37 protein-coding genes, 1 tRNA gene, 1 other RNA gene and 1 riboswitch (1 of these 40 only partly in view) are annotated in these 43,104 nt (G+C 43.7%); of the genes, 30 read left to right on the forward strand and 9 right to left on the reverse strand.

The window, feature by feature from the left end:
• The first annotated feature begins 311 nt into the window (after positions 1-311).
• From ACX5KA_RS01665 to ACX5KA_RS01675, 3 genes are read left to right on the forward strand one after another with little or no spacing between them, the layout of a single operon-like run.
• Positions 312-599, forward strand: coding sequence for an OadG family protein (locus ACX5KA_RS01665; RefSeq protein WP_458730287.1), 288 nt, complete (start codon positions 312-314; stop codon positions 597-599).
• A gap of 19 nt (positions 600-618) precedes the next feature.
• Positions 619-2,439 carry a sodium-extruding oxaloacetate decarboxylase subunit alpha gene (gene oadA / locus ACX5KA_RS01670; RefSeq protein WP_458730288.1) on the forward strand — a complete coding sequence of 607 codons (1,821 nt, stop codon included), beginning with the start codon at positions 619-621 and terminating at the stop codon, positions 2,437-2,439.
• 3 nt (positions 2,440-2,442) lie between these two features.
• Positions 2,443-3,573, forward strand: a complete 1,131-nt coding sequence (locus tag ACX5KA_RS01675) for a sodium ion-translocating decarboxylase subunit beta (protein ID WP_014948675.1) — start codon at positions 2,443-2,445, stop codon at positions 3,571-3,573.
• Between the two features lie 176 nt (positions 3,574-3,749).
• Here ACX5KA_RS01675 and ACX5KA_RS01680 read toward each other — a convergent pair whose 3' ends face one another.
• The 6 genes from ACX5KA_RS01680 to pspF are packed head-to-tail and all read right to left on the reverse strand — an operon-like array spanning position 3,750 to position 10,286.
• The gene (locus ACX5KA_RS01680; protein ID WP_039222998.1) at positions 3,750-4,553 is read right to left on the reverse strand and encodes an ATP-binding cassette domain-containing protein; all 804 of its coding nucleotides are present in this window, start codon (positions 4,551-4,553) and stop codon (positions 3,750-3,752) included.
• A complete protein-coding gene (locus ACX5KA_RS01685; protein WP_039222995.1) occupies positions 4,553-5,548 on the reverse strand; it encodes a peptide ABC transporter ATP-binding protein in 996 nt (331 codons plus the stop codon). Before ACX5KA_RS01685 ends, ACX5KA_RS01680 begins: the two co-directional genes overlap by 1 nt.
• A 1-nt stretch (position 5,549) precedes the next feature.
• Entirely contained in the window at positions 5,550-6,443 is an 894-nt protein-coding gene (locus ACX5KA_RS01690) for an ABC transporter permease subunit (RefSeq protein WP_039222993.1), read from the reverse strand.
• Complete coding sequence (locus tag ACX5KA_RS01695) at positions 6,430-7,461, reverse strand: ABC transporter permease (RefSeq protein WP_039222991.1); 1,032 nt, start codon at positions 7,459-7,461, stop codon at positions 6,430-6,432. Before ACX5KA_RS01695 ends, ACX5KA_RS01690 begins: the two co-directional genes overlap by 14 nt.
• Positions 7,458-9,161: an ABC transporter substrate-binding protein gene (locus tag ACX5KA_RS01700; RefSeq protein WP_039222990.1), complete on the reverse strand. Its 1,704-nt coding sequence runs from the start codon at positions 9,159-9,161 to the stop codon at positions 7,458-7,460. The genes ACX5KA_RS01695 and ACX5KA_RS01700 overlap by 4 nt, the downstream gene beginning before the upstream one ends.
• 3 nt (positions 9,162-9,164) lie before the next feature.
• A complete protein-coding gene (pspF, locus tag ACX5KA_RS01705) occupies positions 9,165-10,286 on the reverse strand; it encodes a phage shock protein operon transcriptional activator (RefSeq protein ID WP_039222987.1) in 1,122 nt (373 codons plus the stop codon).
• A 220-nt stretch (positions 10,287-10,506) separates the two neighbouring features.
• Here pspF and pspA point away from each other — a divergent pair, with 220 nt between their 5' ends.
• The 7 genes from pspA to maiA all read left to right on the forward strand — a co-directional run bounded on the left by pspA (position 10,507) and on the right by maiA (position 16,920).
• On the forward strand, positions 10,507-11,190 hold the full coding sequence (pspA, locus tag ACX5KA_RS01710) for a phage shock protein PspA (protein ID WP_039222986.1): 684 nt from the start codon (positions 10,507-10,509) through the stop codon (positions 11,188-11,190).
• 75 nt (positions 11,191-11,265) lie between these two features.
• Positions 11,266-11,505, forward strand: a complete 240-nt coding sequence (pspB, locus tag ACX5KA_RS01715) for an envelope stress response membrane protein PspB (RefSeq protein WP_039222985.1) — start codon at positions 11,266-11,268, stop codon at positions 11,503-11,505.
• Complete coding sequence (gene pspC, locus ACX5KA_RS01720) at positions 11,502-11,948, forward strand: envelope stress response membrane protein PspC (protein WP_039222982.1); 447 nt, start codon at positions 11,502-11,504, stop codon at positions 11,946-11,948. Before pspB ends, pspC begins: the two co-directional genes overlap by 4 nt.
• A 202-nt stretch (positions 11,949-12,150) precedes the next feature.
• Entirely contained in the window at positions 12,151-12,951 is an 801-nt protein-coding gene (gene phhA, locus ACX5KA_RS01725) for a phenylalanine 4-monooxygenase (RefSeq protein WP_014948685.1), read from the forward strand.
• A gap of 215 nt (positions 12,952-13,166) precedes the next feature.
• Positions 13,167-14,723, forward strand: coding sequence for a transcriptional regulator TyrR (gene tyrR, locus ACX5KA_RS01730; protein ID WP_039222980.1), 1,557 nt, complete (start codon positions 13,167-13,169; stop codon positions 14,721-14,723).
• Positions 14,724-15,087: 364 nt separating this feature from the next.
• A complete protein-coding gene (locus ACX5KA_RS01735) occupies positions 15,088-16,098 on the forward strand; it encodes a fumarylacetoacetate hydrolase family protein (RefSeq protein WP_039222978.1) in 1,011 nt (336 codons plus the stop codon).
• Positions 16,099-16,266: 168 nt separating this feature from the next.
• Positions 16,267-16,920 (forward strand): maleylacetoacetate isomerase, encoded by a 654-nt coding sequence (gene maiA / locus ACX5KA_RS01740; protein ID WP_458730289.1) that lies wholly within the window; start codon positions 16,267-16,269, stop codon positions 16,918-16,920.
• Between the two features lie 42 nt (positions 16,921-16,962).
• On the opposite strand, the gene ACX5KA_RS01745 is transcribed toward maiA, so the two are convergent.
• A complete protein-coding gene (locus tag ACX5KA_RS01745) occupies positions 16,963-17,430 on the reverse strand; it encodes an Lrp/AsnC family transcriptional regulator (RefSeq protein WP_014948689.1) in 468 nt (155 codons plus the stop codon).
• Positions 17,431-17,749: 319 nt separating this feature from the next.
• Between ACX5KA_RS01745 and ACX5KA_RS01750 the strand changes: the two genes are divergently transcribed.
• Positions 17,750-18,808 carry a Glu/Leu/Phe/Val dehydrogenase dimerization domain-containing protein gene (locus ACX5KA_RS01750; protein ID WP_334057576.1) on the forward strand — a complete coding sequence of 353 codons (1,059 nt, stop codon included), beginning with the start codon at positions 17,750-17,752 and terminating at the stop codon, positions 18,806-18,808.
• 86 nt (positions 18,809-18,894) lie between these two features.
• Positions 18,895-18,991: signal recognition particle sRNA small type (gene ffs, locus ACX5KA_RS01755), an RNA gene on the forward strand.
• A 14-nt stretch (positions 18,992-19,005) separates the two neighbouring features.
• On the opposite strand, the gene ACX5KA_RS01760 is transcribed toward ffs, so the two are convergent.
• Positions 19,006-19,299 (reverse strand): late competence development ComFB family protein, encoded by a 294-nt coding sequence (locus ACX5KA_RS01760; RefSeq protein ID WP_334057578.1) that lies wholly within the window; start codon positions 19,297-19,299, stop codon positions 19,006-19,008.
• Positions 19,300-19,569: 270 nt separating this feature from the next.
• Here ACX5KA_RS01760 and ACX5KA_RS01765 point away from each other — a divergent pair, with 270 nt between their 5' ends.
• The 12 genes from ACX5KA_RS01765 to ACX5KA_RS01820 all read left to right on the forward strand — a co-directional run bounded on the left by ACX5KA_RS01765 (position 19,570) and on the right by ACX5KA_RS01820 (position 35,774).
• Positions 19,570-20,658, forward strand: a complete 1,089-nt coding sequence (locus tag ACX5KA_RS01765; RefSeq protein WP_239245461.1) for a tryptophan 2,3-dioxygenase family protein — start codon at positions 19,570-19,572, stop codon at positions 20,656-20,658.
• 251 nt (positions 20,659-20,909) lie between these two features.
• A complete protein-coding gene (locus tag ACX5KA_RS01770; RefSeq protein ID WP_039222964.1) occupies positions 20,910-23,855 on the forward strand; it encodes a TonB-dependent receptor in 2,946 nt (981 codons plus the stop codon).
• 322 nt (positions 23,856-24,177) lie between these two features.
• Positions 24,178-27,078 carry a TonB-dependent receptor domain-containing protein gene (locus ACX5KA_RS01775; RefSeq protein WP_039222962.1) on the forward strand — a complete coding sequence of 967 codons (2,901 nt, stop codon included), beginning with the start codon at positions 24,178-24,180 and terminating at the stop codon, positions 27,076-27,078.
• Between the two features lie 65 nt (positions 27,079-27,143).
• Positions 27,144-28,055, forward strand: a complete 912-nt coding sequence (locus tag ACX5KA_RS01780; protein WP_458730290.1) for a class I SAM-dependent methyltransferase — start codon at positions 27,144-27,146, stop codon at positions 28,053-28,055.
• Entirely contained in the window at positions 28,042-29,814 is a 1,773-nt protein-coding gene (locus ACX5KA_RS01785) for a 2OG-Fe(II) oxygenase family protein (protein WP_458730291.1), read from the forward strand. The genes ACX5KA_RS01780 and ACX5KA_RS01785 overlap by 14 nt, the downstream gene beginning before the upstream one ends.
• A 19-nt stretch (positions 29,815-29,833) precedes the next feature.
• Positions 29,834-30,532: a 2OG-Fe(II) oxygenase family protein gene (locus ACX5KA_RS01790; protein WP_039222957.1), complete on the forward strand. Its 699-nt coding sequence runs from the start codon at positions 29,834-29,836 to the stop codon at positions 30,530-30,532.
• Positions 30,533-30,830: 298 nt separating this feature from the next.
• Positions 30,831-31,592 (forward strand): DUF3450 domain-containing protein, encoded by a 762-nt coding sequence (locus tag ACX5KA_RS01795; RefSeq protein ID WP_014948702.1) that lies wholly within the window; start codon positions 30,831-30,833, stop codon positions 31,590-31,592.
• A gap of 6 nt (positions 31,593-31,598) precedes the next feature.
• The gene (locus ACX5KA_RS01800; RefSeq protein WP_039222954.1) at positions 31,599-32,957 is read left to right on the forward strand and encodes a MotA/TolQ/ExbB proton channel family protein; all 1,359 of its coding nucleotides are present in this window, start codon (positions 31,599-31,601) and stop codon (positions 32,955-32,957) included.
• Between the two features lies 1 nt (position 32,958).
• Complete coding sequence (locus ACX5KA_RS01805; protein WP_012517736.1) at positions 32,959-33,483, forward strand: MotA/TolQ/ExbB proton channel family protein; 525 nt, start codon at positions 32,959-32,961, stop codon at positions 33,481-33,483.
• Positions 33,484-33,494: 11 nt separating this feature from the next.
• Positions 33,495-33,893 carry an ExbD/TolR family protein gene (locus ACX5KA_RS01810; RefSeq protein ID WP_039222950.1) on the forward strand — a complete coding sequence of 133 codons (399 nt, stop codon included), beginning with the start codon at positions 33,495-33,497 and terminating at the stop codon, positions 33,891-33,893.
• 1 nt (position 33,894) lies between these two features.
• Positions 33,895-34,506: an energy transducer TonB gene (locus ACX5KA_RS01815; RefSeq protein WP_039222948.1), complete on the forward strand. Its 612-nt coding sequence runs from the start codon at positions 33,895-33,897 to the stop codon at positions 34,504-34,506.
• A gap of 2 nt (positions 34,507-34,508) precedes the next feature.
• Entirely contained in the window at positions 34,509-35,774 is a 1,266-nt protein-coding gene (locus ACX5KA_RS01820; RefSeq protein ID WP_458730292.1) for a tetratricopeptide repeat protein, read from the forward strand.
• A 144-nt stretch (positions 35,775-35,918) separates the two neighbouring features.
• On the opposite strand, the gene ACX5KA_RS01825 is transcribed toward ACX5KA_RS01820, so the two are convergent.
• The gene (locus tag ACX5KA_RS01825; protein WP_458730293.1) at positions 35,919-38,246 is read right to left on the reverse strand and encodes a GNAT family N-acetyltransferase; all 2,328 of its coding nucleotides are present in this window, start codon (positions 38,244-38,246) and stop codon (positions 35,919-35,921) included.
• A gap of 59 nt (positions 38,247-38,305) precedes the next feature.
• Between ACX5KA_RS01825 and ACX5KA_RS01830 the strand changes: the two genes are divergently transcribed.
• The 6 genes from ACX5KA_RS01830 to ACX5KA_RS01855 all read left to right on the forward strand — a co-directional run.
• The gene (locus ACX5KA_RS01830) at positions 38,306-38,731 is read left to right on the forward strand and encodes an acyl-CoA thioesterase (protein ID WP_039222944.1); all 426 of its coding nucleotides are present in this window, start codon (positions 38,306-38,308) and stop codon (positions 38,729-38,731) included.
• 130 nt (positions 38,732-38,861) lie between these two features.
• Positions 38,862-38,965, forward strand: a riboswitch (TPP riboswitch).
• A gap of 55 nt (positions 38,966-39,020) precedes the next feature.
• Positions 39,021-41,111 (forward strand): TonB-dependent receptor, encoded by a 2,091-nt coding sequence (locus ACX5KA_RS01835; RefSeq protein ID WP_458730294.1) that lies wholly within the window; start codon positions 39,021-39,023, stop codon positions 41,109-41,111.
• Positions 41,112-41,128: 17 nt separating this feature from the next.
• A complete protein-coding gene (locus tag ACX5KA_RS01840; RefSeq protein ID WP_014975943.1) occupies positions 41,129-41,392 on the forward strand; it encodes a hypothetical protein in 264 nt (87 codons plus the stop codon).
• On the forward strand, positions 41,392-42,036 hold the full coding sequence (gene pnuC / locus ACX5KA_RS01845) for a nicotinamide riboside transporter PnuC (RefSeq protein ID WP_049587696.1): 645 nt from the start codon (positions 41,392-41,394) through the stop codon (positions 42,034-42,036). Before ACX5KA_RS01840 ends, pnuC begins: the two co-directional genes overlap by 1 nt.
• Positions 41,993-42,844 (forward strand): phosphotransferase, encoded by an 852-nt coding sequence (locus ACX5KA_RS01850; protein WP_232306464.1) that lies wholly within the window; start codon positions 41,993-41,995, stop codon positions 42,842-42,844. The genes pnuC and ACX5KA_RS01850 overlap by 44 nt, the downstream gene beginning before the upstream one ends.
• 211 nt (positions 42,845-43,055) lie before the next feature.
• Positions 43,056-43,104, forward strand: a tRNA-Trp gene (locus ACX5KA_RS01855); it runs 28 nt beyond the window's last position.

Consider the following 43,104-nt stretch of genomic DNA (forward strand, 5'->3'; position numbering starts at 1 on the left):
TATCTATGTGGATTGGTATTGTTGGCGATGCACGCCAAAGACTTCGCTAAACAGTTAGACAGTGACTTTACTGAGAATATAGGTTTTCATTAAATCGTCTGCATAAATGAACATTACAGTGTGCAGTGAAAATAGAAACTCAAACACAAGTGTTAACGGCGTGCTTTGTTGCAAATTTATTAAAAAATAATGCATTAAGTTTCATTTTTGGTGGGTTTTATTCAATTTTTAGTGGTTTTTTATGCTGCTTTGTTGTGTTTTGAAAAACCACGTGATACTTATTCAGGTACAAAATAACAACAGGTTTGAATATGAATTCGGGATCCGTCGCTAGTCTGCTCTTCGAAGCAGGCTCTCTAATGCTAATAGGAATGGTGTTTGTTTTTTCATTCTTAGGGCTGCTCATTGTGGGTATTCATCTCATTGCACGGTTTTGTGAAGCCTGTCCCGGTGAAACAGCAGAGCCTTCCGCTAATTTAAAAGGGCCTTCAGCTAATTTAGGCCGAAACAATCAAGCGGTACAACCAGGAATAGATGGAAGCGTTGTCGCCGCTATTTCTGCCGCCATTCATACCCATCGTCAAAATTCAAAAAAATAAAGCCTAATCAGGAGTTACCATGTCTAAGCCTCTGGCCCTTACCGAGCTGGTCCTGCGAGATGCACACCAGTCGCTTCTTGCTACGCGTATGCGTATTGAAGATATGCTTCCCATAGCAGAAAAACTAGATAAAGCTGGCTTTTGGTCAGTTGAATCTTGGGGTGGTGCTACATTTGATGCCTGTATTCGTTATTTAGGGGAAGACCCTTGGGAGCGCATCAGAAAGCTAAAAGCAGCCATGCCTAACACGAAACAGCAAATGCTGTTGCGTGGCCAAAACCTATTGGGTTACCGCCATTATGCTGACGATGTTGTCACTCGCTTTGTAGAGCGTGCTCACGAAAGTGGCGTAGATGTATTTAGAATTTTTGATGCCATGAATGACATTAGAAATTTGAAAACCGCAATAAAAGCGACCATAGACAGTGGCGCTCACGCGCAAGGGACAATTTCTTATACGGTAAGCCCTGTGCACAATCTTAAGCTTTGGCTCGAAATGGCGAAACAGCTAGAAGACCTAGGGGTTCATTCTATCTGCGTAAAAGATATGGCTGGGCTTTTAAAACCGTACGAGTGCGAGGCATTGATTACCGGATTAAAAGAAACGGTTGATGTACCTATTGCCATGCAGTGCCATGCCACAACAGGGTTGAGTACAGCGACGTATCAAAAAGCTATCGATGCCGGTATTGATATGCTGGACACGGCTATTTCTTCAATGAGCATGACTTATGGTCATAGCGCAACTGAGACCATGGTTTCTATCGTAGAAGGTACTGAGCGCGATACGGGCATTTCATTGCCTGAGCTTGAAGACATTGCCAGTTACTTCAGAGAGGTAAGAAAGAAATACAGCAAGTTCGAAGGCAGCCTCAAAGGGGTAGATGCACGTATTCTTTTGGCTCAAGTACCGGGCGGAATGCTAACCAACATGGAAAGCCAGCTTAAAGAGCAGGGCGCTGAAGATAAATTCGAAGAAGTGTTGAAAGAAATTCCACGGGTGAGGGAAGATCTTGGGTTTATTCCTCTGGTTACGCCAACCTCACAAATTGTAGGCACGCAGTCAGTGCTTAACGTACTCACCGGCGAGCGTTACAAAAGCATAACAAAAGAAACCGCAGGCGTCCTCAAAGGTGAATATGGCGCTACCGCAGCACCAGTAAATAAGGAATTGCAGGCGCGTGTACTTGATGGCGCAGAGCCCGTGACATGCCGCCCTGCTGACAATATTGCCCCAGAGCTGGATACACTGAGTAAAGAGCTTGATGAACTGGCCGAGAAAAAGCAATTATCGCTGTCAGACGATAAAATTGATGATGTTCTGACTTATGCCTTATTCCCGCAAATAGGCCTAAAGTTTATCGAAAACCGCGGCAACCCTGATGCGTTTGAACCTGCACCTAGCGCGCAAGAGTCGCAAAGCTCGAGTGCGCCTAAATCTGCTGAAGCCAAGTTAAAATCACAAGGGGCTACCGCGAGTGAAACTTACGACGTAAACGTAGATGGAAAAGTGTATCGCGTAGAAGTGGCACCTTCAGGTACGCTGACGAGCGTTACACCTGCTAGTGGCTCTCAGACGCAAGCACTGCCTCAAACCAATAGCGCTGAGGCATCAGCCTCTACCGCTTCACAGTCTATTGATGCACCGCTTGCAGGTAACGTCTTCAAAATCTTGGTGAGAAACGGCGACAGCGTGTCAGAAGGCGATGTGGTGATGATCCTTGAAGCCATGAAAATGGAGACAGAGATCCGCTGTGCATACACCGGTACGGTCACCGACATTACTGTTAGTGAAGGCGATGCCGTAACCAGTGGTCAACCGTTAATCTTATTGGGGTAGTACATGGATAAGTTAATGGTACTTTGGGATAGTACCGCGCTTGCGCACTTTGAAGCCGGCCAGCTTATAATGATGGCGGTGGGTTTCGGTTTGTTGTACTTGGCCATTGTTAAAAAGTTTGAGCCATTGCTCTTATTACCCATTGGTTTTGGTGCATTGCTTACTAATATCCCTATTGCTGGTTTTTCAGAAGCGGGGGGCTTGCTGCACTACATATACAAAATCGGCATAGATACAGGGGTATTTCCTCTGCTCATCTTTATGGGCGTAGGCGCAATGACTGATTTCAGTGCGCTTATTGCTAACCCTAAAATGTTGTTACTTGGCGCAGCTGCGCAGTTCGGTATTTTTGCTACCTTGTTTGGCGCGATAGCGTTAAACCTTATACCTGGCTTTGAGTTTACGTTAAAAGACGCGAGTGCCATTGCTATCATAGGTGGCGCGGATGGGCCTACTGCCATTTTCCTCGCCTCACGGCTTGCGCCTGATTTGCTTGGTGCGATTGCCGTCGCTGCATACTCTTATATGGCGTTGGTACCTATTATCCAGCCACCTATCATGAAAGCGCTGACCACAAAAGAAGAGCGCGAGATAAAAATGGGTCAACTACGACCTGTGTCAAAGCGAGAGAAGATTATTTTCCCGCTTGCTGTGCTATTTATGACTATCTTGTTTTTACCGGCCGCAACGCCGCTTGTCGGCATGTTCTGCTTCGGTAACTTAATGAAAGAGTGTGGAGTGGTAGACAGATTGAGCAAAACAGCCCAAAACGAGCTCATCAATACGGTCACCATTTTCCTTGGTTTAGCAGTAGGATCAAAGTTATCAGCTGAAGCATTCCTTACGGTCGAGACTTTAGGTATTTTGGGGCTTGGGGCTATCGCGTTTGGTATAGGCACTGCCGCAGGCGTACTTATGGCCAAGCTAATGAGCAAGCTGTCGGGTGGCAGTATAAACCCGCTAATAGGCGCGGCTGGCGTGTCTGCTGTGCCAATGGCTGCTAGAGTAGTGAACAAGGTTGGGTTAGAAGCAAACCCACATAACTTTCTACTAATGCATGCAATGGGGCCTAACGTGGCAGGCGTACTAGGTAGTGCGGTTGCCGCAGGTATTCTGTTGGCACTTGTTGGGTAGGTCCTACTTCCGCATTTAGAAAAAGGGGCATCTAACTGCCCCTTTTTTACGTTTTTAGCACTATTTCAGCAGAGAATGTCGACTAGAGTGAAGGTAATTAGCGCATTCAGTTTCATAGGCTAAATCAGCGTGAAAGAAAGAAGTGTGCGTGTCTAATGAGATTGGAAGTTAGCGTTTTATCTTATCGTATTTTGCGGCACTAGCGATTGGTATGCGGTTACTAGCTTCTTAGTACGAGTATGCTGTGGCCACCTAAAGATAGTCTCGGTCTTCCCTTCCTCTACAATTTCGCCGCCTTCCATTACGATAATTCTATCTGCAATGTGGCGCACAATCCCTAAATTGTGGCTAATAAAAATAAAGGCTAAGCCCAACTCTTGTTGCAGCTGCAAAATAAGGTTTACGGTTTGCGAACGGATGGTGGGGTCTAGTGCTGCAAAAGGTTCATCAGCCACTAACACTTTAGGTTTTAAAACAATGGCCCTGGCAAGCGCTACGCGCTGCTGTTGTCCATCAGAAAGCATATGACGGTAAAAGTAATAGTGTTCGCGTAAAAGCCCTACCTTAACCAACATATCTTCAATAATTGGTTTGCGTTCGGCTTCACTTAGCCCTGTATTTAAACGCAAAGGTTCGTCAAGAATTTTGCCAACGGGTACAGCCGGGTTCATCGACTCAGCACTGTGCTGCAGAATCATCCGAATGTCGTGAGTGCGTTTTCGCTGCCCATCTTTTGACTGGTACTTTGCTAAATATTTGTGGGTGTTTATTTCGATTTCACCAGCATCGGCAGGCAGTGCACCTACTAGTAATTTTGCAAGTAATGATTTACCTGAACGGTTTTCACCAATAATAGCGATAGTTTCCCCTCGCTTAACGCTCAAATTAACCGGGCCAAGCTGGAATACTTCAGGCCGCTTTGACCATCGTTTCTTTTCGTTGTGTATAAACGTGAGATCTTTTACCTGCAAAATATCCATTACAATTTCTCCATATGAAGCGGATAATGGCAGCTATAGTTATGGTCATGAATTTTACGTACTGCTGGAGTTTGAACACAGGCTCGTTGCGCGCGCGGGCAGCGCGGACCCAATCGGCATCCAATAGGTAAATGTTGAAGCGTTGGTATAGAGCCGCTTAAGGTTGGTAATGATGACTTCGGCGGCAAATCTTTTCTGAAACTCGGTGCACTATCTAGCAATGCTTTGGTATACGGATGAAGCGGGCGCTTCTTAATGTGCTTCATTTTTCCAGATTCGACGGTTTGTCCAGCGTATAGCACCGTCATAGAATGAGACATACTTGCGATTGCCAGCAAATCATGGCTGACAAACAAAATAGATAGGGAACGGGTTTGATTCAGGCGCGTAAATAGCTTCAATATCTGTGTTTTTGTCGTTGGCTCCATGCCTCGAGTTGGGTCATCTGCGATTAGCAATTTTGGTTGAGATACCAACGCCATCGCGATCATAAATTTTTGACCAATATCAGCAGGGATTTGATGAGGAAATGCGCTCAAGTAATGCTTGTGGTGCTTTATTCCCACCTTATGTACGGTACTTATGGCTATCTTCTTTCTGTGCTGAGCTCGTTGCCAAAACCATCTACCTTCAACGAATTCATCAGGAATACTTTCTTCGAGTTGCTCGCCTAACGTCGCTGATGGGTCCAAACTAGCCTGGGGGTTTTGAAAAACTACCGCGATTTCACGACGCATTACTTCGCGGCGTTGCTGCACCGACATGCCTAAAAGGTTTTCACCATTCCAGCTCATGCGGTCGGCAGTTAAATTCCACTGATTGGGCAGCGCTCCACATATTGCAGATACAATCAAGCTTTTACCAGAACCTGATTCACCAACCAGAGCGCGGATCTCTCCCGAGCTTACCGACAAATTTACCTTATCCAAGGCCTTTATTGTGCCTTCACCATTCTGCATTTCTAAGGTGAGATTTTTAATATCAAGCATTGGCATATCAGTAACTCACCCTTTTTCGAAGCGAAGAACGTAGGCCATCACCCACTATGTTAATGGACAGCACTATAAAAAATATCGTCATGCCAGGGACCGCTACGTTCCAAGGTGCCAAGTAAGTTACATCCAGCCCATCGGCTAGAATAACGCCTAGCTCAGGTAACGGTGATTGGGCACCTAAATTTAAAAAGCCCAGTGCTGAAATATCAATCACCGCGATAGAAAGCGCAAGGGTCCCCTGCACAACCAGCATCTCCGTCATGTTGGGTAAAATAGAGTGAATGAAAAGCTGCCATTTACTAGCCCCATCTAATGTCGATGCCACGATGTAGTCTTTCTTCATCTCAGCGCGCACAAAGCTTCGCGTGTGATGCACAAACTGAGGAATTAAAGCCAGCGTGATTGCCCACATACTGTTGACCAAGCCTGTACCCAATATAGCAACGATAATAATGGCTATGAGAAGGGTAGGTATAGCCATGAGTGCATCGAGTAAATGGTTCACCACACTGGATCGCACTCCTCTTAGCATGCCAGCGAGCGTACCTAGACTCACGCCCATTAACATAGCAAGCACAACAGTGATAAATGCTGAACCTAACGTAGTTCTGCAGCCATAGATAATACGAGTGAACAAGTCTCGTCCCAACGCGTCTGTTCCAAAAAGATGAGAAATGGAGCCATTAGCTAGCCAGCTTGGCGGTATTAATAACCCATCAATATTTTGCTCTATTGCACCATAGGGGGTGATGACAGGAGCGAACAATGCACATACAACAAACAGCGCCAGCATGATTAAGCCGAGCATAGAAATGTGGCTCGCTTTAAACGACGCCCAGGTTCTTTGCCACGGCGATGGATGAAACTCTTCTTCGTACAAACTAAACTGTGGCACGTTCGTATTTCTCTCTACTTGGATCAATCAAACGGTTAAATAAATCAACGAGAATTGTTAGGGTAACCACCACCGTAGATACCGCCATCATGCCGATACGAAGAGCAGGGTAATCTCGTTGATAAATGGCTTGAATCAACCAGTTGCCAATACCGGGCCATGAAAATAGGGTTTCAACAATCATAGCATTCGTTATAAGCGTAGTAATTTGAATGGCCATTAACGGTAAAATAGGAAGCAGCGCATTACGAAGAATATGACGGAAGAATATTTGCCAGCTAGAAAGCCCGCGCGACACAGCAGCAGCAATGTATGGACGATGCTTTACATCTATAACAGAGCGCCTGGTTATGCGAATCATTGAGGCCGTAGTAACGGCACCGATAGCAAACGTGGGCAGCGCTAGGTGAGACAACGCATCTTTTAAAGCCAAGGATTTGTTTTCGATATCTGACAGTAACACGTCAAACAAAATAAAGCCGGTAACCGGTTCTATGTCGTAGATTAAGCTTATTCGACCAGATAGTGGTGCCACATCTAACTGCAAACTAAATATAAGAATAAGCAGCAATGCAAACCAGAAAACGGGAAAAGAATAGGTGGTAATACTCGTGCTATTGATTAAATGATCAGACGTTGAATAACAGCGAATACCGGCATAATACCCTAAAGGTATTCCAACAAATAAAGCCATTAACATCGCATATGTTGCTAATTCTATGGTGGCGGGCATGGCAATGCCCACTTCTTCTCGAAGCGGCAGACCAGAGGTAAAGCTGTATCCCCAGTCTCCCGTCAGTAGATTACCCACGTAGTAGAAAAATTGAAAAGCATAGGACTGGTCTAGCTTAAATTGTTTTTCAAGTGCCGCGCGCTGAATTTCGTTTTGAGGCACAAGTCCGGTCAAGTTTTCGAGAGTGTCGCCTGGAAAGAGGTATGCGAGTGAAAACGAAATAATTGTTAACACTAAAAGCGTTAATATAAATAAAGTACAATATCTTACGAGAATCTGGATCACAGTGTTTTTTCTACCCCACCAAAACGTACACCACCGAAGGGATTTATTGTCATGCCTTGTAATTCATTTCTATATGCTTGATAGCGATAGGCATGGGCAATGGGCACCAAGGGAAGACGCTCGTATAATAGACGATTCACTTGCTTATAAATAGTGGTACGCTCTTCAATATCATCGGTTTGAAGGGCTTCATTGAGCAGCTTATCATAGTCATCGTTACACCACATCGCGCGGTTTGTGCCCGATGGTATGGCGCCGCAGCTCAAAAGGGGGCGATAAAAATTATCAGGGTCACCGTTATCCGCAGACCAGCCAATTAATACTGAGTCGTGCAGGCCTTCCTGAAGATGGCGCCTGAATGTAGTCCAATCGTAGCTTACAATGGTGGCCTCCACCCCAACGTCGCGAAGATAGCGCTGAATAAGCTCTGCCATTTTATTCGCGTTTGGGTTGTAAGCGCGTTCTACAGGCATAGCCCATATCGTCATTGAAAACCCAGGCGCTACACCTGCATCAGCCAGTAATTTGCGCGCCAATACCGGATTATAGGCCGTGTCATCAGCATCATTTTGAAACGCCCAACTTGCCGCAGGCAGCAATGTTTTCGCTCGCGTAGCGCTATCGAAATACACAGCTTCTAATAGGGTGTTTTTATCAATAGCGGCAGCGAGTGCCCGCCTTACATCAGGGTTATCAAATGGTGGGCGCTGGGTGTTAAAGGCCCAAAAGCCAATGTTAAGGCCCGGTTTTTCGGCTAGTGTCAGGTCACTTTCGGTGCGAATCACCTCAAGCTCAGTTTGTGCAGGAAACGCTGTTGCGTCACATTCCCCAGTCATTAGCTTTGCCAATCTAAGTGAGCTTCGTGGCGTTATATCAAAAATGAGTTGCTCGACCACGGGCGTTTCCGGCTTCTGTTCTTCGCTCAACCCATGAGGCTCTGATGTCACGCCACTGTCGCCGTTGGGGTGTTCTTCCATTGCTTGTATACGCCAATAGTTGTCATGGCGTTGATACTTAATAAAGTGATCTTTGCGATAGCTGTAAAATTTAAATGGCCCGGTGCCAATTGGAAGTTCGTCAATTTGGCTCGGTGTACCGGCCTTTGCAAGCGTGTCGGCATATTCTTCTGACAAAATAACAGCGAAGTCTGTAGCTAAATTTGATAAGAATGAGCTATCGCGGCGTTTAAGCGTGATTTCAACGCGATAGCCGTTGACACGCTCTACCGATTCAATATTTTGAGCAAGACCAATACTTTCAAAATACGGGTAACGCCCGCCTGACACATAATGATAAGGATGCGAACGCAAACGCCACCGGTTTATACTAAAAATTACGTCGTCGGCGTTGAAATTCCGTGTAGGTTCGAAATAGCCTGTTTTGTGAAACCAAACGTCTTTGCGAAGCTGAAAAGCATAGGTAAGTCCATCATCGCTAACTAACCAACTACTCGCTAGGCTTGGCACAATACGACCCGAATTCGGATCGAAATCGAGTAGTCTGTCGTATAGTTGGTGCGAGGTTGCATCCGATGTTGTACTTGACGTATCGAGCTGGGGGTTAAAAGTAACTGGATTGCTTTCAGAGCAGTAAATGATGCCTGTATTGTAAAACGCTTGCTTATTCTGTTTAGCGCAAGATGCAACTAAAAGCGCCGTACATAAACACAATGACAAACGCGTTACCAAACCATGGGACATGCTTTACGCCTCAACGTTTTCAGCGGAAGAATCTAATAAGTTATATTTTTTGAGATAGCCTCGTAGCTGATGATAAGTTAGGCTCAATTTTTCTGCGGTTTTCTTTTGATTAAACTGACTATCAGCAAGTGCCTGTTTTATCATATCTATCTCATGTTGTTGAGAGCGTTCTTTCAAATCTATGGGATATTCAACAATTTCTTGCTTTGGAGCTGGGGCAAGCGGAGTAACGTCGACATTTTCTGTCCGCTCGCTAACAAATGGGATGTCTGTCTGTACTTTTTTGTTAACCGAGTCTGATGTGCTCACTCTATCGTTTGTTTTTACTCTGCTCTTTGGACGATAGACAGACTCGAATGGATCAAGCACTATTTCATGTACTGGAAGATGAGGGTTGTTAGTTCTATAAACTGCTCGTTCGACCACGTTTTTGAGCTCCCGTATGTTACCAGGCCAATCATAGTCAAGTAGCGTGCGTTTGGCTTTCTCGGTAAATCCGCTAAATAACTCCATCTCCATTTCGCGGGCCATGTTAATAGCAAAATTTTCGGCTAACATCATGATGTCCTCACGACGTTCGCGAAGAGGAGGGATAGTAATAACGTCAAACGCAAGTCGATCCAAAAGGTCAGCGCGAAACTCACCTGCGTCAGCAAGAGCCGGTAAATCTTCGTTTGTCGCTGCGATAAGGCGAACATCAGTTTTTACTGATTTGCTGCCACCAACGCGCTCAAACTCACCGTATTCAACGACACGAAGCAGCTTCTCCTGAATAAGGCCTGATGTGTTGGCAAGTTCGTCCAAAAACAAGGTACCGTTATGAGCAACTTCAAAACGGCCTTCACGACGTTTTGACGCGCCAGTAAACGCGCCTGCTTCATAGCCGAAAAGCTCACTCTCTAATAAACTTTCGCTTAACGCTGCGCAATTTAGTTTAATGTAGTTTTGATCCCAGCGCTTAGAGAGGAAGTGGAGTCGGGCCGCTATCAGCTCTTTACCTGTGCCTCGCTCGCCTATAACAAGCACTGGCTTGTCTAGCGGTGCAATCTGTGAAATTTGTTCTAAAACTTCTAGAAAACTATTCGCTTGACCAAGCAAATTATCTTGCTGTCGATACCTACTCATTAAATCCCTCAAAATTTAGTCATTTCGACCAATTAATAGTGTAGAACAAAATAAATTGATAAACGAGTATTATTTGGCTGCGTGAAAAATGTATAAAAAATAGTAAGTTAGCATCGACGGAAAGTTGGCAAGTATATTGAATACTATGTTTACCAAGAGTAACCTATTTATCAAGTGTGGTGTTTTTAACACTTACCATTTTTAGCAAGAGGTAATTATTATGGGTATCTTCTCGCGTTTTACAGATATTGTGAATTCGAACATTAATGCGCTTTTAGACAAGGCAGAAGATCCTGAGAAAATGGTTAGATTAATCATTCAGGAAATGGAAGACACATTGGTTGAGGTGCGCTCTGCATCTGCAAAAACCTTAGCCAATAAAAAAGAAATTGTTAATCAAATTGCCAAGTATGAAAGCGATGCAAGCGACTGGGAAGCGAAAGCAGAACTTGCGTTAAGTAAGGACAGGGAAGACTTAGCACGTGCTGCACTGCAAGAAAAGAAAAAGTCTGCAGAAGCTGCCGACGCACTAAGTAAAGAACTGGCCATTGTTGATGAACAAATCAGTAAACTTCAGGATGAAATTGGTCAGCTTCAAGAAAAGCTTGCGGATGCTAAGAGTCGTCAGAAGGCGATTATTATGCGCCAGAAAACGGCTAGCTCACGCCTTGAAGTGAAAAAGACGCTAGATAGCTCTAAAGTTGATAATGCGATGGGACGTTTTGAGCAATACGAGCGTAAGATTGATGACCTTGAATCCCAGGTAGAAGCCTATGATTTAGGTAAAAAGACACTGCAAGACGAGTTTGCCGAGCTAGAAGCTAGCGATAAAGTGGAAGACGAACTTGCGGCGTTGAAAGCGAAAGTTAAAGGTGCGAATCAAAGCGCTGAAAAGTCAGAATAATAAGAATAGGGTGTACCCTCCTGATGTTAATTCGGAGGGAGGGTAGTTACATCAGAGTTTGTAGGAGAGATTGAGATGGATGAAGGTACAATTGCAGTGTTGGTTATGCCCCTTGTGGTGTTCTCAATATTCGTAGCTCCCATTTGGCTAATTTTACACTACCGCAGCAAAAAGCAGGTCAACCAAGGACTGAGTGCAGAAGAGCATGCTTCCTTACAAGACCTAGCCGAGAAAGCTGAGAAGATGAGTGAGCGAATTGAGACATTAGAGGCCATTTTGGATAGCGAGGCGCCTGAGTGGAGGAATAGAGCATGAGAAATGGTAAACAGCTCTATCGAAATCCAGAAAATGCAAGGATCGCAGGCGTCTGTTCAGGGGTAGCCGAGTATTTTGGCCTTGAAACCTGGTTAGTTCGAATTTTAGTAGTAACAGGTTTCTTTTTGTTGGCTGGACCTTTCATCTTTGTTGCTTATATTGCAGCTTGGTTCATTCTTGATAAGAAGCCCATTGGGTTGAAAAATGCACCTGCACAACCTGTTTTTTCAAAAGGGAAGGGCTGGACAAATCCCAACGGTGGTCAGGTAAAAAGTTCAAAAGTCGAAGTGAAGACGAAAGTGTGGCAAGCGGGTGAGCCACCCAAGCAGGCATTTCATGATATTCGTAATCGCTTTGAAAAAGCCGAAGTCCGCCTTCGCAAAATGGAAACATATGTAACGTCTCGCGAATACCAACTCAATAAAGAAATTAGTCGTCTTTAATTGGCGATGGTGCGACAAGCAAACTTGAATGAAGCCGCTCGTGTTGAGCGGCTTTTTGTTATATAAAACAATGCGTTTACTTGGTTTTGTAAAATTCCTGTTACAGCAAAATCGAGTCGCTCGTAAGGGCTTACACTTTTCGACGTCACGAATTTCATTAGACTGATAGGCAAGTTTTTAACTCTTATTGGTTACAGAAGTTATGCCAAAATCAACGCAATACCAGTCGAGACAATCTGATGAAAATGGCATTATCCATTGGTCAGATGAAGAGAATCAGATTTGGTCTGAACTCTACGCGAGACAAATTCCGCTGGTGAAAGAAAGAGCGTGCCAAGAATACTTGGACGGGCTTGATTTGTTGAAGTTAAATGAAAAGGAAATCCCTCAGCTACCCGACATCAACAAAGTACTGATGGAGAAAACGGGTTGGCAAACAGCCGAAGTGCCTGCGTTAATTAATTTTGGTGAATTTTTCAGATTACTGGCGAATAAGCAATTCCCTGTTGCCACCTTCATTCGTACTCGTGAAGAATTTGACTACCTGCAAGAGCCCGACATCTTTCATGAAGTGTTTGGTCATTGTCCGTTATTAACTAATCCAGCATTTGCCCATTTTACCCACACTTACGGCAAGTTAGGTTTAGCTGCTAGCAAAGAAGACCGAGTTTATCTTGCTCGTCTTTATTGGTTCACCGTAGAGTTTGGATTGGTGCGCGCGAAGGATGAACTTAAGATATATGGCGGCGGCATCTTATCTTCACCTGGCGAAACCATATACGCATTGGACAGCGACACCCCATTGCGTAACCCGCTTACTGCAATTGATGCGCTTCGAACACCTTATCGCATTGATATTATGCAGCCTCTTTATTATATCTTACCGGAATTCGACCATCTGTTTGAATTAGCGGAAATGGATATTATGGCACTCGTAGAAGAAGCGAAGTCTTTAGGGCTATTTTCCCCACTTTTCCCACCTAAAGAGAAAAAAGCCAGCTAACACTATTGTTAATTAAATGTGTTTTATATAGGATGCCGCTCACTGAAGCGGCATCTTTTTTATTTGGTATGCGCGGCCTTTTAATCATGCTCTCTGCGCGTTCTTGAATGTGTGATTCATCGCAAATTTAACCATCTGTAACATTTATCTTGTTATCTTTTTGTAAAAGTATGGTATTCTGTACATATATGTTTACAAAATAGCTATAACACCCTATGCGTCTAGAAATAAGCTGTCAGGACCGTCTTGGAATTACTCAAGATGTTTTAGATATTCTCGTTACTAAAGAAATAGACCTACGCGGTATTGAAATTGATCCCGCAGGTAAAATTTTCCTTAATTTTCCCAATATCGAATTTGCAGATTTTCAACATCTTATGCCTCAAATTCGCCGTATTGACGGGATCGATGATGTGAAGACGACCCTTTTCATGCCAGGAGAGCGTGAAAAAAATCAGCTGTCCGCGATCTTAAGAACGCTGCCCGACCCTGTGTTCTCAATAGACGCTAAAGGTAACATCTTATTGTGTAACGAAGCGGTGAGCGCTGGGCTTGAGATGCCGAGCAGTGAAATCGTAGGTACAGATATCAGCGAGGCTGTTAAGGGGTTCAACTTTACAAAGTGGATGGATGGAAAGTCACCAGGTCCACAATCTTCAAAAGTGAAGTTCATTCAACAGGATTATCTTGCCGATATGCTGCCTATAACTGTACCTGATGGTGAGAAAAATATGATCATGGCGGGTGCCGTAGTTATCTTGAAATCAGAAATGCGCCTTGGTCAACAATTTACAGCTTTTCACCAGTCGCCCACCGACAGTTTTGATCGCTTTATTACTCAATCTCCGTTTATGAAACGCGTCGTTCATGAAGCGAAGCGAATCGCTGATTTAGACGCTCCTATTTTAATATTCGGCGAAACGGGAACGGGTAAAGAAATGATTGCCAGAGCATGTCATCAGTCTAGCCGCCGCAGCGAGGGTGCGTTTCTGGCGCTTAATTGTGCTTCATTACCTGATAGTGTGGCAGAAACTGAGTTATTTGGTTATGCGGCGGGCGCATTTAATCAACCAAATGCAAAAGTAGGTCTGCTGGAGCAGGCGAAAGGCGGTACTTTATTACTTGACGAAATAGCGGATATGTCTTCACAGCTTCAGGCCAAATTACTACGCGTTCTTGAAGATGGTGAATTTAGAAGAGTAGGAGATTCTGAGCCCGTTAAGGTAGATGTTCGATTTATTTGCACTACCTGCCGTGATTTAGGACAACTTGTAGAAGAAGGGAGATTCAGAAAAGAACTCTACTACCGCTTAAATGTACTAAGTCTAGTTATGCCATCATTAAAAGACCGAAGACAAGATATCGTGCCTCTTGCCGAGTCGTTTATTGTCCAACACAGCACAAAGCTAGGCCGTCGTCCTGCGAAGCTGAGCAAATCATGCGTTGATTTTCTACAGCAGTATCCATGGCCCGGTAACGTAAGACAGTTGCAAAATGCATTATATCGCGCGTTGTCACTGCTTGATGGCAAGGAAATAACGAAGGAAGATATTCAACTTCCAAGCTGTGCCCCCAGTGTCACCTATATAGATGAGAACTTTGACGGAACATTAGATGAGGAAGTGAAGAAATTTGAGAAGGACCTGCTCAAGCGATTGTACCCTTCCTATCCGAGTACTCGCCAATTAGCCAAAAAGTTAGGTTTGAGCCACACAGCTATTGCTAACAAGCTGAGAGAGTACGGCATCAACAAAGCGACGGTTAAGCTTTAATTCATCCATGTGCTGACCTTTGTTATTTGGCTAGGGTCAGCGCGTTTCGTTATTGTCTCTTATTCATCCAATAGCACAACAACATTACCTGTTACGAAAAATTTACATTGCCTGAATAGCAAGCCTGCTGTGGCATATCTATATGACAGTCGATGTAGTGCGTACATCCTTTCTTACAGCGGAATAAAACTTCGTCGCTCTAACACTTCTCAAGTTATACCGACTAGTGGCATAACTATACCTAGAAACCTAACGCTTATGCATAGAGCTGTAGCGCTGAAGCATCAAATTCGTTGTTCACGCCAATTGATCTAACACTCAAGCTATAAGCGCAGCAAGTAAATTATTCGTCGAGGAAAGAACAATGAAATTAGCGACCTACAAAAATGAAACCCGCGATGGCTGCCTGATGGTAGTGTCGAAGGATCTTTCTCGCGCGTGCAGTGCACAAGACATTGCGAAAACGATGCAGCAAGCATTAGATAACTGGAAAGAGATTGCTCCTCAGCTTCAGATGAAATACCAAGCACTCAATGATAACACGTGCGACAGCGTACCCTTTGACGCGTCTCGCTGCGAGTCACCGTTGCCTAGGGCTTATCAATGGGCTGACGGAAGTGCTTATGTGAACCACGTAGAGCTTGTGAGAAAAGCAAGAAATGCAGAAATGCCGGAAAGCTTTTGGACTGATCCCCTGATGTATCAAGGTGGTTCTGACGATTTTATCGGACCTCTTGATGACATCATATTACCAAGCGATGACTGGGGAATAGATTTTGAAGGCGAAGTAGCGGTTGTCACCGATGACGTTCCGATGGCGTGTTCACCAGAGCAAGCTTCAGAGCGTATCCGTCTTGTTATGCTAGTTAACGATGTCTCGCTTAGAGGGTTGATACCTGGCGAACTAGCGAAAGGGTTCGGCTTCTTTCAATCAAAACCTGCTTCTAGCTTCTCTCCTGTGGCGGTAACACCTGATGAATTAGGCGATGCGTGGAAAGATAGTAAAGTGCATCTGCCTCTGCGTTCAACCTATAACGGTGAATTGTTTGGCAAGCCAGAAGCGGGTCAGGACATGACATTTGATTTTGGTCAATTAGTTGCACATGCAGCGAAGAGCAGAAATCTAGGCGCCGGCGCTATCATTGGCTCAGGCACGGTTTCAAATAAGCAAGGTACTGATCACGGTTCAGCTATTAGTGAAGGCGGAGTGGGTTATTCATGCATTGCTGAGGTTCGAATGATTGAAACGATTCGCGACGGTAAACCTTCCACGCCTTTCATGCAGTTTGGCGATCGCATTCGCATTGAAATGCTTGATAGAGAAGGCAACTCAGTATTTGGTGCAATCGAACAGCAGGTTAAACCATTGAGCTAACTACTTAGCAGGTTGCTTTAAACGGATATAAGCATTTGAGTGGGTAAATAGGTTTACCATTAAGATGCTTTGTTGTTTTCCGCACTATTGTTGATGAAGGAAGTTGACTGCAGATAAACAAGTACGAGCAGGCGCTTCCTTAACACTCGTTTGATAAGTGGTGAGTACATGAGCATAAAACTTTACGGCTATTGGCGTTCAACTGCTTCGTATCGAGCACGCATTGCGCTTAACTTAAAAGGTGTTGAATACGAGTATGTGCCAGTACATCTTGTAAATAATGGTGGTGAACAGCATAGCAGTGAGTATTCACGGCTGAACCCCGCACATCTTGTTCCAACTTTCATTGACGAAGACGAAGATATCATTCTTAATCAGTCATTAGCCATTATTGAATATCTTGATGAGAGATATGAGAGTGAACACAGGCTAGTGCCCGAGCACTTAACAGATCGGGCGAGAGTGAGAGCGTTGGCGCAAGATATCGCTTGTGATATTCAGCCCATCGGCAATCTTCGCGTGTTAAATGCCCTAAAAGGGCACTTCGGTGCTTCTCAAGACGATGTGGCTAAATGGGCCGCTCACTGGATCACGCTTGGTTTTGATGGCATTGAAAAACGTTTACAAACTCAAGCGGGTAAATATTGCTTTGATTTCGACGTGACATTGGCCGACATATGCCTAGTGCCTCAAGTGTATAATGCACAGCGTTTTAATGTGGATATGAATCGCTATCCGCTAATCAGTAAAATCGTAAAAAACTGTAACGAGTTGAGTGCATTTGAACACGCACGGCCTGAAAACCAAGCAGACGCAATTTGAGTGTTAGGGTCAGAGTCGTGACACTGACCCCATAATTCTTTACTACTGTCGCTTAATGGGAAGTTCGGTGGTGTTTTTCACTTGTTTGAGCGCAAAAGTTGAACTTAAGTGGTCAACAAGAGGGAGGTGCGTCAATTTCGTTTTAAGTAAAAACTCGTACTCTTCAATACTTTCCACTATCACTTTCAGCAAATAGTCTTTTTCGCCGCTAGTTGTGTGGCATTCAACAATTTCATCAATGTTTTGAACTGCGTTTTCAAAATCGGTCAGTGAGTCGCCGTCATGATTCTTAAGCGTGACATAGATGAATACTGACACGCCCAAATTCAGCTTTTTGCTGTTTAGCAGAGTGACCTTACCAAGAATAATACCGTCGGCTTCCATTCGCTTGACCCTTCGCCAACATGGCGTATGTGACAAACCAACACGCTGACTTAAATCTGCCATTGATACCGTGGCGTCCTGCTGAAGTACGCGTAAAATCTCACGGTCAAACTTATCCAATTTCATTAACACTGCTTCCGTCGTTTTTATGATGTTTATTATATATCAAAAAAAATTCTAGGATAGCTGTCCTAGAAAAATAGTATTCAAATCTGTTGTGTTTCAGTTTGTAAAATTCATTAACAAACTTCGCAAGGCCTGTCCTCAGAGCAATCAGATACACTTGGCAAAATGTTGCCGATGTTTGCAAGGCCGACTCTAAGGCTCCAAGTGTATCGCAAATAGTTATCATACACTCACATCGACCCAAACGAGCACTGTTTAGAATTCGTGACAGCTCGGGCTTGGGTAGGCTTTAACTCATTACAGTATTAATAGGGAAAATATGTCAGTTTTTGATCACCCAGAGTTCGATAATCACGAACATGTTGCGTTTTATCACGACGAGAAGGCGGGCCTGAGTGCCATTATTGCTGTACACAACACTAATCTTGGCCCAGCACTTGGTGGCTGTCGAATGTGGCCTTATGTCAATAGCGGTGAAGCGTTGACCGACGTACTGAGGTTATCTAAAGGTATGACTTACAAAGCCGCAATGGCTAACTTAGAGCTTGGCGGCGGCAAGTCGGTAATAATCGGCGATCCTCGTAAAGCCAAATCGCCGGAAATGATGAAAGCGATGGGTAAGTTTGTAGAGTCTTTGGGTGGCAAGTATTTCACCGCCGAGGACTCAGGAATTTCTGTAACAGATTTGCAAACTATGGCAACGGAGTCTGACTACATAGCGGGTGTTAAAGCGCAGTATCACTACGCCGGTGAAGTGCCAGATGGAAACCCTGCACCGTCGACTGCCTATGGCGTGTTTGTAGGTTTGAAAGCGACAGTAGAGTATGGTTTAAAGCGTAATTTAGACGGGGTGAGCGTGGCTATTCAGGGAATGGGACACGTTGGGTATCGACTTGCCAAGCATCTACACGAGCAGGGCGCTAAACTCTATGTCGCTGATATTTATCCGGAAGGCGTTCAAAAAGCGGTGGCTGAATTTGGCGCAACTGCAGTGGCACCAGAAGAAATTTTAAGTTTAAACGTTGATGTGTTGGCGCCATGCGCATTAGGTGCTGCAATAAACGATCAAACGCTACCGGCAATAAAAGCAAAAGTCATTGCTGGTGCCGCTAATAATCAGTTGGCACGGGAAGATATTGGTGAATTGCTTCAGCAACGCGGTATCTTGTACGCACCTGATTACGTAATCAATGCGGGTGGGGTGATTGACATCTTTCATCAGCGTATGGAATCAAGTTCTAACGAAGCACTTCGCACACATATTGAACAAATCGGTGAGACGCTAAAAGAAATTTATACCCGCGCAGAGCGAGAGGGCGCCGCGACTAACCGTGTTGCAAACCTTATTGCTGAAGAGAGATTTTCTATAAAGGGTTGAAAACTCAAAGCCAAATAGTCATAATGCGCCCCGCGATCAAGCAGGGGCGAATGACTTTGCTTTGAATGCGAGTTTCTATGGTGGGCTTTTGGTCCTCCCGCAATGATACTCTGTGAACCCGGTCAGGCCTGGAAGGGAGCAGCCGCAGCAGACGACTCATGTGCCGGGATGTGGCTGGAGGCCCGCCACCCAACTATCTACTCTATTTCTTCTATATTGTCTTTTCTGCTTTTTTCAGTTTCATCTAAGTATTTCAACCCCTTGCTTATTGCGTGCTCAACATTCATTTCCATTTGATTGCGTTCACTTTGCGGCAGATAGAATGCCATGTCGACCTCATATCGAATATAGCGCGGTGGAACCTGATTTAACGCAAGGCAACATAAGTCGGCCAAATAGTCGGGACTTTTAGTTTTATCAAGCCCAAGCTTACTTATCCTTTCTAATACAAGATGTTCATAATAGTTGTGAATGTCATCGTCTAGTTTCACCTTGGTTCCCCTTATAATTTTTGGAAGCATCTTGCTTTAGCGGTTTGAATAGTATGCGAGCAATAAATTACACAAGAAGCATCTAGCTTAAAAGCATCTTTAGCTTATACAAACCCTTCAAGCTTGAAATGGATACATTCGTTTACGCCCATCGCGTAACGACGTTACCCTAAGCTATGTAACCTTATAATATATAGCTTGTATTCTGGGTATGTCGAGGTGACGGTGATAGAATTACCCGGTCAAAACCAGTATTAAGGCAGCACTAAAATGAAAAAGAATATAGAGCCTTGCTATTACGGCGATTACTTACATTTAGACAAAGTATTGGGCGCACAAGAATTGCAGAGTGAAAAATACGGTGATGCTGCGCACGAAGAGATGCTATTTATCATCGTACATCAAGTCTACGAACTCTGGTTTAAACAGGTTCTTCACGAACTTAATGCCGTTATTGATACCTTTAATCAAGAAACGGTAAAAGATCAGCAGCTAACTCTCGTTGTACATAGGCTCCAGCGAGTCATACAAATACAAAAATTAATGAATGACCAAATTGCTATTATGGAAACCATGACGCCACAGCAGTTTTTGTCATTTCGAGATTACCTTGTACCTGCGTCTGGTTTCCAAAGTATTCAGTTTAAACGTTTGGAAATTTCTCTTGGTTTAAAACGCGATTTTAGAATCGATTTTGATAAGCAAAGCTTTTATAACCGACTGAACGATAAAGATAGAGCGCTACTAGAGAGTCTCGAGAGCAAACCGAGTTTGTTTGAGCTGGTCGATAATTGGCTAGCTAGAATGCCGCTATTAAAAACAGAGGGGTTCGATTTTTGGCAATACTATAAAAATGCAGCTGACGAAATGTTGAAAGATGACCATCACACCGTTTCTACCAGTGATATGTTGTCGGAGACTGAAAAACGCCAGGAACTTAAAGACCTTCAAGCCACTAAGGAAAACTTCGACGCCCTGTTTGATGAAGCAAAATTCGAAAAGCTTCGAGGTGAAGATAAGTTCCGGCTAAATCATAAGGCGCTATTATCTGCGCTATTTATAAAACAGTATTCAGAAGAGCCTATCTTTAATCTTCCGTTTCAACTGATTACAGCATTAACTGAAATAGACGAACAACTCACTATCTGGCGCTACCGTCATGCAATGATGGTTCAGCGTATGCTGGGTACTAAGATTGGGACCGGAGGGTCTTCTGGGCACCATTATCTGAAGAAAACTACTGAATCTAATCGTATCTATTTAGACTTTTTTAATATGGCAACATTTTTATTGCCTAAAAGTGCGTTGCCTGAGTTACCCGAATCTGTGAGAAAGCAGTTAGGTTTTTATCTACAGTAAATATTAATATGCGAAAAAGTTTATTTATATTAGTAGTTTATCGAAATTTTTGGAGGGTTCTACGGGTAATCGCTCAAAAGAATCGTTTCGTCGCAATTTGTCCTCAAATGAGTTGATCGCTCCGCTCTGTATAGTCAATTATCCTTTTGGATAATATTTATTATCTTTAATAAATACAAAGATTTAGGTTGGCTTAATTGATTTTTCATAAAAGCTTAATACTAAATCGAGACTAACCAGGGAATACGTACATGTATCAAATCAAGAGAAGTGCAGTTGCATTAGCGGTTGCACTGTCAATTGGTGCAACTGCACCAGCTTTAGCAAATAACACCAATGGTTCTATTCAAGGAACATCTGTTCAAATAAATGGCAGCAGCCTTGCAAATGTTACCGTTACCATCGAAAACTTAGATACGGGTCTAACACGTTCTGTACAAAGTGATGAGTCAGGAAACTTCCGCTTTCCATTACTTCCTGCTGGTAACTACAAAGTTACCGCCGAAAAGAATGGATTTCGCACTACCATTCAAGAATCTGTAAAAGTTGGCATTAGCGGCAAAACAAATCTAGATATGCGTCTTGCCAGCGATGACGTAGAGCGTATTGAAGTGACTGGTACTACGATTGCGATGGTTGATGTAACAAGTTCAAGCACGGGTATTATTGTAGATAGCGTTACACTCGATAGAGTACCGGTCCCACGTAACCTGACTTCTGTAGCGCTATTAGCACCAGGTACTACTCAGGGTGACTCAGCATTTGGAGATTTGCCTTCAATTGGCGGTGCGTCTGTGGGCGAAAATGGTTACTACATTAACGGATTAAACATCACTAACTTCCGTACTGGCGTGGGTTCAAGTGAGCCACCGTTTGATATGTACGAAACGTTTGAAGTAAAAACGGGTGGTTATTCAGCTGAGTTTGGACGTGTAACAGGCGGTGTTATCAACGCTAAAACCAAAAGTGGTACTAACGAATTCAAAGCGGGTGCCAACTTTTACTGGGAACCAGATGCACTACGTGAACAGCGTGATTCGTCTCGTAATAACAAAAACAATTTGTATCGCATCGACAATACGCGAGATGAAATAGACGAGTGGGATGTCAATGTCTGGGCGAGCGGTGCACTAATAGAAGACAAGTTGTTCTTCTATGCACTATTTAACCCTCGTTCAGCTGAAAATAATTACGTAAGTGACCAAACAAACACCAGTAGCGGCGTATCACAAAACGGCTTTTTTGAAAAAGATGATGATGCATTTTGGGTTGCCAAATTAGACTGGTACGTTACAGAAAATAATATTCTTGAAATTACTGCATTTTCTGATGAACGTTCAACAGAAATCACGACTTATGACTCTGTTGACGGCGGTGAATTCACTGACGGTCGTGTAGGTTACGAAGATGAAGGTGGGCTAAACTACACGGCCAAATGGACAAGCATCATTAATGATGATTTCTCAATCTCTGCTCAGTATGGCATTAACAAACAAGACAGAACCGTGCGAAGCGAGTTAGATGGCAACCCGGTTGTTTATTACCGCTATGACAGCACGGCAGCGTTCGTTCCAACAAATACATGGGCTAACTTTACGGCAGAGCAAGGCGATGATGAACGTGAAGTTATTCGATTGGATGCTGATTGGTACGCAGGCGATCACTCAGTACGATTTGGTGTTGATTATGAGAAGCTTACTTCAAACAGCAATACCATAAACTCAGGCGGTGCATACTATCTATACTATGTTGATGACAGCGATCTAGCTAACGAGGAAATTTACCAAGTTCGTTATCGCGATTATAACGTCGGTGGTCAGTTCGACTCTGAAAACTTTGCTTTTTATGTTCAAGACCAATGGCAGGTTACTGACACCTTGGTCATTAACGCCGGTATTCGTAACGATACATTCGAAAACTTCAATGCGGACGGTGAGTCTTTCGCTAAACTCGACAATCAGTGGGCACTTCGTCTTGGAGCAGTATGGGACGTGTTTGGTGATGGCGAGACAAAAGCATGGGCGAGCTACGGCAGATACTATTTACCTATTGCTGCAAACACGAATATTCGTCTAGCAGGCGCTGAAACTTACACACAAGAGTACTACGCGTTTGAAGGTTTTGCTGATGAAGCCTTGGGGATCCCTAATCTGACGGGCGCTAAAACTCAGCCTGATGATGTATTTGCTGACGGTACCGCGAAATCACCAGATGAAATTGTGGATCAAAACTTGGATTCAATGTACTCGGATGAATTTATCGCGGGTTACCAATTCCAATTGAACGATGAATGGAGCATGTCAATTCAAGGTACATATCGAGAACTTTCTACCACTATAGAGGATATGGCAATTGATGCGGCGGTTATTGAGTGGGCCGCAGCGAATGGCTACGGCGACGTATCTGATATCTGGGATGGGTTTCATCAGTATGTACTTACAAACCCTAATTCTGATATGCGTATTGGTACTACCGAGCTGCCAGGTGCTGAAGGTGAGTTAGTTTACATGGACCTATCAGCCGAAGATTTGGGCTACCCTGATTCAATTCGTAAATATGCAGCGGTAGACTTTATGTGGCAACGAGCTTGGGACGGAGTATGGATGCTGAACGCGGCGTACACGTGGTCACATAGCTGGGGTAACAACGAAGGCTATGTACGCTCAGATAACGGTCAGGATGATGCAGGTTTAACAACCTTATTTGACCAACCAGGTCTGCTTGATAATGCTTATGGTGACTTACCGAATGACAGACGTCATCAAGTTAAGCTTTACGGTGCTTATGCTGTAACTGACGACTTAACCCTTGGGGCAAACTTACAGTTTTGGACTGGCCGCCCTATAAATGCATTTGGCTATCACCCTACAGATCTCTTTGCTCAAGCCTATGACTCTGAGTCGTTTTTTGCCGGTGGTGAGCCAGCGCCTCGTGGCTCGCGTGGCCGTACGAGCAGCTATTACTCAATCGATGTTTCTGCCTCATACAATATAGATATTGGCGAAGATCAAACATTGGTAGTTCGAGCTGATATTTTCAATTTGCTTAACAACGACCGTGTAACAGAAGTTAATGAAATATATGACGATGAGAGCTCGGCTGACCCAACAAATCCTGATGTAAACCCAAATTATGGTCTACCGACCGCATGGCAAACACCTAGATATGTTCGTTTCAGCGTAAATTACTCGTTTTAAATAGTGTTATAACTTAAAATAAGAATAGGCGCGGGTACACTCTAGGTGTAAACCGCGCTTTTTTATTTGCAAAGTTTAAAAAGTGTACAGGCAGGTTGTTTTTTGTGCTTCAAATGTTAAGCGTAAGTTAATATTTACAAAAGGAGATAAAAAGTCGAAAAAAAATTGAACTTTTGTGGAACACCCGTCTGATCTGAGTTGACCGTCCGCTTATGATGTGGTTATTATCAAAGTGAGGCTTCGACCTTATTAATAATAATTCGTTATATAAACGATTTAAGAAACACACACTAAGAGTTTTAGTGGTCCAGGGAGACAATACATGTTTACAAACTCTAAGCTGGCTAAGTCAGTTAAGCTAGCGTGCGCATTCGGTGCGGTAGCGGCGACAGGAATTAGCGTACCAGCGTACGCTCAAGAAGATGCACAGGTAGAAGAAGCTGCAGTTGAAAAAGTGCAGGTTGTTGGTTCTCGTATCCGCAAGGTTGACTTCGTAAGCAACGCGCCAGTTGCTACTGTTGGTATCGAGCAATTTGAATTAACCAACTCGGTTAACACCGAAGCGCTTCTAAACACACTACCACAAACAATTCCAGGTCTAGACCGTTCGTCTAACAACCCAGGTGGTGGTATCGCTACAGTTGACCTTCGTGGTCTTGGCACAAACAGAACATTGGTTCTTATTGACGGTGTTCGCGCTGTTCCTACTACATCTGGTGGTACAGTTGACATCAACACAATCCCAGCGGCGCTTATCGAAAACGTAGAAGTACTAACAGGTGGTGCATCTGCGGTATATGGTTCTGACGCGGTAGCGGGTGTTGTTAACTTTGCGCTTAAAAAGAACTTTGAAGGCGTAGATTTCAATACAAGTTTTGAGACTACTGAAGAAGGTGACGCTGAAATTTGGAACGGCTCACTTACTTTAGGTGGTAACTTTGCAGATGATCGCGGTAACGTTGTTGTAAGTATGCAGTACACTGAGCGTTCAGCGCTTTTTGCTGACTCTCGTGATATCTCTAGCGTTGCACTAACAGACGCTGCAAATGCTGACGGCAGTTTGTTCCTAGAACCATTCGGTTCATCGGGCGTACCAGGTACGTCAATCTTCACTTCTGGTCTGCCAGAATCATTCAACAGTGGCGCCATTTTCAACCAAGATGGAAGCATCCGTCCATTCGTACAGGGTGGTGCTGAGAATGATTTCTATAACTTCGCTCCAGTAAACTATCTTCAGTTGCCACAGCAGCGTCATAACATTACAGCAATGGGTCATTTCGAAATCAATGACACTACTGAAGTGTATATGCGCGGTAGTTTCGCAAACAGTGACGTTCCTCAGCAGCTAGCAGCTACACCTATTTTCCAAACGTCGACGTTTACGCTTGACGGCAACCCATTTATTGACCCAGCAGCACAGCAGATTCTTTCTGATGCTGTAGGTGGTGACGTTGATACTGATGGTGATGGTATTGCAGACACAGGTACTGCGTTCCTTCGTCGTCGTTTGCTAGAAGTTGGTCCTCGTATTGTTGAAGACGACAACACTATGTTCTCAATGCTTGCTGGCCTTCGTGGTTCATTCGGTGATTCAGCATGGACATATGACACGTACTTCCAAACTGGACGCGTTAACCAAAACTCAATCCAGTTAGGTAACGTAAACCGTGCACGTTTTGACCAAGCACTTATCCTTGCTACGGATGAAGCTGGAAATGTTATCCTAGACGCAGACGGAAACCCAAGCTGTGCAAATACTGCAGCGAATGGTTCACTAGTTAGCTGTTCACCTATGAATCTGTTTGGTGAAGGCAACATTTCTGCTGATGCTGCAGACTTCCTTCGCACTCGCGTAAACTCTACGTCTGAGTACGAACAGAAACTTTACGGTTTCAATATCAGCGGCGACACAATGGACTTCTTTGAACTTCCAGGTGGCCCAATCGGAATCGCGTTTGGTTTTGAGCGTCGCGAAGAGAGCTTCTCTTTTGATCCATCGCAGGATCTTGCAGCTGGTACAATTGCTGGATTCAACGGTTCAGGTCCAGTTGCTGGTGCCTTTGATGTAAACGAATATTTTGTTGAAGCGTATCTACCTCTTGTAGAAGGTGTTGAGTTTGCTGAACTTGTTGATTTAGAGCTAGCATATCGCTACGCAGATTGGTCAACAGTAGGCGGCGTAAATGCTTATAAGATTGCGGGTTCATGGACTGTTAACGACACTCTTCGTTTCCGCTCAAGCTTCAACCGTGCGGTACGTGCTCCGAACATTGGCGAGCTTTTCTCACCACAGAACGAAGGCTTCCCACCAGCTGAAGATCCATGTTCATCAAAAGCGTCTAACCAATCTGATGCAGTTCGCGCAATTTGTACAGCGACAGGCGTTCCTGCTGATGCAGTGTTTACTCCAACACTTGACGCAGTATCTGGCCAGACTCGTCAGGTAAGTGGTGGTAACCCTAATCTTCAAGAAGAAACAGCTGACACAATGTCTGTTGGTTTCGTAATTACGCCAATGGACGAACTAAGCGTGTCTGTTGACTACTTCGATATTGATATTGAAGACGCGGTATTCGGTTTTGGTGGTGGTACCAACAACGTTCTTTCTACGTGTTATGACCCGTCAAATGAACTAGGTGGTGTAGGTTCTGCATTCTGTGATGTTGTTAACCGTCGCCCAGATGGCTCTATTGATTTCGTAGAAATTCTTAGCCAGAACGTAGGTTCAATCAAACTTACTGGTGTTGATATCGTAGCTGACTACGCTATGGAAGTAGCGGGCGGTGACATGCGTGTTAACTACCTTGCTACTTACACAACTGAGAGCTCGTTCCAGTCATTCGCTGGTTCAGAGGTTATCGATTGTGCGGGTACATTTGGTAATACTTGTGGCGAGCCAACTCCTGAGTACGTTCACCGTATGACAGTCGCTTGGGGTATGGACGACTTTGACGTTCAGCTTCTATGGCGCTTTATCGGTGCAACTGAAGATGATGATGAAGGTACTGTTTACTTCCAAGAAGACACTGGTTCATTCAGCTACTTCGATCTGTCAGGTACTTACCACATTGGCGAAAACTATCGTCTAAACGCAGGTATTCGTAACCTAGCAGACCGTGAAGCGCCTCGCTTCGGTGGTAATGCTGAGCAGTCAAATACATATCCTGCAACATACGATGTATTTGGTAGAACTTACTTCGTAGGTATCTCAGCTAGCTTCTAATAGCTTATTGCTTTATAAAAAAGTGGGCATTGCCCACTTTTTTTTTGCTCTTTATAAGGAGAATCATGGGTACAATAGACGACTGGAATCAGTACTGGAAAGAAAATCCTGATAGCAAAGTGTTGTTCACTGAAGACAATGGCAAAAGCATTTCAGATTTTGAGCAGTTTTGGTCTCAAAACATACCAAATGATACAGAAATGCAGAGCGTAATAGATATAGCTTGCGGTGCTGGTGCTCTTTTTCAAAGTTTCGGAGATAAACCTTTTAATCGCAAAGTAGGTTTAGATTGTAGTACAGATGCACTAAATTCCTTGAAAAAAAATGTTCCTGATGCCCAGGTTATTTTGAATAAGACGTCCAATCTTCCCAAAGAAAAACTGCTCGAGTTTGATTTTATTTTAAGTCAGTTCGGTATTGAGTATTTAGGTGTCGACGCAATTAAAAACATGCCAACGATGATGAAAGAAGGCTCGAAATTCATTGCACTTTGTCACTACAAAGACGGACACATATATTCTCGATATAAGCGTGAAAAAGAGGGGATGGAGAGCTTATTTGAAATTCATGCCTTTGAAAATGCATTACAGATAGCTAATCTGGTCGCGACTGACCCAAACGCTTATGAAAAACGAGCTAAACAATATCTATCTCATCTATCAACATTGGACAACAAGTGGTGTGCGGGAAGCCTTCATTTCGTCAATGGAATTAAGCAGTTATTTCTATCTTACAAACAATATGCCCATTCTGATATATTGGCATGGATAAAGGGCTTTGAGCAGCAGTTAGGAACGATCTATCGTCGCGTATCTGCTATTTGTGATGTTGCGTTATCAACTTCTGACATAAAACAGATAACCAGTGGAAAATATTCAGATAGCTGGGGTGTTCGCCCGTTTTTACTCAAAAATAAAGAATTACCAGTAGCATGGGATTTGAGATTTAATAAAAGAGTGAATAATGAGAAAGCTTGAAAGCATAATGAGTCTTCATCAGAAAGGCCATTTGAAAGAGGCTGAGGCAGGTTATAAATCACTGTTTGATAAGAATGCTTCTGATATAAACTTAAATTATCTATACGGAAAATTACTTCTCGATACTAACAGAGCCGAAAATGCGTTGTCGCTTTTGACATATGCATATGAAAAGACGCAATCCAATATTACCGTACTATGTGAATATGCTAAATGTCTTCTAGTCCTAAACAGATATGAAGACGCCTATCGTTGTCTAGCACCTTTTAATAACAATTCATTCGAAACAACAAAGCTCTTTCTTCGAGCCGCTAGCGGTGTTTGTAATGACATCGAACTAGAGAGTTGGTATCAAAAATTAAAAACCTCTCAAAATAATATTGCTTTAACCAATCATGTCGCAGGGCTATTCGATAGTAGAGGAGTGCTTACAAAGGCCGCTGAACTTTATAAAACTGTTCTCAAAGAGGACCAGAATAACACTACAGCGCTGCATAATTTAGCGACAGTTTTTAGGCGTTTAGAAGATTCTGAAAAGGCGCTAAACCTTTTACAGCGAGCTAAATTAAATGGGCTTAACAATTTTCAGCTGTATCATAACCTAGGCAATGCGTATTCAGACCTGAATAAACTTGAAAGCGCAATAGAGTCATATGAAAGAGCCATCCAGTTAAACCCTTATTACGTCGACAGCTATAAAAATCTTGCATCTATATACGCAGAAGTTGGTTTAATCAATAAATCGTTAGCGATTTTTGAGTCTGCCATTCAAAGCGGGAATACTAGCAATGAAATGCTTATTGCATTGGCAGAACAATATTTGCGAATGGGGAACGTCGAGTTAGCTGAAACTTTATTGAATAGTCACCCTAATTTAGATCGTTCGTCGACAGCATATTTACAATGCAAGGCACGCCTATACCATGCCGGTGAAAATTACCAAGAAGCTTTTAAGCTGTTAAAGGATAAAACTGACTCAGCTTTGATGCTAGACGCCGCGCAGTACGCATTGCAGGTAGATAAGCCAGACTATGTACTTAATGCTATGCCACCATTAACAAAATCAAGCGATTCATCTGTAATGGCAAAGGCCTATTTGACTGTGGCAGAGAGACTTTCAAAGCGCAATCTGCATCGAGAAAGTTACTGTCGTTATTCAGAGTTAGTGCGAACTTTCCAGTTACCTGACGTGGTTGGAGGGAAACCAGCTAGCCACTTTATTGCCTTGTTAAAAGATCATGTATCTCAGTTGCATAATGCCAAATCGGCACCTCTTCAACAGACGGTCAATGGTGGTACTCAAACTCGTGGGAATATCTTGTCTTCGAAGAATGAGCACCTAGCAGAATTACGCCTTTTTTTTGAAAACTCTGTCAGGGAATACATATCAGAAGTTGAAGCAATAGAAGATCTGCATGAGTTCGTTGTGTTGCCCAACAAGGATTTTACAATCGTAGGAGCGTGGTCCGTCTTTCTATCTGATAAAGGCTACCATACCAATCATGTCCATCCAGAAGGGCGATTAAGTGCTGTTTTTTATATTGAAATACCATCTGAATTATCACATGAAGAACATGAGGGATATCTGTCTTTTGGTACGCCAAATTTTAAACTTAAAACTGATCTAACTCATGAGTTCACTGTTCGGCCTGAAGTTGGAAAGCTAGTCATTTTCCCCTCTTATTTTTGGCACGGTACCATCCCATTTAAATCTGATGAAAAGCGTTTAACTATAGCATTTGATATCTCATCTTCTTGAATTATAAAAAGAGACAACAATGAAAAATTTTTGGAACAAAGACTTAAACTTCGATGAAATTAAATCGAACTTCGCTAAAGACGGCAAAGTAAGAGTTAACAAAGTATTGGACTTCGAGTTTGCTGCACTTTCATTTCAAGCATTAAACGAGAGAGTTGAATTCGATACCGCCATGTTTGTGGATGGTAAAAATGCTGTGATGAGTAAAAAAGAATGGACTGAGTTAGAAGACACGCAGCGTCAGCAGATATATTTCAATTTAATGGAAAATGCAGCAATGGGTAATGGTTTCTCTTACGGGCGTAAGTACATAACAGCCGAAGAAAAAGACCCATTTCTGCTCAACTTTTATAAAATTGTAAATAGTAAAGAGCTGTTAGATGTAGTTAGTAACATTACAGGAATAAATGATATTAACTACGCTAGCATGCAAGCAACAAAGTATATTCCAGGCCAGTTCTTAACTCGGCATAGAGATGACGTTCAATCTGAAGGCAGAAAATTGGCGTATGTTTTCAATTTGTCGCCAGAATGGCATCCTGATTGGGGAGGATTGCTACAATTTTTCAAAGAAGATGGTGAGACCTTAGAAAGCTGGACTCCCTCATTCAATACATTAAGTTTGTTTGACGTGAAACATATACATAGCGTCACGTACTTAACACCTTTCGCTAAAAAACCGCGATACGCATTAACTGGCTGGTTTGGAACTCGCTAGGTATTTGACCAACTCTCGCAGCGGCAAGCTACAACTTGACTTAATTGATTTAGAAAAGGACGCTTAAGTATATGAATATAATTTAAGCGATCAATCTCGAAAGTTGTAGATGTAAAGAGGTCGTTACTTGACTCATTACACCGTTCCATGTGAGTATACTACGTTCGTAGTACTGACTATTGACGTCAGTGCTACATTCCTGAAACAAAATTGTGAAAGTTTTATACGCCCCTTGCCCGAATATTTTCCTTATCGGCGAGGATTCAAATAAGAAATTTGGTTGGGAACTATGTCCAAAATGAGCAAGAGAACTCTTATTGCTTCTACTGTTATGGGTGCATTCGCACTAACAGGTAGTGCAGTCTCTGCAGATACGCTTGAAGATCTTCATAAAGAAGAAGCGAAAATCCACGCGGCTGCAGCGAAATCTCAAGAAAAAATCAACACGTTGTTTGAACAGTCTCAAGAACTACTTGTTGAGTATCGTCAAACAGTAGATGAGACAGAAAACCTTAAAATCTACAATGATTACATCGCTAGCCTTGTTGCAGATCAGCAGCGTGGAATCGACTCTCTACAGCGTCAAATCGACAGCATCGAACAAACTAAACAGGGCATCGTTCCTCTTATGTTCCGCATGATTGACAGCCTAGAGCAGTTCATCAAGCTAGATCGTCCAATTCACTTAGACGAGCGTCTTCAGCGCGTTGAGCGTCTTCGCGATCTAATGGCTAACTCTAACGTTACTGTTTCTGAGCAGTTCCGTCAGGTACTAGAAGCTTACCTAGTAGAAGTTGAATACGGTACGAAAATCAACTCTTACCAAGGTACTATCGACGACGCAGGCACAGAAGTTACTGTTGACTTCTTTAACCTTGGTCGTACGGCGCTAGTTGCACTTTCTCTTGACCAAACTCACGCGTGGGTATGGAACAACGAAAGCCGCGCATGGGAAAAACTGGGTGACGAGTATCTGTCTTCAGTTGTTGACGCAGTTAAAATGGCTAACAACGTCATTCCTGCGGATCTGATTAAACTACCAATTAGCGCAGCGGAGTAATTGTTAATGAAACCAGTATTCAAATCTCTTTTAGCCGCTGCGACAGTTGCAGTTGCAGCAACCGGAGCGCAGGCTCAGGAAGCAAAGAGCCTGAAAGATCTTCTAGACCAGGTTCAACAGAACCGCGTTTCTGAAGCTCGCCTAGACAAGCAACGCGAAGCTGAATTCCAATCAGCACGTGCTGACAAACAAGCACTACTTCGCAAAGCACAATCAGACCTTAAAGCTGAACAAGCTCGTGGTGACCGTCTACAGAAGCAATTCTCTGACAACGAAGTTACCTTAAACGAAAAAGCAGCTGAGCTAGACCAAGCGACAGGTACACTTGGTGAAATGTTCGGTGTGGTACGTCAAGCATCTTCTGAAGCTTACGGCCGTATCTCTACATCAATCGTAAGTGCACAATTCCCAGGCCGTGGTCAGTTCCTTGCTGAAATGTCAGAAGACTCTAAAGGTCTTCCAAACATTAAAGAACTAGAAGACCTATGGTTTGCACTTCAAAAAGAAATGACTGAAGGCGGTGAAGTAGTTAAGTTTACCACTGAAGTAGTTAATCTTGACGGTGGTTCTTCACAACAAGAAGTTGTACGTGTTGGTACTTTCAACCTTGTTGGTGAAGCAGGCTACCTAGCGTATGACGCTGAAGCTGAAGTTGTTCAGCCTCTTGGTCGTCAACCAGATGGTCACTTCGTAGCTTCTGCTAACGATCTAATTGACGCTACTTCTGGTATTGTTCCTTTCTTTGCTGACCCTTCTCAAGGTGCAATCCTTGGTCTATTGAAGCAGAAAGCGACGATGTCTGAGCGTTATCACGCAGGTGGCCCTGTTGGTTACACAATCACGCTTATGCTAGCGATTGGTCTACTAATTGGTGTTTACAAAATGATCACGCTTACGATCACTGGTGGTAAAATGCGTTCACAGCTTAAGAACGTTAACAGTCCTTCTGAAGGCAACCCATTAGGTCGTATTCTTAAAGTGTACCAAGAGAACAAAACTGCTGATGCAGAAAACCTTGAGCTTAAACTTGATGAAGCGATTCTTCGCGAGCTTCCAAAAATTGAAAGCGGCATCAATGTAATCAAGATTTTCGCAGCGATTGCACCTCTACTAGGTCTACTAGGTACAGTACTTGGTATGATCGAGACGTTCCAAACCATCACACTATTCGGTACTGGTGACCCACGTATGATGGCAGGAAGTATCTCGATGGCTCTTGTAACTACTGCTCAAGGTATTATTGCGGCTCTGCCTCTAATCCTTACTCATAGCATCGTAGCTTCTCGTAGCAAGTCAATCATCCACATTCTTGATGAGCAAACTGCGGGTATCGTAGCTGCTCACACAGAGTCGGAGAAAGCGTAATATGAATTACCTGATTGGATTATTCGAATCGGTCAGGGACTTTATCGCTACCGGCGGTGACGTACTATATTTCGTTGCTGCCGCGCTCTTTCTCATGTGGGTTTTAATGATTGAGCGTTACTGGTATTTAACTTCGGTCTTCCCTAAGGTGAAGAAAAACATCATCGCGAATTGGGATGCCCGAGCAGATACCACATCATGGTATGCGCATAGAATCCGTGACGCGTGGATTTCTCAAGCGTCAGACGATCTAAACGCTAGAATGCTGATTATCAGAACCATTATTGCAATGTGTCCACTAATCGGTCTACTTGGAACAGTAACCGGTATGATCAGTGTTTTCGAGACAATGGCAACACAGGGCACCAGCAACGCACGTCTTATGGCAGCTGGTATCTCTATGGCAACTATTCCGACAATGGCGGGAATGGTAGCCGCGCTATCTGGGCTGTTTATCAGTTCACGTCTTGAAGCGAAAGTGAAGCTGGCAAGAGAAGGGCTAGTTGATAGCCTGCCACATCATTAGAGAGAGAGATTATGGCTCGAAAAGTCAGAACCGAGGAAGAAGATGCACAGATCGACATGACACCCATGTTGGATATCGTGTTTATCATGCTGATCTTCTTTATCGTTACCACTGTTTTCGTTAAAGAAGCAGGGATCGAAGTCAACAAGCCAGATGCGAGCCAGGCGATTCTTCACAAAAATGCAAACATTTTCATCGCCGTAACGGAAGACGGAAATGTATGGCTAGACAAGCGTGAAGTAGCGCCGGACAGCGTGAGAGCGAATATTGAAAGACTGCTTACCGAGCAGCCAACTGACTACGTAATCATTCAAGCTGATATAAAAGCGAAACATGGTTTAGTAGTTGAAATTATGGATCAGGTTAAAGCCGCTGGCGTTAACCGAGTTTCGGTAGCGGCAAGGGGATAAGATGTTACGTATACTTGTATCTATTGTATTAGGTGCTGCGGTTGCATTTGCCCTTTTCGTTCTAATGGCCAAGTTGATTGAAAATTCATCTAGACCAGCAGACGAAGTACCGCCTGCACCGGTGATCGATATTGTAATGCAGGAACCAGACGACCAGACGCAAACGCGTACTCGTGTTCCACCACCACCGCCGCCACCGCCTCCACAGCCTCCAAAAATGGAGCAAGTAGAGCCTGAAGCCGCGGAACCTGATGCAGATGGCTTTAGCTTAGCTATTCCAGCTATCGACACAGGTGGTGTTGGTGTAAACATCGGTGGTGTTGGTGCAATGCAGCGTGATGGTGAAGCAACACCTATCGTTCGTATCGACCCGAAATATCCACCTGATGCAGCCCGAGACGGCCGCGAAGGTTGGGTGAGACTGTCTTTCACTATCAACGAAGTTGGTGGTGTCGAAGATATCGAAGTTATCGAAGCTGAACCTAAGCGCGTATTCGACCGTGAAGCACGTCGTGCTCTACGTAAGTGGAAATACAAGCCTAAGATCGTTGATGGCAAGCCGGTTAAACAACCTGGCATGTTCGTACAGCTAGACTTTAAACTGGAGCAATGATCATGATGAAACGTACATTCAAAATGTCAGCCGTTGCTTTAGTGCTTGGCGCAGGTGCGGTGCTTTCAGCACCCGCTGCCCTAGCGCAGACATCACCTGTTGTTTGTCCTGGCTATGAGAAAGGAAAAACAACGCTTGTAGGTGAGCGTACCGGTAAGAAAGTTCAAAAAGCTTTCGAATTTTACAATGAAGACCTGGTAGATGAAGCGTTAAACGTTCTTTATGAAATCGACCCTTCCGATGATTTTGATAAGGCGTACGTTAATCGCTTCATTGGTAACCTACTTGCAGCGCAGGAAGGCCAAGGTGGAAAGGCTTATAACTACCTTGTCGATTCTGTTAAAACCAAGGTACTAAACGACCTAGAGCACGCTCAAACACTTAAGCTTTTAGGTGACTTGAGCATGCAGGAAGAAAAATATACCGACGCTGTAAAATGGTATAACAGCTGGATGGACTTCACATGTAAAGAAGATGCCGACGTTTATACTCGCTTGACTCAGGCTTATTATGAATCTAAGCAATTAGATAAAATGATTGAGCCAGCAGATAAAGCTATTGCTTTATACGAAGAGCCGAACAAGAACCCGTATGTTTTGAAACTTACCTCTTATTACGAGCGTAAGATGTATGACCAGACGGTTCTTGTTGCAGAAGAACTTGTTCGTAAATTCCCTGAAGAGCCACGGTGGTGGACTCAGTTAGGTATGTTCTACTTACAGGTCGAAGAGTATAAGAAGGCATTATCTTCTTTCGAACTTGCAGATATGCAAGGTTTCTTGAAGAAAGAAAGTGAAGCTAAAGCGCTAGCTCAGCTCTATCAAAGTAATGGTATGCCGTACCGCGGTGCGAAGACTTTGGAAAAGTTCATCAAAGCTGGTGTACTTGAAGAAGACGCTGAGTTAACGGCTAGTATAGCGAATGCTTATCACGCTGCTAAAGATTTCAAAACTGCAGCTAAGTTATATGCGAAAGCCGCAGCAGAGACTTCTGATCCAGAATATTATCGCAAGCAAGGTACCTTGTTGCTTATCGCTGAAGATTACAAAGGAGCGGTTAAAGCTCTTGAGAATGCTCTTGAGCGCGGTATCGAAAACCCGGAAAAAGTGCACTTTACGCTTATGGAAGCGAACTTTTATGCTGGTGATTATCGAGCTGCGTACAAGCACGTTCAAGAAGCTAAAAAAGATCGCTCACTACGTCGTAATGCGGCAGCGTGGGAACCTTACATAAAGGAAAAAGCGAAAAACCGCGGTATTAATATTTAATATCCGGAATTAGCTATAAAAGCCTCCCTTGGGAGGCTTTTTTTTGTCCTTAGCTAAGGCTTGTTTGCCCCAAAGATGAAGTAAAAAAAGTATCAATTCGTTTTTCAACGAACAGTAGAAGTATTCAGATCTTTTTGAATAGCGTTATATAAATCGATTTATTGAGTCGAAAGCGGGGTGGACAGTCGTTCTAATTAAGGAGGTGAGTTCTTTCAATCCATTTACTTTTATATTGTGATTTATTAATAACGCCTTGATACACCCTATTTCTCCATCAGAACTTGTAAAGAGTGCTTTCAAGTAACCCTTTGATTCTATGATGCTAACTAGTTTATTGAGTAGAGCAAGTAATTCTGCGCGCTCTAGAGCCAAGCTATCGTATTTCTGTCCTTCGCTATTAAGACGCGACTTATGTTCATTCATGTTGCTCTTCGTTTGTATTTCGCAAGCTAACTTATTTAAAATGGGCCACACATCATCTAGTGGGCGTGTTCCTTGAGTAAAGTGAACAAGCTTGTTTACATAGGTTGAGAGAACAGAGTGGGGAAGTTCATTTAGCATTGCTGCACTGTTAAGGCTAGTTTTCAACGCGATAAGCCTTGCAACCATAGCTTTTGCATTAGAGGTTTTGGGTAAGATAGCTAAAGCACTGGTTTCTCCACTGGCTTTATTTGGTCTTCTACCATAATCAACAATTTGAAAACCATTGTTAGACCAAAACTTGTCGAGTTTAGCTGTTGTCCCGTAAGACGTGCACATAGCATCAATGGCTTGACCATGCGTTGTTTCAATCAATTTTTGAATAAGGTAGCTACCAACCCCTCTGGCTTGAAGCTTTGGCTGCACTGCTATACGGTTAATTCTCCAGTAATTAAACGTTGCGGCTTCAGGGTCTGCCGACAGCAATGTTAACCGCTGTGCACCTAGGTGACCTTGAGGACGGCGGCGCCCCGACGCAATCTCACAGGATAAAGCGCCCAAGCTGTTGCCTCCCTCAATATTAATTATCGCCGCAGCAAGCACTAACCTTTCTGTTTTAAGTGTGGCAACAAGCACGTCAGGGCTGTCTAATAAACGCATGAAATCGTCAGGTGTTGTTTGGTAATGTGCAAGCGCAAGAAGTGACATCACTTGTTGAAGCATGTGTTCAGCTATATTTTCAAATGAACAAATATTGAAACTACATACCTTCATTAACAATGCACTGTCTTCTTGTTCTATATGAGCGATGTTATTAGTTCGGTTTTCAGGGGGGGAAAGACACGGGGTATCTTTCTCGGAATATTCTTCAAACAAACAGGTGTGATTTAAGAACCTCTCAACAGGATCTTTATCAAACCAACGCAGTGGCGTTGACAAACTTAGATGTTCAACAGTGTTGGGTAAGTTAGGTATGAGCTTGTGAATGAAACCATTTCCCGAGCCTTCGTAACCTTGAAGCGTAGTACTTAATACCCACTGTGGGTTATGGGCCAATATACGTGCCACAACAGGTAATGGTAAGGACGCCGCCTCATCAACCACAACAAGATCGAAACGGGTGTTGTTATTGCAACCAGAAGAAGGACAGCTGCCATAGAGAAGCTCACTGTCAGGGGGCACCCATTTAACCGAACCTAAAGGTGTTATTTTGTGATTAACTGGCATCTGGTCTTTATCATCAGAGGAGCCATAAGATGATGAAAGCGAGGAGGGCATTGAACCCTTGTGCTTATTAATACGCGACATTAGGTTAGTAACGTTACTCACTTGCTCGCTAGTAAGCAGCACGTTTTTCCCTTCGCTGATCAAGCTATCAATGAATATACCTAATAGAGAAGATTTGCCTCGTCCCCTTGGAGCAGTGACGAGAGCATTTAATTGGTTTACTGAGAATGCCTGATACAAACGTTCATAGGCATCTTGTTGTTCTTGCGTTTTAAACAGCGCACTTTCAAAAGCGTGTTGCTTAGATATTTGCTCTACGCGATACCTTTCTATATCTGGCAGAATTGTCTTAGTTTCTGTATGAAAGGCTACATAAGCACTATTCCGAAGGCGTTCAATAAAGCGAGCGAGGTATCGGCTGCGAGAAAGCGTAAAACCTTCTGAAATAAACGGCACAGAAACATTCTCGACCCATTCACTAAAATTTGGGCACACAATTACTAAGCAACCTTTGCGTTTAACAGTGCCTGCTACAGCCATCATATCTCCTGGCTTGAAAGTATCGCGGCAGTCCAAGATAGCCATGTCGTATTCGCTACCTAATACCTGTTTGCGCTTTTTTCCTTTCAGCGTGTTGCCAGTAAAACTTGCAATGCTGATAGATGAAACGTCATCCGTTAACGAGTGTATGCTGCAGAGTGCGGCATTACAGAAAGCATTTCCGCCAGAGACAACAAGCATTTTTCGGTGGAGCGGGGGAGTGACGTTTGAGCCATCTTTACAATAAGGGGCTAATAGCCATTCGCGTAATTGAGTTAGCGCCATGAATCAGTTTTTTCGGTATAATCTAACGCTATAGTAGCGATTTATTATGAGGAATTCGAATGCGCTTTCTTTCTCGGCGTTTAGTTATGCCAAACGACCTTAATTACGCCAATTCTTTGTTCGGTGGCCGCGCGTTAGAATGGATAGACGAAGAAGCTGCCATTTGGGCTATTTGTCAGTTAGAAACAAATTGTTTGGTTACGAAGCATATTGGTGAAATTAGCTTTGAATCACCTGCAATGCAGGGTGATATTGTAGAGTTTGGCTTGGAAACTAAGGCTGTGGGTCGTTCTTCAATTACCGTAAGCTGCCTGGTACGCAACAAGGCCACCAAGAAAACCATTTGTTTTGCAGATGACATCGTTTTCGTCAAGGTTGACCCAGATACTCGCCAACCAACAGCACACGGCAAAACGCTAGAAGGGTTAAAGGCCCAGACAGATGACGAAGTACGTCGCCTAAATATGAATACTGAAGCTGAATAGTCTATAAACCTCAATGCTTTATATCATATAAAGTTTATGACCTTAGCTTAATGTGTTATCTGCTTGACGGCGTGTATCGAACTGGTAGACTCCGTCGCAGATGTTGGGTTTGCTAGTTATAGCTACGCAACACTATACCAAGGGGTGTCCGCTTTCGGTCTGAGATCCACTTTCGTGGGAACCCTTAAACCTGATCCGGATAATACCGGCGTAGGGATGGTTCACAATATAGCCTTATCACCTGCCGTTAGACCCGGATCTTTTTTCTTCAATAAGAACAAGAGATCCCATGTATAAAACACTTTTCACACTATCATTGCTTGCGTGTTCTGTTGCAGCCTATGCACAAGAATCTGCAGTGAACGACACGTCAAAAAACACGCCTCCTGACATTGAACGGGTCGTTGTATCTGGTGACTTTCGACAAACAACACTTGACCAGCTAAGTGCTAGCGCGACGATTTTAGACCAAGCACGTCTTCGCAGCAGACAGCCTGCTCATATCGACAGCGTGCTAAACAGCATTCCAAACGTGAACTTTGCCGCTGGTGCGTCCCGTGGCCGCTTCGTTCAAATTCGCGGTATTGGTGAGCGTAGCCAATTCGCCGAGCCAATCAACCCTTCGGTAAGCTTTATCGTCGATGAATTTGATTTTTCAGGTCTTGCTGCAGCAGGTCTCATTTTTGATACCAAGCAGCTAGAGGTCTATCGCGGACCTCAGGCTACCTTATATGGTACAGGTGCACTGGCCGGTGCGGTTAAGCTTTCCAGTAATAACGTAGGCGGCGAGGCGCCAGACTACGTCGAAGCCCGCATTGGTAACAAAGATAGTTACCGCATCGAGGGAGCAACGGGTGACGATATCAATTCCGACTGGGGATATCGCGTTGCACTTGTGCATAACCGTAGCGATGGCTTTGTAGAAAACACCTTTTTAGATAGAAGCGACACCAATAATATTGATGAGACCGCGTTGCGCTTTGCTGTAGAAGGCAGCGTAGATGAAAGAACCACACTTGCACTTACTTATCGCTGGTATGACATTGATAATGGCTACGATGCGTTCTCGCTGGACAACGACAACAAAACACTATCTGACGAGCCAGGATTTGACGAGCATCAAACCCACGCTGTAAGCGCACGCTCAACAACAAGTACTGCAGCGGGTGACCTTATTCTTATAGCCACCCATGCTTCTCATAATATTGCCTATGGATACGATGAAGATTGGACATTTACCGGTTTTCACCCATGGGGTTACACATCGTTTGATGCGTACTACCGCGATGTTGAAACGCAAACCGGTGAGTTGCGTTTTGTGTCGTCTGACAGTGCTGCACTTTTTGATGGTATGACCGACTGGACAATAGGCGTATTTTATAAAAACACGGAAGAAAAGCTGCTACGTCAGTACACTTATTTGGATAGTGACTTTGCCAGTGAATACACGCCTACGACGACCGCTATCTATGCTCAGACTGAAAGTCGATTGAACGAAAATTTAGTACTTGTAGCAGGGTTAAGAGTCGAAAACTATGACTTTGATTACGCCGATAATAATCAGCTTACACGGGCCTTTGATACCACCATGGTCGGCGGGAAAGTAGCGCTTCAGTATACACAAGGCGAGCACTTCTATTACGGCAGTATCTCGCGTGGCTATAAAGGTGCAGGCTTTAACCCCGACAGCCGCGTGAATGACGATCAGCGATTCTTCGACGAAGAGTATAACTGGAACTACGAAGTAGGCGTTAAGGGCCCATTACTTACGCCTGACCTAATTGCTCGCGCTGCAATTTTCTATATGGAAAGAAAAGATACTCAGGTGAGCGATTTTGACGTTATCACTCGTGATGACGGTACGGCAGGGTTCGTAGATATTATTGATAATGCTGATTTAGGTACAAACAAAGGAGCCGAGCTGGAGCTTAGCTGGATTGCTAGTGATGCATGGCAGCTAGATGCAAGTGTTGGATATCTAAGCGCTACCTTTGAAGGGTATACGCTTGCAGACGGTACTGAAGTGTCTGAGCAAAGACAGGCTCAATCACCTAAGTGGACCGCAAACCTGTATAGTGAGTACGCACTTACAGATAACATGCTCTGGCGTGTAGATGTAGATTACAAAAGCGAATACCGTTTTTCTGACGGCCATGATGTAACCTCGCCAAGTACTACGCTGGTTAATTCGGAGATTGTGGTGCTACACGGTGATTGGCAGACATCACTGTGGGTACAAAATGCTTTTGATCGTGAGTACTACACCCGTGGATTCGGTGGTTTCAGCAACGACCCTCGCGATGAGTATGCCTTCGATGAGCCATATTACCAAATAGGTAACGGTCGTCAGTTTGGCGTTACTGTTAAGTACGCGTTTTAAAATAAAAGGAAACAGACATGCAAGTTATGGTTGAACTGTCGTTGTACCCATTGGTTAACGAATACATTCCACCTATTCAAGATTTCATTGATAGGTTAAATAGCTACAGTGATATTACAGTTTCAACAAGCTCAACCAGCACGCAGGTTACAGGTGACTATGGTGTGGTTATGAAAGTACTTGGCGAAGAAATGCAAAGGACCCATGAAGAAGTGGGGCAGGCTATTTTCGTTGCTAAGTTTTTAAACTTTGATGCCATGCAATCTAGAAAATCATCTTAATGGCTAACTTTTTTTCTGAGTTTACCTCACAAATTGCCGCTACTTCGCTTTTAGAGTGGGTAGCGGTTGTCCTCGCTATTGCCTATGTGCTGTTAGCCGCAAAACAGAACAGCTGGTGTTGGCTGTGCGCTTTTGTGAGTACCGCAATTTACACCTGGCTATTTTGGCAGGTGACTTTGCCATTTCAGTCTGCGCTTAACTTCTTTTATATGATAATGGCGGGATACGGTTATTATCAGTGGTCGAAAGGGGCGGAAGACGGCGATGTTAAGCCAGTGCTTCATTGGCCTCTCTGGGCTCATTTGCTCATTGTGCCGAGTATGTTATTACTCGCTTGGGTTCTGTCTGAGGTGGCAAGCTCACAGTTCAATAGTGAGTACCTACTATTAGATGCGAGCATTAATTTATTGAGTGTAGTCACAACATTTATGGTGGCGCATAAAATCCTGCAAAACTGGGTTTATTGGTTTTTCATCAATTTAGCGTCCGCCTATTTATACCTGCAAGTGGGTTATGCATTATCTGCTTGCCTGTTCTTAGGCTATGTTGGTTTTGCGGTATTTGGGTATTACCAGTGGCTAGTACAATATAAAAAACAAGGTGAACAGGTTGGATATCATCGCCACGCTGCAAAAGGCGCTTAATCTTAGCGACAGTGCGAAAATTTCGTCACACCCTGCTGGAGCGGTAAATCACGTTTACCGCGTTCAAGAGCTCGCAGATAGTCAGTTACCCTTGATTGCAAATAACCTTCAAAGTAGTGGGCAACCAAAGTCGGATCATAACCCTGTCGACTTAGCGGTGAAATGGATGGGCGATGATGACTTTAGTGGGGTTAATCGTGCTCACCAATTTGCTTTGCAGCAACAGCTTTATAGGTTGGGAGTAGCGCCGCAACCTATATGGTTAAGCGATGATGAAACCATCTGGGTTGAGCAGTGGCTAGAGCACAGTGAAAGTGCGACGCTTTCAATGCTTGAGCTGGCCAACACCCTCGCTCGTATTCATTCTTTGCCCATTACCGCTAGGCCATTAGATTTAGCATCAAGATGGCAGCATTATATTAATGTTGCACAGCTCGATATGAGCAGTGAGCTTTATCTAAAAGCCCAATCATTGCGGAAACAAGTAATAAAAAGTGAACAAGACGATGACGACTATGTGTTATGTCATAATGACTTGCTAACTAATCACTTATTACTGAGCGCAGATAACTCACTCAAGATTATTGATTGGGAATATGCCGCCATGGGAAACCGCTACTTCGATTTAGCAAGTTGCTGCCTTATCAATAAACTTGAAATCAATGAAAGTAGAGAGCTCGTTAAGCATTACGCCAAGCTAATGAATATCGATGAGCACGACGCGATAGCGAAATTTGATCTGCACACCGAGATTGTCGCTATCACTAATGACCTGTGGTTTGCTGCGCTTAACGCCAATAAGGTCTAATTGGCATAAACTGCTCCGCATTTAAAAGTGACGCTGCATAGAAGTCGGTTTAAAAGCGAGCAATAAGACAAAACACAGGTGATGGATAAAGCCTATTTGGTGTTATTCGATTGAAAAAACAGCGCATTGCGTGTTAATTAAGCATGCAGTGCATGGTAGTGATAAAAAGGCTTTACCTTTTTAATGTCATCCGTATAATGCACAGCGCGCTAGGGGTGTAGTTCGAATTGGTAGAACAGCGGTCTCCAAAACCGATGGTT

The organism is Alteromonas alvinellae (assembly GCF_902705805.1).

What these genes read in the sequence shown, in the direction of transcription:
- ACX5KA_RS01805 (WP_012517736.1), top strand. Translation starts at nt 32,959, where the DNA reads ATGAATTACCTGATTGGATTATTCGAATCGGTCAGGGACTTTATCGCT.
- ACX5KA_RS01795 (WP_014948702.1), top strand. Translation starts at nt 30,831, where the DNA reads ATGAGCAAGAGAACTCTTATTGCTTCTACTGTTATGGGTGCATTCGCA.
- ACX5KA_RS01810 (WP_039222950.1), top strand. Translation starts at nt 33,495, where the DNA reads ATGGCTCGAAAAGTCAGAACCGAGGAAGAAGATGCACAGATCGACATG.
- ACX5KA_RS01765 (WP_239245461.1), top strand. Translation starts at nt 19,570, where the DNA reads ATGAAAAAGAATATAGAGCCTTGCTATTACGGCGATTACTTACATTTA.
- ACX5KA_RS01835 (WP_458730294.1), top strand. Translation starts at nt 39,021, where the DNA reads ATGTATAAAACACTTTTCACACTATCATTGCTTGCGTGTTCTGTTGCA.
- pspB (WP_039222985.1), top strand. Translation starts at nt 11,266, where the DNA reads ATGGATGAAGGTACAATTGCAGTGTTGGTTATGCCCCTTGTGGTGTTC.
- ACX5KA_RS01800 (WP_039222954.1), top strand. Translation starts at nt 31,599, where the DNA reads ATGAAACCAGTATTCAAATCTCTTTTAGCCGCTGCGACAGTTGCAGTT.
- ACX5KA_RS01840 (WP_014975943.1), top strand. Translation starts at nt 41,129, where the DNA reads ATGCAAGTTATGGTTGAACTGTCGTTGTACCCATTGGTTAACGAATAC.
- ACX5KA_RS01815 (WP_039222948.1), top strand. Translation starts at nt 33,895, where the DNA reads ATGTTACGTATACTTGTATCTATTGTATTAGGTGCTGCGGTTGCATTT.
- tyrR (WP_039222980.1), top strand. Translation starts at nt 13,167, where the DNA reads ATGCGTCTAGAAATAAGCTGTCAGGACCGTCTTGGAATTACTCAAGAT.
- ACX5KA_RS01750 (WP_334057576.1), top strand. Translation starts at nt 17,750, where the DNA reads ATGTCAGTTTTTGATCACCCAGAGTTCGATAATCACGAACATGTTGCG.
- ACX5KA_RS01675 (WP_014948675.1), top strand. Translation starts at nt 2,443, where the DNA reads ATGGATAAGTTAATGGTACTTTGGGATAGTACCGCGCTTGCGCACTTT.
- oadA (WP_458730288.1), top strand. Translation starts at nt 619, where the DNA reads ATGTCTAAGCCTCTGGCCCTTACCGAGCTGGTCCTGCGAGATGCACAC.
- ACX5KA_RS01820 (WP_458730292.1), top strand. Translation starts at nt 34,509, where the DNA reads ATGATGAAACGTACATTCAAAATGTCAGCCGTTGCTTTAGTGCTTGGC.
- ACX5KA_RS01680 (WP_039222998.1), bottom strand. Translation starts at nt 4,553, where the DNA reads ATGGATATTTTGCAGGTAAAAGATCTCACGTTTATACACAACGAAAAG.
- ACX5KA_RS01785 (WP_458730291.1), top strand. Translation starts at nt 28,042, where the DNA reads ATGAGAAAGCTTGAAAGCATAATGAGTCTTCATCAGAAAGGCCATTTG.
- ACX5KA_RS01775 (WP_039222962.1), top strand. Translation starts at nt 24,178, where the DNA reads ATGTTTACAAACTCTAAGCTGGCTAAGTCAGTTAAGCTAGCGTGCGCA.
- phhA (WP_014948685.1), top strand. Translation starts at nt 12,151, where the DNA reads ATGCCAAAATCAACGCAATACCAGTCGAGACAATCTGATGAAAATGGC.
- ACX5KA_RS01790 (WP_039222957.1), top strand. Translation starts at nt 29,834, where the DNA reads ATGAAAAATTTTTGGAACAAAGACTTAAACTTCGATGAAATTAAATCG.
- pnuC (WP_049587696.1), top strand. Translation starts at nt 41,392, where the DNA reads ATGGCTAACTTTTTTTCTGAGTTTACCTCACAAATTGCCGCTACTTCG.
- ACX5KA_RS01780 (WP_458730290.1), top strand. Translation starts at nt 27,144, where the DNA reads ATGGGTACAATAGACGACTGGAATCAGTACTGGAAAGAAAATCCTGAT.
- pspC (WP_039222982.1), top strand. Translation starts at nt 11,502, where the DNA reads ATGAGAAATGGTAAACAGCTCTATCGAAATCCAGAAAATGCAAGGATC.
- maiA (WP_458730289.1), top strand. Translation starts at nt 16,267, where the DNA reads ATGAGCATAAAACTTTACGGCTATTGGCGTTCAACTGCTTCGTATCGA.
- ACX5KA_RS01685 (WP_039222995.1), bottom strand. Translation starts at nt 5,548, where the DNA reads ATGCCAATGCTTGATATTAAAAATCTCACCTTAGAAATGCAGAATGGT.
- ACX5KA_RS01665 (WP_458730287.1), top strand. Translation starts at nt 312, where the DNA reads ATGAATTCGGGATCCGTCGCTAGTCTGCTCTTCGAAGCAGGCTCTCTA.
- ACX5KA_RS01830 (WP_039222944.1), top strand. Translation starts at nt 38,306, where the DNA reads ATGCGCTTTCTTTCTCGGCGTTTAGTTATGCCAAACGACCTTAATTAC.
- ACX5KA_RS01770 (WP_039222964.1), top strand. Translation starts at nt 20,910, where the DNA reads ATGTATCAAATCAAGAGAAGTGCAGTTGCATTAGCGGTTGCACTGTCA.
- pspA (WP_039222986.1), top strand. Translation starts at nt 10,507, where the DNA reads ATGGGTATCTTCTCGCGTTTTACAGATATTGTGAATTCGAACATTAAT.
- pspF (WP_039222987.1), bottom strand. Translation starts at nt 10,286, where the DNA reads ATGAGTAGGTATCGACAGCAAGATAATTTGCTTGGTCAAGCGAATAGT.
- ACX5KA_RS01745 (WP_014948689.1), bottom strand. Translation starts at nt 17,430, where the DNA reads ATGAAATTGGATAAGTTTGACCGTGAGATTTTACGCGTACTTCAGCAG.
- ACX5KA_RS01735 (WP_039222978.1), top strand. Translation starts at nt 15,088, where the DNA reads ATGAAATTAGCGACCTACAAAAATGAAACCCGCGATGGCTGCCTGATG.
- ACX5KA_RS01825 (WP_458730293.1), bottom strand. Translation starts at nt 38,246, where the DNA reads ATGGCGCTAACTCAATTACGCGAATGGCTATTAGCCCCTTATTGTAAA.
- ACX5KA_RS01700 (WP_039222990.1), bottom strand. Translation starts at nt 9,161, where the DNA reads ATGTCCCATGGTTTGGTAACGCGTTTGTCATTGTGTTTATGTACGGCG.